Annotated in this window: 56 protein-coding genes (1 of these 56 only partly in view); 27 read left to right on the top strand and 29 right to left on the bottom strand. The window is 71.3% G+C overall.

All coding sequences use genetic code 11. From position 1 onward, the window contains the following. Positions 1-168, top strand: partial view of a Clp protease N-terminal domain-containing protein gene (locus VGD70_RS06400; RefSeq protein WP_331079085.1) — the 3' portion only. It extends 249 nt beyond the left edge of the window; the window shows 168 of its 417 coding nt (coding positions 250-417); its start codon lies beyond the left edge, outside the window; it ends in the stop codon at positions 166-168. Between the two features lie 79 nt (positions 169-247). On the opposite strand, the gene VGD70_RS06395 is transcribed toward VGD70_RS06400, so the two are convergent. Next, on the bottom strand, positions 248-2,158 hold the full coding sequence (locus VGD70_RS06395; RefSeq protein ID WP_331079094.1) for a heavy metal translocating P-type ATPase: 1,911 nt from the start codon (positions 2,156-2,158) through the stop codon (positions 248-250). A gap of 186 nt (positions 2,159-2,344) precedes the next feature. On the opposite strand from VGD70_RS06395, the gene VGD70_RS06390 reads away from it, so the two are divergent. Then, positions 2,345-2,707 carry a metalloregulator ArsR/SmtB family transcription factor gene (locus VGD70_RS06390; RefSeq protein ID WP_331079083.1) on the top strand — a complete coding sequence of 121 codons (363 nt, stop codon included), beginning with the start codon at positions 2,345-2,347 and terminating at the stop codon, positions 2,705-2,707. A gap of 278 nt (positions 2,708-2,985) precedes the next feature. On the opposite strand, the gene VGD70_RS06385 is transcribed toward VGD70_RS06390, so the two are convergent. After that, positions 2,986-3,552: a TetR/AcrR family transcriptional regulator gene (locus VGD70_RS06385; RefSeq protein ID WP_331079082.1), complete on the bottom strand. Its 567-nt coding sequence runs from the start codon at positions 3,550-3,552 to the stop codon at positions 2,986-2,988. A 75-nt stretch (positions 3,553-3,627) separates the two neighbouring features. On the opposite strand from VGD70_RS06385, the gene VGD70_RS06380 reads away from it, so the two are divergent. Continuing rightward, positions 3,628-4,749 carry a cytochrome P450 gene (locus VGD70_RS06380; protein WP_331079081.1) on the top strand — a complete coding sequence of 374 codons (1,122 nt, stop codon included), beginning with the start codon at positions 3,628-3,630 and terminating at the stop codon, positions 4,747-4,749. Here the strand turns inward: VGD70_RS06380 and VGD70_RS06375 are convergent. Next, positions 4,712-4,957, bottom strand: coding sequence for a hypothetical protein (locus tag VGD70_RS06375; protein ID WP_331079080.1), 246 nt, complete (start codon positions 4,955-4,957; stop codon positions 4,712-4,714). The genes VGD70_RS06380 and VGD70_RS06375 overlap by 38 nt on opposite strands. A 55-nt stretch (positions 4,958-5,012) precedes the next feature. On the opposite strand from VGD70_RS06375, the gene cmtR reads away from it, so the two are divergent. From cmtR to VGD70_RS06360, 3 genes are all read left to right on the top strand, one after another. Next, on the top strand, positions 5,013-5,375 hold the full coding sequence (gene cmtR / locus VGD70_RS06370; RefSeq protein ID WP_331079079.1) for a Cd(II)/Pb(II)-sensing metalloregulatory transcriptional regulator CmtR: 363 nt from the start codon (positions 5,013-5,015) through the stop codon (positions 5,373-5,375). 41 nt (positions 5,376-5,416) lie between these two features. Then, entirely contained in the window at positions 5,417-6,100 is a 684-nt protein-coding gene (locus tag VGD70_RS06365; RefSeq protein WP_414637901.1) for a cation transporter, read from the top strand. Between the two features lie 85 nt (positions 6,101-6,185). Beyond that, a complete protein-coding gene (locus tag VGD70_RS06360; protein WP_331079077.1) occupies positions 6,186-7,142 on the top strand; it encodes an alkylmercury lyase family protein in 957 nt (318 codons plus the stop codon). On the opposite strand, the gene VGD70_RS06355 is transcribed toward VGD70_RS06360, so the two are convergent. The 4 genes from VGD70_RS06355 to VGD70_RS06340 all read right to left on the bottom strand — a co-directional run bounded on the left by VGD70_RS06355 (position 7,135) and on the right by VGD70_RS06340 (position 10,653). Beyond that, positions 7,135-7,842, bottom strand: a complete 708-nt coding sequence (locus tag VGD70_RS06355; protein WP_331079076.1) for an MIP/aquaporin family protein — start codon at positions 7,840-7,842, stop codon at positions 7,135-7,137. The genes VGD70_RS06360 and VGD70_RS06355 overlap by 8 nt on opposite strands. A 27-nt stretch (positions 7,843-7,869) precedes the next feature. Beyond that, the gene (locus tag VGD70_RS06350) at positions 7,870-8,520 is read right to left on the bottom strand and encodes an arsenate reductase ArsC (protein ID WP_331079075.1); all 651 of its coding nucleotides are present in this window, start codon (positions 8,518-8,520) and stop codon (positions 7,870-7,872) included. Beyond that, positions 8,513-9,208 (bottom strand): ArsR family transcriptional regulator, encoded by a 696-nt coding sequence (locus VGD70_RS06345; RefSeq protein WP_331079074.1) that lies wholly within the window; start codon positions 9,206-9,208, stop codon positions 8,513-8,515. Before VGD70_RS06345 ends, VGD70_RS06350 begins: the two co-directional genes overlap by 8 nt. Positions 9,209-9,321: 113 nt before the next feature. Next, entirely contained in the window at positions 9,322-10,653 is a 1,332-nt protein-coding gene (locus VGD70_RS06340) for an FAD-dependent oxidoreductase (RefSeq protein WP_331079071.1), read from the bottom strand. A gap of 153 nt (positions 10,654-10,806) precedes the next feature. Between VGD70_RS06340 and VGD70_RS06335 the strand changes: the two genes are divergently transcribed. The 3 genes from VGD70_RS06335 to VGD70_RS06325 all read left to right on the top strand — a co-directional run bounded on the left by VGD70_RS06335 (position 10,807) and on the right by VGD70_RS06325 (position 13,373). Then, positions 10,807-11,664 carry a helix-turn-helix domain-containing GNAT family N-acetyltransferase gene (locus tag VGD70_RS06335; RefSeq protein ID WP_331079069.1) on the top strand — a complete coding sequence of 286 codons (858 nt, stop codon included), beginning with the start codon at positions 10,807-10,809 and terminating at the stop codon, positions 11,662-11,664. Between the two features lie 166 nt (positions 11,665-11,830). Next, entirely contained in the window at positions 11,831-12,058 is a 228-nt protein-coding gene (locus tag VGD70_RS06330) for a hypothetical protein (RefSeq protein WP_331079067.1), read from the top strand. 46 nt (positions 12,059-12,104) lie between these two features. Next, on the top strand, positions 12,105-13,373 hold the full coding sequence (locus tag VGD70_RS06325; RefSeq protein ID WP_331079066.1) for a cytochrome P450: 1,269 nt from the start codon (positions 12,105-12,107) through the stop codon (positions 13,371-13,373). Positions 13,374-13,409: 36 nt separating this feature from the next. On the opposite strand, the gene VGD70_RS06320 is transcribed toward VGD70_RS06325, so the two are convergent. From VGD70_RS06320 to VGD70_RS06305, 4 genes are all read right to left on the bottom strand, one after another. Further along, positions 13,410-13,625, bottom strand: a complete 216-nt coding sequence (locus tag VGD70_RS06320; protein WP_331079064.1) for a hypothetical protein — start codon at positions 13,623-13,625, stop codon at positions 13,410-13,412. Further along, positions 13,622-14,971, bottom strand: a complete 1,350-nt coding sequence (locus VGD70_RS06315; protein WP_331079062.1) for an aromatic ring-hydroxylating dioxygenase subunit alpha — start codon at positions 14,969-14,971, stop codon at positions 13,622-13,624. The genes VGD70_RS06320 and VGD70_RS06315 overlap by 4 nt, the downstream gene beginning before the upstream one ends. A gap of 300 nt (positions 14,972-15,271) precedes the next feature. Further along, positions 15,272-16,147, bottom strand: coding sequence for a MaoC/PaaZ C-terminal domain-containing protein (locus VGD70_RS06310; protein WP_331079060.1), 876 nt, complete (start codon positions 16,145-16,147; stop codon positions 15,272-15,274). Beyond that, positions 16,144-17,301, bottom strand: coding sequence for a CaiB/BaiF CoA-transferase family protein (locus tag VGD70_RS06305; protein ID WP_331079058.1), 1,158 nt, complete (start codon positions 17,299-17,301; stop codon positions 16,144-16,146). The genes VGD70_RS06310 and VGD70_RS06305 overlap by 4 nt, the downstream gene beginning before the upstream one ends. An 88-nt stretch (positions 17,302-17,389) precedes the next feature. Between VGD70_RS06305 and VGD70_RS06300 the strand changes: the two genes are divergently transcribed. Next, positions 17,390-18,136 carry a glucose 1-dehydrogenase gene (locus tag VGD70_RS06300; RefSeq protein WP_331079056.1) on the top strand — a complete coding sequence of 249 codons (747 nt, stop codon included), beginning with the start codon at positions 17,390-17,392 and terminating at the stop codon, positions 18,134-18,136. A 41-nt stretch (positions 18,137-18,177) separates the two neighbouring features. Here VGD70_RS06300 and VGD70_RS06295 read toward each other — a convergent pair whose 3' ends face one another. From VGD70_RS06295 to VGD70_RS06255, 9 genes are all read right to left on the bottom strand, one after another. Continuing rightward, a complete protein-coding gene (locus tag VGD70_RS06295; protein WP_331079054.1) occupies positions 18,178-19,221 on the bottom strand; it encodes an alpha-ketoacid dehydrogenase subunit beta in 1,044 nt (347 codons plus the stop codon). Continuing rightward, positions 19,218-20,219 (bottom strand): thiamine pyrophosphate-dependent dehydrogenase E1 component subunit alpha, encoded by a 1,002-nt coding sequence (locus VGD70_RS06290; protein ID WP_331079052.1) that lies wholly within the window; start codon positions 20,217-20,219, stop codon positions 19,218-19,220. Before VGD70_RS06290 ends, VGD70_RS06295 begins: the two co-directional genes overlap by 4 nt. 17 nt (positions 20,220-20,236) lie before the next feature. After that, the gene (locus tag VGD70_RS06285) at positions 20,237-20,842 is read right to left on the bottom strand and encodes a histidine phosphatase family protein (protein ID WP_331079050.1); all 606 of its coding nucleotides are present in this window, start codon (positions 20,840-20,842) and stop codon (positions 20,237-20,239) included. 5 nt (positions 20,843-20,847) lie between these two features. Beyond that, a complete protein-coding gene (locus VGD70_RS06280; RefSeq protein WP_331079048.1) occupies positions 20,848-22,353 on the bottom strand; it encodes a pyruvate, phosphate dikinase in 1,506 nt (501 codons plus the stop codon). A gap of 52 nt (positions 22,354-22,405) precedes the next feature. Beyond that, complete coding sequence (locus tag VGD70_RS06275) at positions 22,406-23,017, bottom strand: hypothetical protein (protein ID WP_331079046.1); 612 nt, start codon at positions 23,015-23,017, stop codon at positions 22,406-22,408. Positions 23,018-23,151: 134 nt separating this feature from the next. Then, a complete protein-coding gene (locus VGD70_RS06270; protein ID WP_331079044.1) occupies positions 23,152-23,925 on the bottom strand; it encodes an enoyl-CoA hydratase/isomerase family protein in 774 nt (257 codons plus the stop codon). After that, positions 23,922-25,055, bottom strand: coding sequence for an acyl-CoA dehydrogenase family protein (locus VGD70_RS06265; protein WP_331079042.1), 1,134 nt, complete (start codon positions 25,053-25,055; stop codon positions 23,922-23,924). Before VGD70_RS06265 ends, VGD70_RS06270 begins: the two co-directional genes overlap by 4 nt. Beyond that, positions 25,052-26,263 (bottom strand): FAS1-like dehydratase domain-containing protein, encoded by a 1,212-nt coding sequence (locus VGD70_RS06260; protein WP_331079040.1) that lies wholly within the window; start codon positions 26,261-26,263, stop codon positions 25,052-25,054. Before VGD70_RS06260 ends, VGD70_RS06265 begins: the two co-directional genes overlap by 4 nt. Beyond that, entirely contained in the window at positions 26,260-27,174 is a 915-nt protein-coding gene (locus VGD70_RS06255; RefSeq protein ID WP_331079038.1) for an SDR family oxidoreductase, read from the bottom strand. Before VGD70_RS06255 ends, VGD70_RS06260 begins: the two co-directional genes overlap by 4 nt. Positions 27,175-27,390: 216 nt before the next feature. On the opposite strand from VGD70_RS06255, the gene VGD70_RS06250 reads away from it, so the two are divergent. Continuing rightward, complete coding sequence (locus tag VGD70_RS06250; protein ID WP_331079036.1) at positions 27,391-27,951, top strand: MarR family transcriptional regulator; 561 nt, start codon at positions 27,391-27,393, stop codon at positions 27,949-27,951. Positions 27,952-28,076: 125 nt separating this feature from the next. Here the strand turns inward: VGD70_RS06250 and VGD70_RS06245 are convergent, their stop codons facing one another. Beyond that, positions 28,077-29,306, bottom strand: a complete 1,230-nt coding sequence (locus VGD70_RS06245) for an acetyl-CoA C-acetyltransferase (protein WP_349257499.1) — start codon at positions 29,304-29,306, stop codon at positions 28,077-28,079. 96 nt (positions 29,307-29,402) lie between these two features. Between VGD70_RS06245 and VGD70_RS06240 the strand changes: the two genes are divergently transcribed. From VGD70_RS06240 to VGD70_RS06225, 4 genes are read left to right on the top strand one after another with little or no spacing between them, the layout of a single operon-like run. Continuing rightward, positions 29,403-29,804 carry a Zn-ribbon domain-containing OB-fold protein gene (locus VGD70_RS06240; RefSeq protein ID WP_331079034.1) on the top strand — a complete coding sequence of 134 codons (402 nt, stop codon included), beginning with the start codon at positions 29,403-29,405 and terminating at the stop codon, positions 29,802-29,804. Continuing rightward, the gene (locus VGD70_RS06235) at positions 29,801-31,003 is read left to right on the top strand and encodes a thiolase family protein (protein WP_331079033.1); all 1,203 of its coding nucleotides are present in this window, start codon (positions 29,801-29,803) and stop codon (positions 31,001-31,003) included. The genes VGD70_RS06240 and VGD70_RS06235 overlap by 4 nt, the downstream gene beginning before the upstream one ends. Continuing rightward, complete coding sequence (locus VGD70_RS06230; RefSeq protein WP_331079031.1) at positions 31,000-32,139, top strand: acyl-CoA dehydrogenase family protein; 1,140 nt, start codon at positions 31,000-31,002, stop codon at positions 32,137-32,139. The genes VGD70_RS06235 and VGD70_RS06230 overlap by 4 nt, the downstream gene beginning before the upstream one ends. Before the next feature lies 1 nt (position 32,140). Further along, positions 32,141-33,058: an acyl-CoA dehydrogenase family protein gene (locus VGD70_RS06225; protein WP_331079029.1), complete on the top strand. Its 918-nt coding sequence runs from the start codon at positions 32,141-32,143 to the stop codon at positions 33,056-33,058. 49 nt (positions 33,059-33,107) lie between these two features. On the opposite strand, the gene VGD70_RS06220 is transcribed toward VGD70_RS06225, so the two are convergent. Further along, positions 33,108-34,229 (bottom strand): virginiamycin B lyase family protein, encoded by a 1,122-nt coding sequence (locus VGD70_RS06220; protein WP_331079027.1) that lies wholly within the window; start codon positions 34,227-34,229, stop codon positions 33,108-33,110. Positions 34,230-34,356: 127 nt separating this feature from the next. Next, positions 34,357-37,092 carry an AMP-binding protein gene (locus VGD70_RS06215; RefSeq protein WP_331079025.1) on the bottom strand — a complete coding sequence of 912 codons (2,736 nt, stop codon included), beginning with the start codon at positions 37,090-37,092 and terminating at the stop codon, positions 34,357-34,359. Between the two features lie 133 nt (positions 37,093-37,225). Between VGD70_RS06215 and VGD70_RS06210 the strand changes: the two genes are divergently transcribed. The 6 genes from VGD70_RS06210 (at position 37,226) to VGD70_RS06185 (ending at position 42,855) form a co-directional block, all read left to right on the top strand. Next, entirely contained in the window at positions 37,226-37,975 is a 750-nt protein-coding gene (locus VGD70_RS06210) for an enoyl-CoA hydratase/isomerase family protein (protein WP_331079023.1), read from the top strand. Further along, a complete protein-coding gene (locus VGD70_RS06205) occupies positions 37,972-39,543 on the top strand; it encodes a class I adenylate-forming enzyme family protein (RefSeq protein WP_331079021.1) in 1,572 nt (523 codons plus the stop codon). The genes VGD70_RS06210 and VGD70_RS06205 overlap by 4 nt, the downstream gene beginning before the upstream one ends. 121 nt (positions 39,544-39,664) lie before the next feature. Further along, positions 39,665-40,783: a hypothetical protein gene (locus VGD70_RS06200; RefSeq protein ID WP_331079019.1), complete on the top strand. Its 1,119-nt coding sequence runs from the start codon at positions 39,665-39,667 to the stop codon at positions 40,781-40,783. Next, the gene (locus tag VGD70_RS06195) at positions 40,780-41,793 is read left to right on the top strand and encodes a phosphotransferase family protein (RefSeq protein WP_331079017.1); all 1,014 of its coding nucleotides are present in this window, start codon (positions 40,780-40,782) and stop codon (positions 41,791-41,793) included. Before VGD70_RS06200 ends, VGD70_RS06195 begins: the two co-directional genes overlap by 4 nt. Before the next feature lie 2 nt (positions 41,794-41,795). Then, complete coding sequence (locus VGD70_RS06190; RefSeq protein ID WP_331079015.1) at positions 41,796-42,197, top strand: hypothetical protein; 402 nt, start codon at positions 41,796-41,798, stop codon at positions 42,195-42,197. A gap of 127 nt (positions 42,198-42,324) precedes the next feature. Then, a complete protein-coding gene (locus VGD70_RS06185; protein WP_331079013.1) occupies positions 42,325-42,855 on the top strand; it encodes a MarR family transcriptional regulator in 531 nt (176 codons plus the stop codon). Between the two features lie 24 nt (positions 42,856-42,879). On the opposite strand, the gene VGD70_RS06180 is transcribed toward VGD70_RS06185, so the two are convergent. Beyond that, positions 42,880-44,649 (bottom strand): PEP-utilizing enzyme, encoded by a 1,770-nt coding sequence (locus tag VGD70_RS06180; protein WP_331079011.1) that lies wholly within the window; start codon positions 44,647-44,649, stop codon positions 42,880-42,882. Between the two features lie 59 nt (positions 44,650-44,708). Here VGD70_RS06180 and VGD70_RS06175 point away from each other — a divergent pair, with 59 nt between their 5' ends. Both VGD70_RS06175 and VGD70_RS06170 read left to right on the top strand, forming a co-directional pair. Beyond that, positions 44,709-46,022 (top strand): phosphotransferase family protein, encoded by a 1,314-nt coding sequence (locus VGD70_RS06175; protein ID WP_331079009.1) that lies wholly within the window; start codon positions 44,709-44,711, stop codon positions 46,020-46,022. After that, positions 46,019-47,152: a hypothetical protein gene (locus tag VGD70_RS06170; RefSeq protein WP_331079007.1), complete on the top strand. Its 1,134-nt coding sequence runs from the start codon at positions 46,019-46,021 to the stop codon at positions 47,150-47,152. The genes VGD70_RS06175 and VGD70_RS06170 overlap by 4 nt, the downstream gene beginning before the upstream one ends. Positions 47,153-47,191: 39 nt before the next feature. On the opposite strand, the gene VGD70_RS06165 is transcribed toward VGD70_RS06170, so the two are convergent. After that, positions 47,192-47,620 carry a hypothetical protein gene (locus VGD70_RS06165; protein WP_331079006.1) on the bottom strand — a complete coding sequence of 143 codons (429 nt, stop codon included), beginning with the start codon at positions 47,618-47,620 and terminating at the stop codon, positions 47,192-47,194. Beyond that, entirely contained in the window at positions 47,617-48,435 is an 819-nt protein-coding gene (locus tag VGD70_RS06160) for a hypothetical protein (protein ID WP_331079004.1), read from the bottom strand. The genes VGD70_RS06165 and VGD70_RS06160 overlap by 4 nt, the downstream gene beginning before the upstream one ends. A 226-nt stretch (positions 48,436-48,661) precedes the next feature. Here VGD70_RS06160 and VGD70_RS06155 point away from each other — a divergent pair, with 226 nt between their 5' ends. The 3 genes from VGD70_RS06155 to VGD70_RS06145 all read left to right on the top strand — a co-directional run bounded on the left by VGD70_RS06155 (position 48,662) and on the right by VGD70_RS06145 (position 52,482). Continuing rightward, the gene (locus VGD70_RS06155; RefSeq protein ID WP_331079002.1) at positions 48,662-49,744 is read left to right on the top strand and encodes a virginiamycin B lyase family protein; all 1,083 of its coding nucleotides are present in this window, start codon (positions 48,662-48,664) and stop codon (positions 49,742-49,744) included. Between the two features lie 237 nt (positions 49,745-49,981). Beyond that, positions 49,982-51,481, top strand: a complete 1,500-nt coding sequence (locus VGD70_RS06150) for an APC family permease (RefSeq protein ID WP_331079000.1) — start codon at positions 49,982-49,984, stop codon at positions 51,479-51,481. Further along, positions 51,478-52,482 carry an acetamidase/formamidase family protein gene (locus VGD70_RS06145; protein ID WP_331078997.1) on the top strand — a complete coding sequence of 335 codons (1,005 nt, stop codon included), beginning with the start codon at positions 51,478-51,480 and terminating at the stop codon, positions 52,480-52,482. Before VGD70_RS06150 ends, VGD70_RS06145 begins: the two co-directional genes overlap by 4 nt. A gap of 223 nt (positions 52,483-52,705) precedes the next feature. Here the strand turns inward: VGD70_RS06145 and VGD70_RS06140 are convergent, their stop codons facing one another. From VGD70_RS06140 to VGD70_RS06130, 3 genes are all read right to left on the bottom strand, one after another. Further along, entirely contained in the window at positions 52,706-53,962 is a 1,257-nt protein-coding gene (locus VGD70_RS06140) for a hypothetical protein (protein WP_331078995.1), read from the bottom strand. A 121-nt stretch (positions 53,963-54,083) separates the two neighbouring features. Continuing rightward, positions 54,084-54,797 carry a VOC family protein gene (locus VGD70_RS06135; protein ID WP_331078993.1) on the bottom strand — a complete coding sequence of 238 codons (714 nt, stop codon included), beginning with the start codon at positions 54,795-54,797 and terminating at the stop codon, positions 54,084-54,086. 78 nt (positions 54,798-54,875) lie between these two features. After that, positions 54,876-55,406: a TetR/AcrR family transcriptional regulator gene (locus VGD70_RS06130; protein WP_331078991.1), complete on the bottom strand. Its 531-nt coding sequence runs from the start codon at positions 55,404-55,406 to the stop codon at positions 54,876-54,878. 183 nt (positions 55,407-55,589) lie between these two features. On the opposite strand from VGD70_RS06130, the gene VGD70_RS06125 reads away from it, so the two are divergent. Then, positions 55,590-55,917 (top strand): nuclear transport factor 2 family protein (locus VGD70_RS06125; RefSeq protein ID WP_331078989.1); only part of this gene is annotated, 328 nt, incomplete at its 3' end.

Raw genomic sequence — 55,917 nt, 5'->3', positions numbered from 1 at the left:
GTCCTCGACATCGCCAAGCAGGAGGCCGAGCTACTCGGCCACGACCACATAGACGCCGAGCACCTGCTACTCGCCCTGATCCGCGAAACCGACGGCGTCGCCGGCCAGGTGTTGACAAGGATGGGCGCGACCCTCGACTCGGCCCGCGCGGCAGTCGCCGCCGACTGACATGGACGCCACGTCAGTCAAGACGACGTGTACGCGGGAAAGCCGTTGCCGCCGCTGGCACCAGTGCGGTCCGATGCGGTCATGCCGAGGTCTCCTTCCTGGCTGTGGTTGTTCCGCGAGGCCATGCCGCGGCGCGAAGTAGGCGCAGCCCGTTGAGACCGACGATGACGGTGGAGCCTTCGTGGCCGGCCACGCCCAGGGGGAGTGGAAGGGTGCCGAGGAGGTCCCAGAGGACCAGTGCGGTGATGAAGCTGCCGGCGATGACAAGGTTGGCGACGACGACGCGGCGGGCACGGCGGGACAGGGCGATGACGGCGGGGATGGTCGCGAGGTCGTCGCGGACGACGACGGCGTCGGCGGTCTGCAGGGTGAGGTCGGATCCGGCGCCGCCCATGGCGATGCCGGTGTGGGCAGCGGCTAACGCGGGGGCGTCGTTGATGCCGTCGCCGACGACCGTGACCCGCTGGCCGGCGGTTTCGAGCTGCCGGACCGCGGTGACTTTGTCTTCGGGCAGCAGCCCGGCGCGGATATCGCTGATGCCGACCTCGTTCGCGAGGCGGGTCGCGGCGGTGACGTTGTCGCCGGTGAGCAGTACCGGTGCGGTGCCGGTCAGCTTGGTCAACGCCGCGACGGCGGGGGCGGCTTCCGGGCGCAGCTGGTCGGTGATGCCCAGCACGCCGACCGGGCGGCGTTCGCACAGGACCACGACGGCGGTCTGCCCGCACTCCTGCAGCGTCCGCACGACGGCCGCTGCGCCGGACTCCGGGTCCGCGTCCGGCAGCAGCGCTGCGGGCGAGCCGACCTGAACGAAGTGATCGGCGGGGTGACCGGCGATGCGGGCGGCCACGCCCCGGCCGGGTTGGGCGGAGAACTCGTCCACCTCGGGCAGGTGCAGGCCGCGGCGGCGGGCGGCCCGCACGATCGCGGCGGCGAGCGGGTGCTCGCTGGGATGTTCGGCCGCCGCGGCCACCTGGAGCAGCTCGTCGGCGTTGAACCGGCTGTCGGGCAGTGTGTGGATCTCGGCCAGTTCGGGGGTGCCGCGGGTGAGGGTGCCGGTCTTGTCGAACGCGACCTGGGTGGTGGCGCCGAGTTGTTCCATGACGACGGCGGATTTGACCAGCACGCCGTGCCGCCCGGCGTTGGCGACCGCCGCGAGCAGCGGCGGCATGGTGGCCAGCACCACCGCGCACGGCGAGGCCACGATCATGAACGTCATCGCCCGTAGCAGCGACTCCTGCACCGGTTGGCCCCACAGCAGGGGGATCACGAACACCGCGATCGTGGCCGCGACCATGCCGATCGAGTACCGCTGCTCGACCTTCTCGACGAACAACTGGGTCCGGGCCTTGGTGGTGGCGGCTTGCTCGACCAGCCGGGCGATCCGGGCCACCACCGATTCCTCGGCGCGCCGGTCCACCCGTACCCGCAGGGACCCGGTGCCGTTGAGGGTTCCGGCGAACACCTCGTCCCCGCTGGTCTTGTCCACCGGCATCGGCTCGCCGGTGATCGTGGCCTGGTCGACCTCGCTCGCGCCGGCCACGACCGCACCGTCGGCGCCGATCCGCTCGCCGGGCCGCACCAGGACCACGTCACCGACCGCCAAGTCGGTCACCGCGACCGTCCGTTCATCGCCATCCGGCCCGAGCCGGGTCGCGGTCTCCGGCGCCAGATCGAGCAGGCCGCGCACCGAGTCCTCGGTGCGCGCCGTCGCCAGCGCCTCCAAAGCACCTGAGGTGGCGAAGATGACGATCAGCAGGGCGCCGTCGGTGACCTGGCCGATCGACGCCGCACCGATCGCCGCGGCCACCATCAGCAGGTCGACATCCAGCGTCTTGTCCCGCAACGCCCGCAGCCCAGCCCGCCCCGGCTCCCAGCCCCCGGCCGCGTAGCAGGCCAGATACAGCGTCCACCACAGCCACGCCGGCCCGCCGGGCAGTTGCACTGCCAGCCCGGCCAGGAACAACGCCAGCGACACCGCCGCCCAGCGCATCTCCGGCAGCGCGAACAAGCGGGTACGCCGAACGGGTACCCGCCCGGCAGGCGGCGCGGCGCGGGACAGCGTTGCGGTGGTTGAGCTCACCGGAACCTCCGGAGACGACAGCGACGGACGAGCGTCACGATAACAGAACATATGAAGACGTCTTCATATTTGCTGGTGTGACATACGATGCTGCGTATGGGACACGGGGTCGAAGGCCGGGACCGGCCGGTCGCGCAATTGGACGCGGAGAGCGCGGCGACGGTGGCCTCCACCCTGCAGGCGCTGGCCACCCCGAGCCGGCTGTTGATCCTGACCCAGCTACGGCAAGGGCCGCTGCCGGTCACGGAGCTGGCCGAGGCGGTCGGGATGGAGCAGTCCGCTGTCTCCCACCAGTTGCGGCTGCTGCGCAACCTCGGTTTGGTCACCGGCGCCCGGCACGGGCGCAGCATCGTCTACAGCCTCTACGACAACCACGTCGCTCAACTCCTCGACGAAGCCGTCTATCACATCGAGCATCTCCGGCTCGGGCTCGCCGACCGGCCCACCGCTGCGGGCTGAACGCTGTTCCGGTCCGCTGTGCCCGGGCCCGTAGGCCGGCAGCCGGAGGCGGTGGGCCACATAGCCGGCTCCGGTCGCGGCCGTTGGCGGCGTGCCATCGGCGCGCGGTGGAGTCCGCGACCGCGAGGAGGTCGGCGACCATCTTCAGTGGACGGTGCGGACCAGGGACATCCAAACCCGATCGCTTATGCCTCGGTCATTCGGGACGCCAGGTCGCAAAGCCGGGGTCGGTCGGCTCCGGCCGTTCGCAGGTGCAGGTCAGGATGTACCGCACGTGTTCAGTGTGGACCGGCAGCTTCGATGACGCCGTGGACGGCGCGGCCGATGCGGTCGGCGGCCTGATCGGGGTCGGGCTGGCCGGTGTCGAGCCAGGCGATGACGGCGTCGGTGGTGAGGGTGGGCAGGAGTCGCGCCGCCCACCGGGTCCACGGGCCGTCAGGGAGCATCCTGGTGAGGTTGCGGTGGGAGACCTCGGTGGAGGTGGCGGCGAGGGAGTCGGTGATGTCGCGGAACTCGGGCTCGCGGGCGGCGTAGCGGAACAGCAGGCGGAACCCGTCGGGATCGGCCGCGGCGGCGCGGACCAGCGCGGCTATGGAGTTCTCGTCGAAGTCGTCGGCGCCGACCGTCTCGACGAGTCGCGCGGACGCCCGGTCGAGGACGGCGCGGTAGAGGTCGGCCTTGGACTCGAAGTGGCGGTAGAGGATCACGCGGGTGATGCCGGCTTCGGTCGCCACGTCGTCGAGACCGGTGGCGGCGAACCCGGCGCGACCGAACGCGCGGGTCGCCGCGTCCAGGATCTGCTCCCGCCGCTGCGCGCGCGGCATACGGCGGACCGTTTCCGTCATCCCATCCTCCCGGTTGTCTACAGCGAAGTATACATGTAGCGTTGTTTACATCGAAATATACAAACGGAGGCTGTCATGGATGCTCCGCCCTACCCCGCGACCGGCGCGATCCACCGGATCCGGACCGCGGTGGGCGACGAGGCGTGGCTGGTCGCCGAGCACGCGTGGGTCCGCCGGCTCTTGGCCGACGAGCGACTCGGCCGCTCCCACCCGCACCGCGACCGTGCCGCCCGCACCGGCGACTCGGCGATGTTCGGAGGCCCGTTGGGCAACTTCGACACGGAGCAGGCGGATAACGCCCGGATGCGCGTGCTGCTCCAACCACACTTCACGCCCAAGCGGATGCGGGCCCTGCGACCGCGCGTCGACATGTTGACCGCCCGCCTGGTGGATGAGCTGGCCCAGCACGGATCCCCGGCCGACCTGCACGACGCGCTCGCCCTGCCCCTGCCGATCCTGGTGATCTGCGAGCTGCTCGGCGTGCCGTACGAGGACCGCACCCAGTTCCGCGCCTGGACCGAGGCGGCCGCCAACACCCAGGACCGGGCCCGCTCCGAACAAGGACTGGCCGACCTGTTCGGCTACGGCAAGGAGCTCGTCGCGCGCAAGAGGGCCGAGCCGGGGGACGACGTGATCTCCCGGTTGTGCGCGACCGACGGCGTGTCCGACGACGAGGCCGCGATGCTGTCGATGGCGCTGCTGTTCGCCGGGCACGAGACCACGGTCGTCCAGCTCGGCATGGGCGCGCTGCTGCTCCTGACCAACCGCGACCAGTGGCAGGCCCTCGTCGACGACCCCGCCCTCGTCGCCGGCGCGGTCGAGGAGATCCTCCGCGCACCGAACAAGGACGGCGGCGGGATTCCCCGCTACGCGCGGACAGATCTCGAGATCGACGGCGTCCTCGTGCGAGCAGGCGACCTCGTCTTGCTCGACATCAGCGCCGCGAACCACGACGACACCGTTTTCGCCGACCCGGACCGGTTCGACCTCACCCGACCGGCCGCCGGACACCTCACGTTCGGGCACGGCCCGCGCTACTGCATCGGCGCACCGCTCGCCCGCATCGAACTGCAAGCGGTCCTCGCCCAGCTCGTGCCGCGCTTCCCGACCATGCGGCTCGCGGTGCCGGAGGACACGCTGGCGATGCGGACCGGCACGCTCACCGGTGGGCTGACCGCGCTCCCGGTGGCATGGTGAGCGGCATGGACCGCGGCGGCATGGACCAGCACCGGGCCACCCTGCTCGCCGGACTCGGAATATCACCGGCGGCGTACTCCGCGTGCGGCCGGACGTCGAGCACGATCACCTCGCCGGACCGGGCCCGGCGCAGCAGCTCGTCGCGGTCGACGTGCTGGGTGCCCGGTCCGAGATAGGCGGCCCTGACGGTTTCGACGTAACGACACATCCCCTCGATTGTTCATTGCTCGCTGTATTACACCGAGCGCTGTACAGTTCCGCCTATGCTGACCTGTGAGACGCGAGAGGCGGCGCTCGCCCGGCTCGGCCGCGCGCTGGCCGACCCGACCCGGTGCCGCATCCTGGTCGCCCTCCTCGACGGCCCCGGCTACCCCGCCCAGCTCGCCGACCGGCTCGGGCTCACCCGCTCCAATGTGTCCAACCACCTGTCCTGCCTGCGCGGCTGCGGCCTCGCCGTCGCCACTTACGAGGGCCGCCAGGTCCGCTACGAGCTGGCTGACCCGCACCTGGCCCGCGCCTTGCGCGAACTGCTCGACGTGGTGCTGGCCGTCGAACCCACCGTCGACTGCGCCGACGACTCCCCGGCACAGTCACCAGATGCGCGGGCCTCCGCGGACATCTCGTGACCGAACCTCCAGACCGCACCGGAAGCGGGCGCCCACTTCCACTGACAACGCCGGCCGAGGCCGGCTGCGCCGACGGCTGCTGCGCCCCGACCGACGCCACCACCACCGGCACGACTCCGCACCTGCCGAGTCCGGCGCGGCGAGCGGTGCTGGCCAGGCGGGTGCGGCTGCTGGTCGCCGCCACGATCGCCTACAACATCGTCGAAGCCGTCGTGGCGATCAGCGCCGGGACCATCGCCTCGTCCACCGCGCTGATCGGGTTCGGCCTGGACTCCGTCGTCGAGGTCGCCTCCGCCGCGGCCGTCGCCTGGCAGTTCTCCGCGAAGGACCACGAAACCCGCGAACGTACGGCGCTGCGGATCATCGCCCTGTCCTTCTTCGCCCTCGCCGCCTATGTCACCGTCGAGTCCACGCGTGCCCTGCTCGACGCGCACGCCGCCGACCACTCCACCGTCGGCATCGTGCTGGCCGCCGTCTCGCTGGCCGTCATGCCTGGCCTGTCCTACGCCCAGCGCGGAGCCGGCCGCGAGCTCGGGTCGACGAGCGCCGTCGCCGACTCCAAGCAGACCCTGCTGTGCACCTACCTGTCCGGCGTGCTGCTGGTCGGCCTCGTGGTCAACAGCCTGCTCGGCTGGTGGTGGGCCGACCCGATCGCCGCGCTGACCATCGCCGCGGTCGCCGTCCGCGAGGGAACCCAGGCCTGGCGCGGCGACCACTGCTGCTGACCGACTTGACCCGGTAGGCAGGTACAGGGTTCAGGATGGTGGCGTGCGAACCAGCAGCCTTGCTGGCCGACCGAGGAGAACCGTGATGACAGTGGAGATCCTGCACGTTCCGGACTGCCCGAGCGTCGCCCTGCTCGAGCGCCGCCTCCGCCAGGCCCACGCCGAGGAGCTGGACGTGACTCGTCAGGTGATCGAGGACCTCGACACCGCCGTGGCGATGGGCATGACCGGGTCGCCCACGCTGCTGATCGACGGAACGGACCCGTTCGCCAGACCCGGCCTCGCACCGAGCGTGTCCTGTCGGCTTTATCCCGGCGAGGACGGTCACGTCGAAGGCGCACCGCCGGTAGCCGCCCTCCGCCAAGTCCTCCTGGGCGACCAGTGCCACACCGACGCCGACGGTGAGCTCGGCGAATGCTGCTCGCCGGCCGCGGAGGCGTTGCGGACCGCGCGGCGGCGCCGTGCACCCGTCGACCCCACGGACCGCGCGGTGCACCACGCCGTCCTGCGTGCCTTCGCCGCCACCGGCCGCCCGCCGACGCTCACCGACCTCGGACGGATCACCGGGCACGCCGAACAGGTGGCGAGCCGGCTGCACGAGACCGACACCATCCGACTCGGCCGAGACGGACAGATCCTCCTCGCCTACCCGTTCTCCGCGGTGCCCACGCGGCACCGGGTCCGGCTCGCCACCGGCGTCGACGTGTACGCGATGTGCGCCGTCGACGCACTCGGCATGCCAGCCATGCTCGACCTCGACGCCGTCATCACCACCACCGACCCGACCACCGACCGCCCCATCAGCGTCACCCTCGCCAATGGACAGTCCACATGGGACCCAGCGACGGCCGTCGTGTTCGTCGGCGCCAACGCGGGCGACGGCCCATCCGCCGACACCTGCTGCGACCACCTCAACCTGTTCACCGATCACCACACCGCCGCCACGTGGACCCACGCCCACCCCCACATCGCGGGCGAGATCATCTCCCCCGCCGACGCCGAGCTCCTCGGGCGCCGGATCTTCGGTGACCTACTCACGTGACCTGACGACCCACCAGTTCACCGTTCTTGCCTCCGGCGGCGTCAGTTGTGGTGGCCGGGTACAGCCCACGGATCAGCGGCACGGCCACGGCCCCACCGCACAGTTGCGCGACAATGAATGCCGGCGCGGAGGATGGCGCGATGCCGGCGAAGCTGTCGCTGAACATGCGGCCGATCGTGATCGCGGGGTTGGCGAAGCTGGTGGAGCTGGTGAAGAAGTAGGCCGCGCCGATGTAGGCGCCCACCGCGGCCGGCGCACGGTCTGCGCGACCGGTGCGGACCAGCGAGAAGATCACCAGCAGCAGGCACAGCGTGGCCACGATCTCTGACACGCCGTGGGCGAGAGTCGCTCGCGGGGTCGTGCTGATGCTGATCAGGTCGGTCGAGAACATGCCGTTGGCGAGGACCGCGCCGGCGATGCAGCCGAGGATCTGGGCCGGCACGTAGGCCAGCGCGTGCCGCCACGGCAGCGCACCGAGCGCGGCGTCGGCGAGCGACACGACCGGGTTGAAGTGCCCGCCGCTGATGGGGCCGAACATGAGGATGATCGCGTAGAGGCCGGCGGCGGTGGCGGCCGCGTTCTCCAGCAGCTGGAGGCCGGTGTCGCCCGGTGAGAGGCGCTGCGCGGCCATGCCGGACCCGATCACCAGCGCGGCGAGCAGCGCGCTGCCCAGGAACTCCGCGGTCAGCTTGCGGAACACTCGACGCTCCCTTGTCGACGGTGCCGGTCAGCTGGTGAGGACGCCGAGCTCGTCGAGCAGGCCGCGGACCCGTCGCTCGATCTCGTCACGGACGGGCCGGACGTCCTCGACGCTCTTGCCGGCCGGGTCGTCGAGGGTCCAGTCGAGATAGCGCTTCCCGGGGAACACCGGGCAGGCGTCGCCGCAGCCCATGGTGATCACGACGTCCGCGGCGCGGACGATCTCGTCGGTCCACGGCTTCGGGAACTCGCCCGAGATGTCGATGTCCCGCTCGGTCATCGCCGCGATCGCCGACGGGTTGATCTCGTAGCCGGGCTCGGAGCCGCCGGACCACGCCACCGCGCGGTCGCCCGCGAGATGCTGGAAGAACCCGAGCGCCATCTGGCTGCGGCCGGCGTTGTGCACGCACAGGAACAGCACGGTCGGCTTGCCGTCGTGGTGGCCCTCCACCCGGGCCAGGGCGTGCAGCCGCTGGCGAGCGAAGCGCTCGGCGAGCAGCGGCAGGAACCGCGGGATGGTGCTGTGCGCGGCGAACTGGTCGTAGCTGGTGTGCAGGAACCGTTCGATGGTGTCCTCTCCGAACATCCCCTCGAACTCGCCCCGCAGGCGGGTCGCGGCGGTGCGCAACGCCACCTGCTGGTCGATGCTCAGATCAGGGTGGTGGGAAGTGTCAGTCATCGTGTCCTCCGTCGAGGTGAACAGCAGGTGCCAGCCGGTCGACCCGCTCGGCCAGGTCGCGGAAAGCCCGGTCGAACGCGGCGTCGGTGCCGGCGCGGACCGGGTCGGGCACCGACCAGTGCAGCCGCCCGCCGGCCTGATCCGCGAGTTGCTCGTGGGCGTTGTCGCACACCGCGACCACCAGGTCGTCCGGCCGTAGCACCGAGTTGACGTGCGCGGTGCGAGCCCTGGACAGCGACAGTCCATGCCCCCGCGCGGCCACAACCGCCAGCGGGTGGACCCGCCGCGCGGGCTCGGTACCCGCCGACGCCGCCGGCACCCTGCTGCGCCGCTTCCACAACGCCGCGGCCAGCTGCGAACGCGCCGAGTTGTGCGTGCACACAAACACCACCCGCGGCGCAAGCAGCCCACCGGCCGGGGTGAGACCGGCCAACGCGGCCGGCCGCAGCCGCAGGTACGTGCGCCGGTGATCCCCCTCCGAACGTGACCGCTCGAGCACCCCCGCCTGGTCGAGCAGCTTCACGTGATGCGCCAGCAAGTTGCTCGCCAGCCCCAGCTCCCGCCCGATCTCCCCCGGCGACGCGTCACCGAGCAGCAACCGGTCGACGACCGCCAGCCGCGCCGGCTCGCCGAGCGCCGCGTGCAGCCGCGCTCGCTCCACCACCGACGAAGACCACTCAACGTTCATTGACTCAATGGTCATTGACATAGAGATGGAAGTCAACTGCCGATCATCACCTCAGCCGGCGCTGGTGATCCGGGTCCCCCGGCGCGGTGGTCGTCGGCCGCCGCGCAGACCGGTCATCGCGCCGACGGCGCCGACAACGTGAGCAGCTCGGGCGCGGCCGGAGCGCAGCAGCCACCGGACTGGTTCTGCCCGGGGTCGTCGAACACGCCCGCGCCGCCGCACACCCCGGTCTCCGGCAGCACGAGCTCGACCCGCTCCGCGGCGGCCCGGTCACCGGCGAGGTCGGCCGCGATCGAGCGGACCTGCTCGTAGCCGGTCATCGCGAGGAACGTCGGGGCGCGGCCGTAGCTCTTCATCCCGGCCAGGAACACGCCCGGCTCCGGGTGGGCCAGCTCCTTGACGCCGTGCGGGTAGACGGTGCCGCAGGAGTGCACGTTCGGGTCGATCAGCGGCGCCAGCGCGACCGGCGCCTGCAGCGTCGCGTCCAGCGCCAGGCGCAGCTCCGACAGCCACGACAGGTCCGGCCGGAACCCGGCCAGCACCACCACCTCGTCCACATCGGACACCTTGGGCCCGTCGGCCGACAGGAGCGCCAGCCGCCCGGTGTCGTCCCGCTCGATCCGCTCGGTCCGGAACCCGGTCACGACCTCGACGTACCCGGCCTCGACCGCGGCTTTCGCCCGCTGCCCCAGCGCCCCGCGCGCGGGCAACTGGTCGGCCTCGCCGCCGCCGAAGACCGCGCCGACCGCGCCTCGCCGCAACAGCCAGGTGATCCGCGTAGCCGGCTCCGTGTCGGCCACCCCGGACAACGCCACCAATGCGGTCAACGCCGAGTGCCCGCTGCCGGCGACCACCACGTGCCGGCCCGCGTACCGAGCTCGCACTTCGGCGTCGTCCAGGTTCGGCACCTGGTAGGCGATCCGGTCCACCGCCGCCGCCTCGCCGATCGCGGGAAGCCCGTCACCACCGAGCGGGTTGGGCGAGCCCCACGTTCCGGACGCGTCGACCACCGCCCGCGCGGTGATGCGCTCCGCACCGGCCGCCGTACGGACGTGCACGGTCAGCGGCTCGGTGTCCCGGCCCGCGTCGACCACCCGGTCCCGCCCCCGCCGGGCCACGCCCACCACCTCCGCGCCGAGCCGGACCCGCTTCCCCAGCGCGTCCCCCAGCGGCACCACATAACGCTCCGCCCATTCCGCGCCCGTCGGGTACTCGTCCTCGACCGGATGCGTCCAGCCGCGCGACTCCAGCAACCGCCGCGCCGCCGGAGCAACCAGTTCGGCCCACCGGGAGAACAACCGCACGTGATGCCACTGCGCCACCGCCGCACCGGCCTGGCCCGCTTTCTCCAGCACCAGTGGCTCCAGGCCGCGCTCGACGAGTTCTGCCGCGGCGGCCAAGCCCACCGGCCCGGCGCCGACCACCACGACGGGAAGCTCCGACATCACGACTCCATTCATCGATCCTGCTCGATTGACTGCGGCGACAGTATCGACCCACTTCGATGAATGCAATCATCGCTTCGGATCGATGGTCGCCACGGTCCACCAGCTCACCCTCGATTGACTCATCATCGATCCGTATCGATAATCGGCGGCATGACGACCACCGCCCCGCCCGTTCTGCCGGAGCAGGAGGCCGCGACCTACGCCGAGTGGTTCGCGAGCCTCGCGGAGCCGACCCGGGTGCGGCTGCTGCACACCGTCGCCACCACCCCCGGCGGCATCACCGTCGGCCGGTTGACCGAGCTGCTGGGCATCAGCCAGTCCACCTGCTCCCACCACGTCCGCAAGCTCGCCGACGTCGGCTTCCTGCTGCTGCACAAGGAAGGCACCAGCACCCGCGTGACGGTCAACCAGGCCTGCTGCGTCGGCCTGCCGCACGCCGCCGACGCCGTCATGGGCCTGCTCGCCCCCCGCCCCTGCTGCCCCGCCGACGTGCCCGGCGACGTCACCGTCCGCGCGCTCGCGCCCGCCGACTGGCCCGCCGTACGCCGCATCTACACCGAGGGCATCGCCACCGGCATCGCGACCTTCGAGACCACCGTCCCCAGCCGCGCGTCCCTCGACGCCACCTGGCTAACCGGCCACCGCTGGGTCGCCGAGCTCCGGGACGAACCAGGCGAGGTCGTCGGGTGGACCGCCCTGTCCCCCGTCTCGGGCCGCGAGTGCTACGCCGGCGTCGCCGAGAGCTCGATCTACGTCGCCGCCGGCCACCGCGGCCGCGGCATCGGCAAAGCATTGATCCGCCAGCAGGTCATCGCCGCCGACCAGGCCGACCTCTGGACCCTGCAAACCGCCGTCTTCACCGAGAACCGCACCAGCATCGCCCTGCACCACACCGCCGGCTACCGCACCGTCGGCGTCCGCGAACGCATCGCCCAACTCGACAACACCTGGCACGACACGGTCTTCCTCGAACGCCGCACCGACTCCGTCACCCGAACCGCCCCCTGACGATCCTCGTCGACGACCTCACCGGCCCGGAGATCGCCGCGTTCCGCCGCAGCGGTATCGACCGGGGCTCCTGCCCAAGGAGTTGTTCCCGCCAAGTCCGGTTCGCAGGTAGCCGACCGGCTTGCCCGCGACCGCGACGAGTCGAACAAGACATCGCGTTCCCGATATGTTGACCCTCAATAGTTTGTCATGCGACTATTTTGCGGGCAAGGTCGGACCCGACGGACTCGACGACGAGGAGGCGACCACGCCGCACGGAACTCTAGAGATGGAGTACCGCACCGCCGCGTTGTGCGAGATCTGGCTGGAGAACGCACGCGGCTACCCCGATCTGCCCGTCATCCTTGGCGCGGCACCCGCCGGCTGGTGCTCGACCCGTGACACACCGTTCTGAGGAGACTTCCGTGGCTCACACCGCCACATCCTGTCCAGTTGGCGCCATGGACGACCTGCTCGCGCTCAAACCCGACGTCGTGCGCTGCCCGTACCCGGCCTACGCCGCACAGCGGGCCGAGCAGCCCGTCGTGTACAGCGAGCGGCTGAGCGGCTGGCTGGTCACCCGGCACGACGACGTGCTGGCCGTGCTCCGCGACACCGAGCGGTTCTCCAACCGGTTGGCCAGTGGGCCGAGTTCGGTGTCCGGCATCGCGCAACGGATCGTCGACGACGAGACGCTGCCCGAGCGCACCCGCAACGCCGCCGCGCGCCGGATCGAGCTGAGCAAGGCACGGGTGCTGCTGTTCGCCGACCCACCACTGCACAAGCGGCAGCGGGCGCTGGTCAACGCGGGTTTCACGCCCCGGCGCGTAGCCGAGTTGGACACCGTGGTCCACGACCTGGCGCACCGGCTGATCGACGCGTTCCCGGCAGGTAGTCCGGTGGACGTGGTGCCTGCGTTCAGCATGCCCATTCCCATGACGATGATCGCGACCCTGCTCGGGGTGCCGCCGGAGCGGATGGACACGTTCAAGCAGTGGTCGGACGCGTTCACCAGGGGCGTCGGCGCGCTCGAACACGACACCGACGCGGTCATCGACATCTTCGACAAGGTCGACGCGTTCTACGACTACTTCACCGAAGAGCTGGCGGTGCGGCGGGAGTCGCCGGTGGACGACCTGCTCAGCGACCTGCTGGCGGCGCGGATGGGTGGCGAGGAACCGCTCAGCGAGGCCGAGATCCTCCAGATGCTGGTGCAGTTCCTGGTGGCGGGCAACGAGACGACGACCAACCTGCTCACCAGCGCGGTGTGGCGGCTCGCCACCGATCCGCGGGTGCAGACCCGGTTGCGGGACAACCCTGCCGAACTCCCGAAGTTCATCGAGGAGGTGCTCCGCCTCGAGCCGCCCGTGCAGGGGATCTGGCGCGTGACCACCACCGACGTCGACCTCGGCGGCACCGCGATCCCCGAGGGCCAGCTCCTGTACCTGGTCACCGGCTCGACCAACCGCGACCCCGAGGTCTTCGGCCACCCCGACGACCTCGACCTCGACACGGACCGGGCGCGCCACCTCAGTTTCGGCCGCGGTGAGCACGCCTGCCTCGGCATGAGCCTGGCCAGGCTGGAGGCCAAGCTGGCGCTGGACGTGCTGCTCGCGCGCTGCGCCGACGTCGCGCTGGCGCAGCCGGACGGGGAGGTGCCGTTCCACCGCAGTTTCGTGCTGCACGGGATCACGTCACTGCCAATCACGTTCACGTCCCGCTCGGCGTGACGCCGAGACGCGCACTGGCGTTCCGGGCTCGGGACGTCAGTGCGCAGGCGGGGCCATGCGGTGCACACCGCGTGGTGCGCTGAGCCAGCCGCACAGGTGCAGGTCCGCCTCGAAGCGCTCCCCCGCGAGCCACCGGCCGTCGGCGGCGAACCAGCCGACGGTCCCGTCGCGCCGGGTGACCTTGATCCGGGTGCGGTCGTCGTCGTCCACTTCGTACACGTCCCTGGAGTACGGGTGGGTGATGCCGTTCATTCCCCGTCCATCCGCACGTACCGGTCCATCAGCCGGTGCATCCACTTGAGATTGTTCTCCTGGTAGGACGCGAAGGTGACCGTCCGCTTGTGTGCCGACTCCAGTCCGAACTGGACCTTCTCCATGTTGGCGCAGTCCTGGTCGAGCACGTTTCCGAGAATGCCGAGCCCGGCGCTCGCGAACGGGTCGTCCGGGCCGAGCACCACCTCCCGCGCGGGTGGCGGGCGCTCACCGGTGAACGGCGCCACCAGGAACACCTCCATGATCGAGGTGCGGTGGTCGTCGCCGTTGGGCCGGAACCGGTAGACGATCTTGTGGACGCCGCCCCACGGCATCATGTTGGGGAAGACGGTGTAGGTGAAGTTGTCGACGAGGTCGGCGTCCGACCACTGCTCGACCTGTTCCCCCACCAGACCGCGCCACTTCTCGCGCGTACCGCGGACGATGAACTGCCGCGCGGTCTCGTCCGGTGCCGGGGTCACCGGCAGCTCCTCGTCCATGCGCACGTCCATGGTGGAGCGCAGCATCTCCTCGGTCGTCGGGTCCCACGGCATCATCGGACCGACGACCTCCGACGGCGTGATGAACCGGGCGAAGTTGTCGTAGACGTCCACCTGGCAGGCGCCGAACGCCGCGTACGGCACGGTCTGCGGATGCGTCGCCGGGGCGTGCCAGCACTCCATGAACGCTTCCTGGGCCACCTTCCAGTTGGCCCGGATCACCTTCGACACATGGGCTTCGACGTAGCGCTCCGCGGCGAACCAGACCGAGAACTGGTCGACCAGGTCGCCGAGGTAGGACTCCAGCGGCCCGGCGTCCGGGTCCGGGTTGATGAACACGAACCCCGCCCACGTGCCCACCTCGCACTGGGGCAGCTGGAACCGCTCGGGGTCGACGTGCTCGAACTCCCACGGCGCCGGGATGCGCTTGAGCGTGCCGTCGAGATGCCAGGTGATGCCGTGGAACGGGCACCGGATCTCCGCGCACCGTCCCGCGTACTGCTTGAGCTGGCGGCCGCGGTGCAGGCACGCGTTCGGGTACGCGCGGATGGTGTCCGGCGCCGAGCGGATCACGACATAGGACGCGCCGGCGATCTCGTAGACGATGTGGTCGCCGACCTCCGGGATGTGCTCCTCGCGGCACGCGAACTGCCACACCCGCCGCCACAGGTGCTTCTTCTCCGCCTCGTGCCACTCCCGCGAGACGTAGCGGTCGATGGACGCCTCGTGGAAGTCGAAGTCGCCGCGGGACTCCTCGCGCAGGTGCTTCGGCACCTCGCGGCTGTCGAGGTCGAGCACGTCCTGGTAGGTGATGCGACGATCGCCGAGGTCGAGTTTCTCGCCCACGTCCTGCCCTTCCTCATGTCCGAGCCGCTTGCTGTTCGGGTGTCACGCCCGCGCGTCCGAGAACACGGACGACGTTCGCGCCGCCGTCGACGAACCCGGGTCGGTGTTCACCGGAAGTTCGTCGTACGGACTCAGCGGCACGCTCATGCGGCCCGCACCATCGTGGACCTCCTCGTCACGAACGATTCCACGCTATCACTCGATAAATAGATAGTCGACTACTAGAGCTTCGGGTGCGTCCTCGTGCGCGGCCCGGCGCTCTTCGGTGGCTACCACCTGGACCAGGACGCGACGGCGCAGTCAGGCCGAGCCCGCCAGTTCGGCCGCTCCGTCGGCCAGCACGACGCGGCGGTCGGCGCCGTCCGCCGCGCACGCCTCGGTGCGGAAGACCGCCGCCCGCTCGCCCGTGCGCCAGATCGACGTGACGAGCCGCTCGCCGGGGAACACGGGGGCGGTGAAGCGGGCGGCCACGGCCATGAGCGCGGTCGGGTCGCCGTCGCACAAGCCCGTGACCAGCGCGCGGCCCGCGACGCCGTAGGTGCACAGGCCGTGCAGGATGGGCTTCGCGAACCCGGCCTTCTCGCGGGCGAACCACGGATCGCTGTGCAGCGGGTTGCGGTCGCCGGAGAGGCGGTAGATCAACGGCTGGCGGTCGTCGGTCCGGTCCTCGACGGTCTCGTCCGGCGCGCGGTCCGGGATCTCGACCGCGACCGCCCGGGCACCGGGCTCGCCGCCGAACCCGCCCTGGCCACGGAACACCAGCGTGGTGCGGGTCTCGGCGACCAGCTCACCGGTCTCAGGGTCGCTGCCCCGCCCGGCCAGCACCACGATCGCGTTGCGACCCTCGCCCTTGTCCCGCAGCTCGGCGACCTCGGCCACCACCGACAGCGCGCCGGACGGCGGAAGCGGCCGGTGGACGCGGACGGCCTGGGACCCGTGCAGCATCCTGCTGTAGGAGACCTTGCCGATCTTGGGCAGCACGTCGAAACCGGCCGCGACGACCACCGCGAACGTCGGCAGCACCTGCTGCGCGACACCGTGCGAGTTCTCCGTCGTCAGCGCCAGATCGGCCGCGCCCGCCCCGACGCCCAACGCGTACAACAGGGTGTCGCGATCGGTCCACGCGACGTGCTTCGGGCCGGAGGTGGCGCCGAGACTGTCGGCGTTGATGGTCATGAGTTCCCTTTCTGGACCGCGGCACCCGACGCGAGCAGGGCGTCCACATCGGAAAGTCCCCACTCCTCGAGCACCTCACGGGTGTGCTCGCCACGGCGGGCCGGTGGACGTTGCACGGCGCCGGGTGTCCGGTCGAAGCGGGGCGCGGGTGCCGGCTGGCGCACGCCGTCCACTTCGATGAACGTGGTGCGGGCGGCCAGATGTGGGTGCTCGGCCGCCTCCTTCAGGCCAAGCACCGGCGCCACACACGCGTCGGTGCCCGCGAAGACCGCCTCCCACTCGTCCCGTGTGCGCCGGGCGAACGCCGAGGCGATCGCCGCCCGCAGCCGCGGCCACTCGCTCGGCCCCGGTCGCCTGGCCAGGTCGTCCGGCAGCCCGAGGCGGACGGCGAGCTGCGCGTAGAACCGGCCTTCCAGCGGGCCGACCGACATCCAGCCGCCGTCCGCGGTCTCGTACACGTCGTACCAGGGGCGGCCGGTGTCGAGCAGGTTCACGCCGCGCTCGTCGCGCCACGAGCCGGCGGCGAGCATGCCGTGCAGCATCGTGGTGAGCGACGCCGCGCCGTCGACGACCGCCGCGTCGACCACCTGCCCCTTTCCCGATCGACCCACCTCCCACAGCGCGGCCAGTACGCCGGCCACCAGGTACAGCGCGCCCGCGCCGAAGTCGCCGAGCAGGTTGACCGGCACCGCGGGCGGATGGCCCGCACGCCCCAGCGGGTGCAGGGCGCCTGCGAGCGCGATGTAGTTGACGTCGTGGCCCGCCATCGACGCCCACGGGCCGTCCTGGCCCCAACCGGTCATCCGCCCGTACACCAGGCGCGGGTTGCGGGCACGGCACTCCGCAGGGCCCGCGCCGAGCCGCTCCATCACCCCTGGCCGGAAGCCCTCGATCAGCACGTCGGCCCGCGCCACCAGTGACAGCAGTGCGGCCACGCCGTCCGGGTGCCGCAGGTCCAGCACCACCGACCGGCGGCCGCGCTGCAGCACGTCCGCCGCCGTGGTCCGCTCGTCCAGCACCGGACCGGGCCGGTCCACGCGGACGACCTCCGCACCCATGTCGGCAAGCAACATCGCGGCGAACGGCCCTGGACCGATGCCCCCGATCTCGACCACGCGCAGACCACGCAGCGGACCCGTTCCTCCGTCAGCCATCGACGCCCTCCGAAATAGTCTATTGAGCAATAATAGATGGCACGATAACTTTGGGGCCAGGCCGGATCTCGACGAGGAGTGGTGACGCGTGCCCAACGCAGTGGTGACCGGAGCCGGTCAGGGAATCGGGCGGGCGATCGCGCACCGCCTCGCCGCCGACGGGTTCTCCGTGGTCGTCGCCGACCTCGACGAGACCTCCGCCAAGCGGGTCGCGGCCGAGGTGGACGGCACGGCCGTGCGGTGCGACGTCACCGACGCCGACTCCGTGCGGGCCGTGGCCGACGATCTCGACGACCTCGACGTGCTGGTGAACAACGCGGGCATCTACCTGTTCGAGAAGCTCGCCGACGTGACCCCCGAGTCGTTCCGCAAGGTGATGGACGTCAACGTGCTCGGCACCCTGCTGTGCATGCAGGCACTGGCGAAACCCCTGTCGCACGGCGCGGGCGGCGCGGTGGTCAACATCGCGTCCTTGTCGGCGCTGATGCCGGTGCCCGGCACCGGGATGTACTCGCCGTCCAAGGCCGCGGTGCGGTCGCTGACCGCGCTCGCGGCGCTGGAGTACGCGCCGCTGGGCATCCGGGTCAACGCTGTCGCACCCGGCCGCATCACCACCGAGGGATCGGCCGTGCGGCAGAGCGACCCGGAGCGGGAACGCCGCACGGCCGCGTTGATCCCGGCCGGGCGGGTCGGCGACCCGTCCGAGGTCGCGGACGTGGTGGCGTTCCTCGCTCGCGCGGACTCCCGGTACATGACCGGGCAGACACTGCTCGTGGACGGCGGCCTCACGAGCGGCACGATCCCGTACTTCCAGCGGGCTCAGAGCGCGGAGTAAGCGCGCCGAAACCGAGCACCTCGATCACCGCTGCACCGGGCTCACCGCTTGGTCACCTCGGTGACGGCGGCGACGACGTCGTCGGCTGTGGGCAGGCTGTTCAGGCTCTGCGCGAACGGGATCGGCACGTACGCGCCGCCCACCCGCCGCACCGGCGCGGCCAGGTCGTCGAAGAGGTGCTCGGTGATCTGGGCCGCGATCTCCGCGCCGGGTCCGGCGAACCGGGTCGCCTCGTGCACCACGACCGCACGCCTCGTGCGCGCGACCGACCCGAGCACCGTCTCCAGGTCGAGTGGCACGAGCGAGCGCAGGTCGATCACCTCGGCCTCGATCCCGTCGGCGCTGAGCCGTTCCGCCGCGGCAAGCACCACCGGCACCTGCGGGCCGTAGGTGATGACCGTGGCGTCGTCACCGGTGCGCAGCACGTTCGCCTTGCCGAGCGGCACCGTGTACTCGCCGACGGGCACCTCCTCCTTGCGGGAGAAGGCGAGGTTGATGTGCTCGATGAACAGGCACGGGTCGTCGTCACGCACACAGGACGTCAGCAATCCCTTGGCGTCGGCGGGCGAGGACGGCATGACCACCTTGATACCGGGCGTGTGCATGAACCACGCCTCCAGCGACTGCGCGTGCTGGGCGCCGAACCTGCTGCTGCCGACGACGGTCCGCACGGTGATCGGCGCGGGCGTGTGCCCGCCGGACATGTAGCGGAACTTGGCGGCGTGGTTGACGAGCTGGTCCATCGCCATCGCCACGAAGTCGAAGAACATGATCTCGGCGACCGGCCGGTACCCGCCGAGCGCGAGGCCGACCGCCGTGCCGACGATGGTCTGCTCGATGATCGGGGTGGCCCGCACCCGGTGCTTGCCGTACTTCGTGGACAGTCCTTTCGAGACCTTGAAGACTCCGCCGGCCGGATCGGCGATGTCCTCGCCGAGCAGCACGACCTTCTCGTCGGCGGCCATCTCCAGGTCCAGCGCGGAGTTCATGGCCGCGACCGCGGTCATCACCTGAGTCTGGCCCTGCGGCCGGCCCTGCGGCTGGCCCTGTGGCTGGCTCTGTGGCTGGCTCTGTGTAGTAGTCATCGTGACAGCTCCCGCACGAAGAGGTCCCCATCGGCGAACACGTCGGTCAGCAAGTCGTTCTCGTCCGGCGCGGGACTGGCCTCGGCGAACGCGAACGCGTCCTCGACCTCGGCGCTCGCCTCGGCCTCCAGCTCGTCCAGGCGTTCCGTGGTGACCAGCCCCTCCTCGGCGAGCCAGGTCCGGAAGGCCGGCGCGGGATCGCGGGCCAGCGCCGCGGCGAGCTCCTCCTTCGGCACGTAGCCGAAGTCCGCGGTGCCGCTGTGCCCGGTGAGCCGGTAGGTCACGCACTCCAGGAACACCGGCCCCGCGCCGGACCGGGCGTGTGCCAGCGCCGAGTTCAGCGCCCGCCACGTCGCGATCGGGTCGAACCCGTCCACCCGCTCCGCCCGCAGGCCGTACGCGGCGGCGCGCCGCGCCAGGTCGGTCGACGCGGCGTACTCGGCGATCGGGGTGTGCTCGCCCCACTGGTTGTTCTGGCACACGAACACCACCGGCAGCGACCACAGCGCGGCGAGGTTCAGCACCTCGTGGGTGGTGCCGATGGAGGTCGCGCCGTCGCCGAAGGTCGTCAGCACCACGCGGTCGCTCTGGTCGAGTTGTGCGGCGAGGCCGAGTCCCGCCGCGATCGGCAGGCCGGAGCCGACGATCCCGGTGGTCGCCATGAACCCGACACTCGCGTCGTGCAGGTGCATCGGGCCACCCTTGCCCTTGGAGGTGCCGCCGAGCCTGCCGTACAGCTCGGCCATGATCGACCGCAGCGACACGCCCTTGGCCAGCGCGTCACCCAGGTTGCGGTACGTGGAGACGACCTGGTCGCCGGGGCGCAGCGCCGCCGCGATCGCGGCACACACCGCCTCCAGGCCGCGGACGGGGTAGAACGCGGCCTGCAGGCGGCCGGCTTTGGCTTCCCTGACCGACTTCTCGTCGGCCAGCGTGGTCGTCACCATCAGCCGGTACATCCGCGCCAGGGCGTCGGCATCCGGTCGGTCCTCGGACATCGGGTTGCTCCCACTCTCTACTGCGAGTTGGTCGTGGCCGTGCTGAGCGCGGCGCGGCCGCTGAGGTGGCCGCACTCGTTGAGGCTGACGAGGCTGTACCGGCCCGCCCCGGCCCGCGCCCTGCTGACGCTGCCGTAGGCGGGCGAGTGAAACGCCAGCCGGTCGATGCCGAGCACCGCGGCGAAGAAGACGTTGGCGACGCCGCCGTGGCTGACCACCACCACCCGCCGGCCCGGGTGCCCGGCGACGATGCGGTCGACCGCGCCCGCGACGGCGGACCGGAACGCCTCGGCGGTCGTCCCCCACGCGCTCAGGTCACCACGCAGGTACGCCTCGATCCTCGGGTCCCCGGCCGCGACGAGATCCTCGAAGTGCCGGTACGGCGCGGCGCGGTCGAACTCGGCGAGTCCGTCCATCACAACGGGTTCGAGCCCGAGTGCCTCGGCGATGGGCGCCGCGGTCTCGGTGGCGCGGCGCAACGGCGACACGTACACCGCCGCATAGTCCTCTTCGGACAGGAACGCGGCGGCCTCCGCCGCCTGCCGCCGTCCCAGGTCGGTGAGGCCGGGGTCGTGCGGCACACCGCGGGCCGGCTCGCCGTGCCGGACGAAGGTGAGGTACATGCGGGTCACCCGGCCCGGCGGGTGGCCACGACCGGCCGTGCGGACCGGGTCGCGGCCTGGGCGGCGGCCACCAGTTCGGCGGGCCCACCGGGGTGTCCGGGCACCCGCTCCCGCGCCCACTCCAGCAGCCGCGCCAGCGCGGGGTTGTCCTCCGGATCGCCCGACGTCAGCGGCACCCGGCCGGCGAACACCTCGCCGGTGGACCCGTCGACGGTGACCTCGGTGCCGACGAGCGCGGCGAGCGATCCGGCGCCGCACCCGACCACGCACGGGGTGCCCAGTTCCCGGCTCACGACCGCGGCGTGCGAGGTCGAGCCGCCGATCTCGGTGAGGATGGCCGCGGACACGATCATGCCGGGCACGTCGTCCGGGTCGGTGGTCGGCCGGGCGAGCACGACGTCGACCTCGTCCGCGAGCGACTCCGCGGTGTCGACGTCGGCGACCACCCGTCCACTCGCGACACCCGGGCACGCGGCCTCGCCCCGCGCCACGACCTTCGCCGCCGCGCGTGCCTCCGGCGTGATCCGAGGGCGGCAGACCGCGGCGACCTGTTCCGGGGTGACCCGGTGCAGCGCCTCGTGGGCGTCGGCCACGCCGTCGTCGTGCAGCGCGACCGCGAGCCGCACCGCCGCGTCCGGGGAGCGCTTCGCCGACCGGGACTGCAGCAGCCACAGCGTGCCCGCCTCGACGGTGAACTCGATGTCCTGCACGTCCCGGCCGGTGGTCTCCAGCAGCGCGGCGGCCTCGAGCAGGCTGTGGTGCACCTTGGGCAGCTGCGCGGCGAGTGTGGCGAGCGGCAGCGGGTCGTGCGCGCCGGACACGATGTCCTCTCCCTGCCCGCGCGGGAGCCACTCGCCGTAGGGCTCCGCGTCGCCGGTGAGCGGGTTGCGGCTGAACAGCACCCCGGTGCCGGAGTTGTCGTCGAGGTTGCCGAACACCATCGCCTGGACGGTGACCGACGTGCCGCCGTCATCGGGGATCCGGTGGTGGCGGCGGTAGGAGACGGCCCGCTTCGACTGCCACGAACCGAACACCGCGCACACCGCGGCCACGAGCTGCGCCCAGGGATCGGCGGGCGCGTCGGTACCGACCACCCGCGCGAACTGCTGGCGGAAACGGCGGTGGGTGTCGGCCGCGTAGGCCGCGTCGCCGGTGCTCGCCCGCAGTGCCGCCTCGACCTCGTCGTTGATGCCGAGGTTGAGGACGGTGTCCATCATGCCGGGCATGCTGGTCGCGGCGCCGGAGCGGACGGACACCAGCAGCGGTCGCCGGGTGTCGCCGAAGCGGCGCCCGGTGCGTGCCTCCAGCGTCGCGACGGCGGAGCGGAGCGCGTCGAGCACCGTGTCGCCGAGCCTGCCGAGGCGGCTGTAGCGGGCGCACTCGTCCGTGGTGAGCACGAACGCGGGCGGTACCGGCAAACCGAGTGCGTGCATCCGGTTGAGGCTGTGGGCCTTGCCGCCGACGAGCTCACGGTCGAGGTCCGCGTGCTCGCCCATCCACACCAACGTCATCGCCGCCGTCCTTCCTGGTCGCTCACGACATCTCTGGTTCGCTCCGCGCGCCTCAGACGGCCCGGCCGGCCGCCGCTTCCTCGGCACGGGTGCGCCCGAGCAGGCCGATCAGCTCCTCGTGCAACTCGAACCACACGGTGTGGTAGCTGTCGGCGATGGGCCGGGCGACGAACGTGTGGTCGCCCGCGCGAACCTTGTCGATCGCCGTGCCGAAGCGGGTCCGGTACGGCGCGAGGCGGGCCGCGGCGGCGGCGACGCGGTCCAGCAGTGGTGTGAAACGCTCGTGCAGGGCGGCCAGCCGGTCGAGCACCTCGGCGTCGTAGGCCGCGTCGGAGTGGTCGTTGGGCGTTCCCGGGTCCCGCAGCTGCCAGGCGGTGATGAGGTTCTTCAGGTCGGTGTTGATCTCGTCGAAGTCCGCGTAGGCACGGGTGAGCGCCTCCTGGTCGACCGCGGCGCGTTCCTCGTCGAGCAGCGCGGCGAGGCGTTCCCGTCCCCCGGGCGCGAGGCGGAACGCCGCGCCGGCGACCGCGGCGTGTCCCTCGGCGACCAGCCGGTCGAGCGCGGAGCGCGTGTCGTCCGCGGACATACCGACGCAGGCCGCCGCCGCGTCGGCGGACAACCGGCCCTTCAGTCGCATGGCCTGCAACAGGGTCAGCTCGAGCACACCGCCTCCAATTGCTCCATTGCAAAATTGTTGGTCACTAGACTAAACGCGGTCGTCGCCGCATGTCCACCTGCGCGGTCGGTCGCCGGGAGCGGTACAGGACGTCGGTGATCTCGGCACGGGCGAGCGGTTCGTCAGTCATGCGAGTCCTTCCGGAAGCGCGGTGGCCGTCGTTCGGCGAACGCGCGACCTGCCTCCTTGGCCTCGGCGGTCCGGAACGCGACGGCCTGGTTGAGCGCCTCGCCGTCGATCGCGCGGCGGAACGGCGTCTCGAACGAGGTGTTCAGCGCGGACTTCATCATCGACAGCGCGAGGGTCGGCCCGTCGGCGAGCCGCTGGGCCCAGTCGGCGACGGTCTCGTCCAGTTCGACGTCGGGCACGACCCGGTTCACCAGACCGATCCGCTCGGCCTCGGGTGCGGGCACCTCGGCGCCGAAGAACGCGAGTTCCTTGGCCTTCGCGAGGCCCACGAGCCGGGGCAGCGACCACGACGCACCGCCGTCGAGCGCGATGCCGCGCTGGGCGAAGATCTCGCCGAACACCGCGCTCTCCCCCGCCAGCACGAGGTCGCAGCAGAACGCCAGGTTGCAGCCGAAGCCCAGCGCGGGCCCGGCCACCTTCGCGACGGTGGGCCGGGGAAGGTCGTGCAGGAGCGCGCAGAGGTGGCCGACGCGGGTCATGAAGGTGAGCACGTCGGGCTCGAGCGGCGCCGCGAGGTCCATGCCGGAACAGAAGGCGCCACCGGCGCCGGTCAGCACGACGGCCCGGTCGCCGGGGGTGCGCGCGACGTCCTCGACCGCCCGGATCGCGGCCTCCACGAGCGGACCGGTGATCGCGTTGCGCCTGTCCGGCCGGTTCAGGGTGATGGTGACGACACCGTCGGCGCGGTCGACCAGGACGTCGGTCATGACAGCCCCGCGCTGGTGGCGAGCCGTTCCCGATGGGCGTGCGGGGTGCCGAGGAACAGCTCACCCGCCCGTGCCCGCCGGTAGTGCAGGTGCGCGTCGTGCTCCCACGTGAACCCGATGCCGCCGTGGACGTGCAACGTCTCCTCGGTGGTGTGTACGTACGCCTCGGAGCACGTCGCCTTCGCGATACTCGCCGCCTGTGCGAGCGCGGCCGCCGTGTCCGGTCCCGGCGCGGCGAGGTACGCGTCGGCGGCCGCGACGGCGAACTCGGCGGCCGACCGGGCCAGCTCGACCGCCAGCAGCACGTCCACAAGGGTGTGCTTGACGGCCTGGAAGCTCCCGATGGGACGGTCGAACTGCACGCGGTCCTTGGCGTAGGCGACCGCCTCGTCGAGACAGCGTTGCGCCCCACCGACCTGTTCCACGGCGAGCAGCACGATGGCGAGGTCGAGCGCCGTGGTCAGGCCGACGCCGACACCGGACTCGATGCCGACGAGCGCGGCCGCCGCGCCGTCCAGCGTCACCGCGGCCAGGGGCCGGGTCAGGTCGAGCGTGCGGAGCGGCGCCCGCCGGACCCCGGCTGCGCCCGCCTCGACCACGAAGAGCGCGGTGCCCGTACCGGTGTCCGCGGGGACGAGCAGGACGTCGGCATCCGCTCCGTCGACGACGAGGCCGAGTTCTCCGGTCAGCCGCCACGCACCCGCGTCCGGCACGGCACGCACGCCCGGTGCGGCCAGCCCCGAGTCCCCTTGGCCCGGCAGCGTCGCGGTGGTCCCCGCCGCGACGCGCGCCAGCACCTCCTTCGCGACGTCGTCGTCCCGGTTCACCAGCAGCGCGCTGGTCGCCAGCGCGACGGTCGAGAAGAACGGCACGGGTGCGAGCGCACCGCCCAGTTCCCCGGCCACGACCGAGACGTCGGCGAACGTCGCCCCTGCGCCGCCGAGGTCCTCGGGCACGAGCAGGCCGGTGACCCCGACCTCGGTGGCGAGCACCCGCCACAGCTTCGCGTCGAAGGTCTCCGTCGTGCCGGACTCGCCGACCAGGTACGGACGCGGCCCGTCGGCGCGCTCCAGGCAGCGCCGCACCGCGTCGCGCAGTTCGCTCCGCGCCTGTTCCGCCTCGGTGGTCATGACACCCTCGCCCGCCGCCTCACCGGGGACGGTCCGTCCGCGGTGGGCAGTGCGACCGTCGCGGTGCCCGGCATGACGTCGTCGCCGCGCTGGTTGCGGGCGAAGGTGCGGACGTGGACGACGTGCTCGCCGTCGGCGTCGATCTCCGCGCCCGTCACCTCCCCGCCGAGGGTGATCACGTCGGACAGGTACACGAACCCTCGGTACTGCGCCTCGAGATGCTTGACCCAGCCGGCGTCACCCGCCCAGTGCGTCATCAGCTGGATCTGCCAGCACTGCCGCTGGAACCCGACGTCGTACTGGAACGCCACGCCCATGGCGTTGGCGGCCGCCTGGTTGTAGTGCACCGCGTAGATCGGTTCCTGCGCGCCGGTCGTGGGGTCGCGGAACGACCACGCAGGATGCTCGGCGTAGTCGACGAGCGAGGCCGCGTGGGCCTTGAGCCGCGGGATCGGGGTGCCGCCACCCGCGATGAACGCGACCTCGTCGGTCAGCCCGATCGGGCCCTTCGTCAGCGACGACAACGGGTCGCCGACCGCCACGTCCTCCCACCGCCTCGGCTCGGCGCCACGCGGCGACTCGGCCAGCACCCGGCGCTCGACCTCGGCGATCTCGTTCTCGGTCCACGGGTGCGGGATGGTGAGCGGCGTGCGTGCCGACTTCGAGCCCCGCGCGGCCGCGCGCTCGTAGTTGACCACCTGCCAGCGGATCTCGGCCACCTTCGTGCCGTGCTGGTTGCGGTAGGTGTTGGTGAAGTGGTCGGTGACCATGCGGCCCGCGAACTTCGACGGGCGTGGCCCGGTGAACCCGTCGTAGCGGCACGTCGCGGAAATCGTGTCGTACCAGTGGATCGGGGCCAGCAGGTCCATGTCCGTGGCCGAGTGGAACGAGCCGAGACCGGGCCACCCGAACTGGATGCCGGAGAAGCAGCCGATGACGAACGACGGCGGCGCGACAGGGGCGCCGTAGTCGGAGTCCCGGCCGCGTTCCTCGTCGGTCCACAGAGGATTCACGTCACCGATGCCGCCGGCGAACTTGGCGACCGCGATACGGGTGGCCTCCTCGTTGTTGACCGAGTGACCGATCCGCAGGTCGACCCCGACCTTGGCGCGCATCGACTCGATCATGGCGTCGTCGATCACGGCCTCGGGCATCCGCGCCTCGGTGGCGGTGTTCGCGGCGGTCTCCGTCGCGGCGCCGGTGCTCATCGCGCGGCCTTGCCGGGGTTGGCCGTCCACTTCTGACCTTCCGGGACACCGGCGTCGGCGACGGCCTTCTCCAGGTCGGTGACCGTCCAGCGGCCCTCGGTCTGCAGCTTCCAGCCCGGGTCGCGCTCCCACGGCCGGACTCGCTGGACCCGGCTGCCCCCGACGACGAACACCTCGCCCGAGATGGGGCACGACGAACCGGCGAGGTACGCGACGAACGGAGAGACGTTGGCCGGGTCCCACCGGTCGAACCCGTCCTTCGCGGCGAGGGAGTCACCGAACGCGCCCTCGGTGAGCCGGGTGCGGGCCTGGGGCAGGATCGCGTTCACGCGCACGCCGTACCGCGCCAGCTCCTTGGCCGCGACCTGGGTCAGTGCGGCGACCGCGGCCTTCGCCGCCGCGTAGTTCGCCTGGCCGGGGTTGCCGAACACACCCGACTCGCTGGACGTGTTGACCACCGAGGCGCGCACCTCCTCGCCGGCCTTGCTGCGCCCCCGCCAGTGGTTCGCGGCCGCCTTGGTGACCAGGAAGGTGCCGCGCAGGTTGACGCGGACCACGAGGTCCCAGTCGTCCTCCGTGAGGTTGACCAGGACCCGGTCGCGGAGGATGCCGGCGTTGTTGATCACGATGTCCAGCCGCCCGAACTCCGCGAGGGCGGTGTCGACGATGCGCTGCGCACCACTGGCGTCGGCCACGTCGTCGCCGTTCGCGACCGCGCGCCCGCCCCCGGCCACGATCTCGGCGGCGACATCCTGAGCTGGGCTGCCCTCGGCCCCGGTACCGTCCTGGGCGCCGCCGAGGTCGTTCACCACGATCGCCGCGCCCTCGGCCGCGAGTAGCAGCGCGTGCTCGCGGCCGATACCGCGACCCGCACCCGTGACGACGGCCACCTGACCATCCAGCGTTCCCATGCCACTCCTCGATCGTCACCGTTGCCGACCGACCGCCGGCCGATATTCGCGAACTGAATAGTAGTCCACTAGACTTTCTCGTGCCACCGTCGGGAACGACGAGGCGATATTCCGGTAAGGCACCGCGTGCCGCACGATGTCTGGCACTAGACTGTTGAGGACGCGGCCTATTGCGGCCGGCGTGGCACACACCGGCACGGACGACAGGAGCGGGGAATGGCAGCCAGCCGCAAGGGGTCCGACGGCCGGACCCAGTCATCCCTGACCGATCCGGTCGACTGGGCCCGTCATTTCTGGCGCAGGCAGGACCTCGGCGACCACGAGGAGGCGTTCATCGCGATGAGCTCGCTGCTGCGCCTGCACCGGATCATGGTGGACGGTGTGGAGGCCGAGCTGCGCCCGCTCAAGCTGAACCTGACCGACTACATGCTGCTGATGACGTTGCAGCTCAGCGAAACCGGCACCCGCCTGATCAGTCAGCTCGCCCGGAGTCTCATGGTCCACGCGACCACCGCCACGCTCGCCACCGACCGGCTGGAGACCCGCGGGCTCATCGCCCGCAGCCCGCACCCCACCGACCGCAGGGCGACGCTCGTGTCGATCACCGGCGACGGGCGAAAGCTCGTCGCGTCGGCCACCGATGCGCTGCGGGACACCGAGTTCGGCCTCGCGAACAGCACCATCGACGACCAGCACCGGCTGACCGACGTGCTGGCCCGCCTGCGCCTGGCCGCGGGCGACTCCGACACGCCGCTCAAGGCGACGTCCACCCGCTAGTGCCCCGTCCAGGTGGTGGCAGTGGCCGCAGCTCTCCGACGCGCCGTACAGCTCGTGGAGCACCGGCCATGGCCATCGCGGGCCGGCCGGGCGCTCCTTCGCGTGCCGGCCGGGGTACACCGGTACTACCCGCGTTCGATGATCGTGGCCGTGCCCATGCCACCGCCCGTGCACATGGTGACCAACGCGGTGCCGAGGTCGCGGCGCTCCAGCTCGTCGAGCACGGTCTGCAGCAGGATCGCGCCCGTGGCGCCGATGGGGTGGCCGAGCGCGATGGCGCCCCCGTTGACGTTGACCCTCTCCTCGTCGATGCCGAGGTCGCGGATCACCTTCAGCGGGATCGCGGCGAACGCCTCGTTGATCTCCCACAGGTCGATGTCACCGACCGCCATGCCGGCCTTGCCGAGCGCGATCTCGGCGGCCGGACCGGGTGCGGTCAGCATGATCACCGGCTCGGCGCCCGCGGTAGCGACGGCACGCACCCTGGCGCGCGGGCGCAGTCCGTGGGCGGTCGCGTAACTCTCCGAGGCCAGCAGCAACGCCGCCGCGCCGTCCACGACGCCGGACGAGCTGCCGGCGTGGTGCACGTGGTCGATCCGGGTGGCCTGCGGGTAGACCCGCGCGCACAGCTGGTCGTAGGACACGCCTTCCGGCTCCCGGACCTTCGCGCCGGCCCGGGCGAACGCCGGTTCCAGGGCGGCCAGTGACTCCACTGTGGTCTGTGGCCTCGGGTGCTCGTCGTGGTCGAGCAGCACCCGGCCGCCGGGGTCGCGCACCGGCACGATGCTCGCCGCGAACCGGTCCTCGGCGACGGCCTTGGCGGCCTTCTCCTGGCTGCGCGCGGCGAACCCGTCGACATCGGCGCGGGTGAACCCCTCCAGGGTGGCGATGAGATCGGCCGAGATGCCCTGCGGCACCATCGGGTACCTGGCGCGCAGCGCCGGATTCCCGCCGTCCAGTGTGGACCCGCCGATACGGGCCCGGTACCGGGACATCGACTCGACGCCGCCGCCCACGACCAGGTCCTGCCAGCCGGCGGCGATCCCCATGGCCGCGAAGTTCACCGCCTGCTGACCCGAGCCGCAGAAGCGGTTCAGGCTCACGCCCGGCACGGACACCGGCCACCCCGCCGCGAGCACGGCGAGCCTGCCGATGTCGTCACCGTGGTCGTCGCGCTGGTCGCCGTTACCGGTCACGACGTCGTCCACGTCGACCGGGTCCACCCCGGTGCGTTCGGCCAGCGCCACCAGCACCTGCGCGAGCAGCTCCTGCGGGTGCACGCCGTGCAGGGCGCCGGACTCCTTGCCCTTGCCGCGGGGTGTCCGCGCCCCGCCGATGATCCACGCCTCGCTCACGATGCTCCTCACAGCCGCGTCCACTTCCCCGAAAAACTCTATACATATACTATCGGCTAGTCGAGTGTCACCCGCTACAGATCGGACGGGCAAAGGATGCCGCAGCAGATCCCGGTCGTCGACTACCTCGTGCTCGGCGACCGGCCCCATCTCACGAGCCGGTCGTGTGCCTCGTGTGGCGCGCTGTACTTCGACCGCCGCAACGCCTGCGCACGGTGTTTCGGCATCGAGTTCACCACCGTCCCCCTCGCGAACGAGGGCACGCTGCGGGCCTTCACGTTCGTGCACCGGGTGACGCGGCCGTTCGTCTCGGCCGTCGTCGACCTCGCCGGTGGTGGTGTGGTCAAGGCGAACCTGCTCGGGGTCGACGACCCGGAGGCGATCACGCCACGCATGCCCGTGGTGCTCGACACCTACGTCACCGGCACCGACGACGAGGGCACGGAAGCCGTCGCGTTCGGCTACCGGCCGGCCGGCCGGCAGGGAGTGCACCAGTGAGCGGCGGCGACGTGTGGATCGTCGGCACGGCGATGACCCCGTTCGGGCGCTTCGCCGACAAGGACCTGGTCGACCTGGCCGCCGAGGCGACCCTCGGCGCGCTCGGCGACGCGGGGATGACGATGGCCGACATCGGCGTCCTCGCGCTCGGCAACGTCTACGAGGCCAACTCGCACAACGGTCAGCGCCTGCAGAAGCAGGTCGGCCAGACCGGCATCCCGGTGTTCAACGTCGTCAACGCGTGCGCGACCGGCGCCACCGCCGTTCGCGTCGCGATGATGTCCATCGGCGCGGGCGAGACCGAGGTCGGTCTCGCCGTCGGGGTGGAGAAGATGGGCAAGATGGGACTGCTGGGCGGCGCGAAACCCCGCCCGGACAAGAAGGTCTACGAACCCAGGGGCCGCTACGGCTCGGTCCTCAAGACCGAGGGCGTGCTCGGCACCGGCCTGATGCCGGGAGTGTTCGCGCAGGCGGGCACCGAGTACGCGCTGGCGCACGGGGTCACCGCGACCCAGTTCGCCGAGGTGGCGCGGAAGAACCACGCGCACTCGGTGCTCAACCCGCTTGCCCAGTACCGCAAGGAGTTCTCCCTCGAGGAGATCACCGGGGCCGAGATGATCTCCTACCCGAACACGCTGCCGATGTGCTGCCCCACCGGCGACGGCGCCGCCGCGGTGGTGCTGGTCTCCGACGCGAAGCTCCGGACGCTCGACCCGGGCGTGCGCCGCCGCGCGGTGAAGGTCTCGGCGTCGATCATGACCTCGGACCCCTGGACGGAGTCCGACCAGGTGCAGCCGGACGTCAACACGCTCACCCGCAGGGCGGCCGACGCCGCGTACGAGGTCGCGGGGCTCGGGCCGGACGACCTGGACCTGGTGGAGCTGCACGACTGCTTCGCCACCGCGGAGCTGGTGCACTATGACAACCTGCGACTGTGCGAGCCGGGCGGCGCGGGTGACTTCATCGACTCCGGCGCGCCGTGGCGCGACGGCAAGCTGCCGGTCAACGTCTCCGGCGGCCTGCTGTCCAAGGGACACCCGCTCGGCGCCACCGGCATCGCGAACCTCTACGAGGTCACCACCCACCTGCGTGGCGAGGCAGGCGCCCGCCAGGTCGACGGCGCGCGGGTGGGGCTCACCCACGTGGTCGGCCTCGCGTCCGCGTGTGCGGTGCACATCCTCGAGGCACCAGCGCGATGACCACGCCCGCGCACGGGGAGCTGACCGTCGAGGCGGTCCGGACGCGGTTCACCCGCTGGCTCGAGGACCACGCCGGCGACCTGGCCCGGTTCCGAACCCTGCCCACCGAGGTCGACGAGGTGTTCGCGAGCCTGTCGCGGCTGCAGCGCCTTCTCCACGAGGCCGGGTGGATCCGCCTCGGCTGGCCGGAGGAACTGGGCGGGCTCGGCGGCACGGTGGTGCTGCGCGGCGTGGTGAGCGAGGAGCTGGCCGCGGCGGGCTACCCGCCGCCGTTCTCCTTCGGCACGCAGGAGGTGCTCGGCCCGGCCGTCGCCCGCTTCGCCGCACCGGACCTCGCCAGGGCGTCCCTGCCGCGGCTCCTGCGCGGGGACGAGACGTGGTGCCAGGGTTTCTCGGAACCCGGCGCCGGCAGCGATCTCGCGGCGCTGCGCATGCGGGCGGTCGACGCCGGTGACCACTTCGTCGTGACCGGCGAGAAGGTCTGGACCAGCTGGGCGCAGTACGCCGACCGGTGTGTGCTGCTGGTCCGCACCGGCGCGCCGGGACACCGGGGCATCACCGCGTTGTTCGTGGACATGGACTCCCCCGGCATCACCGTCAGCCCGCTGGTGGCGATGACCGGCGAGCCCGACTTCTGCAGCCTGCACCTCGACGAGGTGCGGGTGCCCAAGGACCGCGTGATCGGCGCCGTCGACGGCGGGTGGGCCGTCGCGATGTTCGTGTTGAGCTGCGAACGCGGCGTCGCCGCCTGGCAGCGCCAGGCATGGCTGCGGTGGCGGCTCGGCGGTCTGGTCGAGGCGGCGCCGCAGGTCGCCGACTCCCGGGTCGGCGAGGCGTTCGAGCTGGTGCACGCGCTGCGGCTGCTGTCGCGGCGCACGCTGCGGTCGCTGGCTGCCGGCTCGGACCTCGGTGTGCTGCCGTCGTTCGACAAGCTGCTGATGTCGACCGCGGAGAAGTACCTCTTCGACGTCGCACTCGAGGCGATGCCCGACACCATCCTGTTCGGCGGCGGCACGGAGGCCAGGGACTGGCGCAACGACTACCTGTACTCGCGGGCGGCCTCGATCTACGGCGGCGCCGCGGAGATCCAGCGCAACATCGTCGCCGAGCGCGTGCTCGGCCTGCCGAGGGAGTGACATGGACGCCGAGGAACGGAGGCTGCTGCGGGAGAGCCTGCGGAAGGCGGTCGAGTCGGCGGGCCCTGGCGGGCTGCGGGCGGCGGTCACCGACTTCGGCTGGTTCGACCTGCTCGCCGAGCACCCCGCGGTGGCCGTGTCGACGCTCGCCGAGCTGCAGGGCGAACTGCTCACCGACGCCACCATGCTCGACGACGTGGTGCTGGCGGCAGGCGGCGTCGACGGCCCGGCCAGGGTCGTGTACCCGGCGCTGCCGCACGACGACCCGACCGGCGCCACGGGTGTCGTCGCGCCCGGCGCGGGTGACCGGCTGGTCGTCCCGGTGCGGCTCGGCGACGACGTGGTCGTCGTGACGACCGACCACCCGCTCCCGGACACGGCGTCCGACGGGCTCGACCCGGACTCCGGGTGGCGCCCGGTCCGGCTCGACCTCGCCCCATCGGCGGCCGAGGTCGTCGTCGACGCCCAGTGGCCGCTCATGCGTGCGGCCGGGCACCGCGCGCTGGCCCACGAGCTGACCGCGATCGGCCGCCGGATGCTGGCGGGTGCGGTCGAGCACGTGTCGTCCAGGGAGCAGTTCGGCCGTCGCATCGGCAGTTTCCAGGCCGTGAAGCACGCGCTCGCGGACGTGCGGGTCTGGCAGGAGTGCGCGGAACTGGCCGCCGGGGCGGCGTGGGAGGACGGCGCACCGGAGTCGGCGCGGCTGGCGAAGGTCCTGGCCGGCCGTTTCGTGCGGACCGCGGCGGCGAACTGCCAGCAGGTGCTCGGCGGCATGGGCTTCACCTGGGAGCACGACTTCCACCGCTACCTGCGCCGCGCGTTGGTCCTGGAGCCGCTGCTCGGCTCCGCGGCCCACCTCCGCACGGCCCTCGGGGCCGGCCTGCGTGCCCACGGCGTGCCCCGCCTCGCCGCGCTCTGAAACCCTGGTACGACGAGAGGAGCCAGGCCCGGCTCCTCTCGTCGTACGGTCAGTTCGCGGCGGCCATGTCGAACTTGGCGATCTTGTTCGGCGTCAGCAGACCCATCCAGACCTTGCCCGGGTCGTGCACGTTGATGTCGCACGGGTAGGACGCGGACGACGGCGTCGGCCACATCTTCACCTCACCCGTGCCCGGGTTGAACCGCATCACCTGGTTGCCCAGCGCGAACGCGGCCGGGAAGCTGATCGAGACGTAGATGTTGCCGTCGCTGCCCTCGGCGATCGGGCCGGGCATCGGCAGCGGGTTGCCCAGACTGCCGCCCAGCAGATCGCCCAGGATGCTCGTCAGCAGACCGTGCACGCCCAGCAGCGGGTACTCGGTGATCTGCCCGGTGGCCGCGTTGATCCGCGCGATCTTCATGCCGAGCGACTCACCCACCCAGATCGAGCCGTCCGACGGCGCGGTGCGCACCCCGACCGGGAACGACAACGGCGTCGGCATGGTGAACTGGGTGATCGCCTTGGTGTCGACGTCGACCATGCCGATCTTGTTCATCTGCGGCACCCCGAACACGATCGTGCGTCCCGGCCCGGGCTTCATGATCCCGAACAGCGAGTGCACCTGGCCGAGGATCTCGCCCGGCACCGGGTACTTGCTGAACGCGCCGGTGGCCGGGTCGTACCGGCCGATCGAGTCGAGCCCGCCGAGCGTGAACCACAGCGCGTTGTCCGCACCCCACGCGATGTCGTTCGACAGACCGAGACCGACGTGCAGCGGGAGGTTCAGCACCTCGGTCTGGAACGCGTTCGCCCACGGCAACAGCACCTCGGACATGGTGCCGTCGCTGGTGTCCACCCGGATCAGGCTGTTGCTGGTGACGCCGGGCATCCACAGGTTGCCCTGGCCGTCGAGGTCCATGCCGCCCGGCACGGACAGCGGCATCGGGGTGTCGAAGTTCTGGAACTGTCCGGTTCCGGGGTCGAAGCGGGCGACCTGGCTGCTCAGGTACTGCTCCACCCACAGTTTGCCGTTGTGGTCGAACTCGACCTCGCACACGCCGCCGACCGGCAGCGACGACGGCACCGGTCCGTACTCGGTGAAGGGCGACCCGCCCGTCGCGGCCGCCGAGGACGGGACGAGCGCCGCCGCCACGGTCGCCGCCGCCAACACGCCGGCCGTGATCCTGGTGCGCGGCCTGACACTTCTCAGTTTCGCTGTCGAAGTCACCGTTGACTCCCTTCCTGTCCACACTGGACCGTTGGACAGGCACTCTAGTACACAATCATCCATCACGCGACTATTTGGGCAGGCCGAGCACCCGCTCCGCGACGATGTTGCGCTGGATCTCGTCGGTACCGCCGCCCAGCCGGAAGCCGGGAACGCCCAGCACGAACTCCGTCCACGCGAACGTGCCCCACTCCCCTGTGTCGGCAAGGAGTTTCGGCCCGAGCGCCACGCTGACGAGGTGTGCCAGTGCCGCCAGGTTCTGTGTCAGCGCCAGCTTCGACAGCGACATCTCCGTGCCGACCCGGCCGTCCTTCGCCGCCACCTCGGCTCGTGCCCGCAGCTGCTTCGCCGCGACCACACCCGCGTGCAGACGTGCGTAGGCCTGCCGCACCTCCGGGTCGCCCGCACGGCCGAGCTGATGCAGCATCGCGACGACCCGGTCCATGCGGAACAGCCCGTTGCCGCCGCCCGCCGAGCCGCCGATCGCGCCGCGTTCGTACATGAGCGTCGCCATCGCGACCCGCCAGCCACCGTCGACCTCGCCGAGCCGGTAGGCGTCCGGGACGACGACGCCGGTCAGGAACACCTCGTTGAAGTCGGCGCCGCCGGTCATCTGCCGCAGCGGCCGCACCTCGACGCCCGGCGCGCGCATGTCGATCACGAACGCGGTCAGGTTGCGGTGGCGCGGGCCGGCCGAGGTCCTGGCCAGGAGCAGGCCGACGTCCGAGTAGTGGGCACCGGAGGTCCACACCTTCTGCCCGGTCACCACCCACTCGTCGCCGCGGCGGACCGCCCTGGTGGACACCGCGGCCAGGTCCGAACCCGCGCCGGGCTCGCTGAACAGCTGGCAGCCCACCGAGTCGCCCCGGTACAGCGCACGCAGCCACCGCGTCACGGCCGCCTCGCCGCCGAACTGCCGCAAGGTCGGCGCCACCATGCCGAGGCTCACGCCCAGCGGCGAGCGCGACGGCGTGTCGAACGCGCGTTCCTCCCGCAGGTACGCCCGCTCGTACGCGCCGGGAAGGCCCCGGCCACCCAGCTCGACCGGCCCGGTGAGCCAGCCGAACCCCGCGTCGAACACGGCCCGCCGCCACGCCCGGGCCTCCCCGGCCTCCTCGGCGGTGGCGCCGCGGAACAGCGTCACCCTGTCGTCTCCGGTGCCCCACCGCTCCTCGCCGGCCCCGGTCCGCCGCGTGGCCACGCCAGCGAGGAACGCACGGGCCTGCGCACGGAACTCGTCGAGGCCGGGGCGGGCGCTGCCGGTCACCAGGGTCTCCTCCCGGGGCGGCGCGCCACCCGCGTGCGCACGTCGCAGCGCGCGTTTGTCGATCTTGCCGACGGCGGTGCGCCGCAGCGAGGTGACGATCTCGACCTCGCGCGGGCACTTGTAGTGCGCGAGCCGGGCGCGGCAGAACTCGACGAGGTCGGCACCGGACGGCGGCTCGCTCACGGGTACCACGAGCGCCTTGAGCCGTTCCCCCATGTCCCGGTCCGGCACGCCGATGCACGCGACATCGGCGACGGACGGGTGCGTCGCGAGCACCTGCTCCGCCTCCGCCGGGTAGATGTTGACCCCGCCGGAGACCACCATGTCCGAGAACCGGTCGGTGACGTAGACGAAGCCGTCCTCGTCGACGTAGCCGATCTCGCCGAGCGTGAAGACACCGGGGCCCAGCTCACTCCCCGCCCCATGCAGGCCCTGGTGGTAGACGATGCCGCGCCCGGTGGTGTCCCGGAAGTACAACCTGCCCTCGACACCCGCGGCGACCGGCCGGTCGTGCTCGTCGAGCACCATCACCTCGAACGGCGGGACCGGGCGGCCGACGGAACCGGGGTGGGCGAGCCAGTCCTCGGCGCTGATCACGCACGTGGTGCCGACCTCGCTGGCGCCGTAGCTCTCCCACACGACCGGGCCCCACCAGTCGATCATCGCCCGCTTCACCGGCTCCGGGCACTTCGCGCCGACCTGGAGGACGTACCGCAGCGAGGAGACGTCGTGGCGGGCGCGGGCCTCGGCCGGGAGCGCGAGCAGGCGCTGGAAGTGTGTCGGCACCATGATCGCCGAGCCGATCGCGTCCCGGTCGACCGCCGCGAGGACGGCTTCCGCGTCGAACCGCCCGAGCACGGTGACCGGCGCGCCACCGAGGAACAACCTGGTGCCCGCGAGCGGTCCGCTGTGGTACATCGGGCCGACGACCAGGTGCCTGCCGTGCGCCAGCATCCGGTTGGACCGCAACCGCCGCAGGTGCTCGGCGACGTCGTCGCCGCCGACGAACGAGGTCGGCGGCAGCTCGACCCCCTTGGGCCTGCCGGTGGTGCCGGAGGTGTACACGAGCGTCGGCAGCGGCGGGTGATCGGTGGGCGGCTCGGTCTCCGGCGCGGCGCCGAGCAGAGCGTCCCAGTCGGCGACGCCGGGCACGGCGGCCACGCCGTCCCAGCCGAGCACCGCGTCGACACCCGCCTCGTCCGCGGCCGCGCGGCCCACGGCGGCGGTCCGGCCGTCGACCAGCACGGCCTGCGCGCCGGAGTCGGTCAGCAGGTACGCGACCTCGGCGGCGGTGAGGTGGAAGTTGACCGGCACCACGGACAGCCCGGCCAGCGTGGCGGCGGCGTGGGCGAGCAGCGTCTCGACGGAGTTCTCGGCGAGGATCGCGACCCGGCGGGACGGCCCGGTGTCCAGCCCGCGCAAAACGTGCACCGCGGCACGGAGCACGTCGTCGACCTGTGCCCAGGACAATACGTGTCGCGCGTCCCGTGCGGCGACCTCGTCAGGCCGCGCGGACGCGAACTCAGCTGCGAAGGTCATGCCACTCCCTCCCGGGGCTCGCCAGAAAAACTCTATACATCTACTATCGGGCAGACAACATCAAGGCAAGGCGAAGGGCGGCCCCGACGCGATGACGCGCTACGAGGCAGTGGCACCGGCCAAGGACGGACCGGTGGGCGAACTCCGGCTGTGCAGGCCGGACGTGCACAACCGCTTCGACGACGTCCTCCTGGGCGAGCTCGGCGCGGCCCTGTCCGAAATGGAGGCCGACCAGGACGTCCGGGCGGTGGTGCTCACCGCCACCGGCAAGCACTTCTCGGCGGGCGGCGACACCGAGGCCATGCTGGCCGCGAACGCCGACCTGCGGGTGCTGCTGGCACAGGTCGACCTCGGCCGCAGGCTGTTCCGCACGTTCGCCGACTTCACCAAGCCGCTCGTCGCCGCGGTCCACGGTCACGTCTTCGGGGTGGCGACGAGCCTCGTGCTCACCGCCGACGCCGTCGTCTCGACGCCCGGTGTCCGCATCTCGGACCCGCACGTGCACCTCGGGCTCGTGGCGGGCGACGGCGGCTGCGTGACCTGGCCCGCCAACCTGCCGCTGGTCATGGCCAAGCGCCACCTGCTGTGGGGTGAACCGCTGCTCGCCGAGGACGCACACCGCGTCGGCCTCGTCACCGACCTGGCCGACGACGCGGAGTCGGTCCGGACACTGGCCTTCGAGATCGCGGGCCGGGTCGCCGCGCTGCCCCCGGTCGCCGTGCAGCTCACCAAGCGGGCGCTGAACAAGGTGCTCGGCGCGCGGGTCGACGAGGCGTTCGACACCGCGTTCTACCTGGAGGCGATCAGCGCGTCCACCGCGGACCTGCGGGAGGCCGTCGCCGCGTTCAAGGAGAAGCGGCCCGGCGAGTGGAGCGGCCGATGAGCGCCACCACGTCCCTGACCGCCCTGTGGGGCGAGGAGGTCGTCGAGACGACCTACGCCGGACATCCCGGCCGGACCCTCGACCCACGACCGAGGTCGCTCGCCGACCTGTTCGCCGGCGCACCACGGTGGGCCGAGCGCACCTTCCTCGTCCACGGCGCACGGCGGATCACCTTCACCCGGTTCCTGCGCGCGATCGAACCGGCCACGGCGGTGCTCACCGACCGCGGCGTGCGGCCCGGCGACCACGTGCTGGTGCACGCGTACAACAGCGCCGACTGGGTCCTCGCGTTGTTCGCCGCATGGCGGGCCGGCGCGGTCCCCGTCCTCGGCAACCGCTGGTGGAGCGAACCGGAGCTGGCGCACGCATGCGGGCTTGCCACCCCGCGCCTGGTGATCAGCGACAGTCACCTGGTCGGCGCCGACCTGGCGCCGTCGGACCTCGCCTTCGCCTACGAACATCAGGAAGACACCGACCCGCACGACGTCGTCGCAGGGTTCCCTGAGTCCGATGAGGACAGTCCGGCGGTGGTGATCTTCACGTCCGGCAGTTCGGGGCCACCCAAGGGAGTCGTGCTCTCCCACCGGTCGGTGATCGCGAACCAGCACAACCTGCTGTCCCGGTCCCGCCGGCTCCCCCGCGACCTCGGCGAGCCCGCACCGCAACCGGTGACGCTCGTGTGCACGCCGCTGTTCCACATCGGCGGCATCTCCAATCTCGTCACGAACCTGGTCATCGGCGGCACACTCGTGCTGACCGAAGGGAGGTTCGATCCCGGCCAGGTGTTGCGGCTCATCGAAACCGAACGGGTGCAGAGCTTCGGCGGGGTGCCCACGATGGCGATCCGGGTGCTCGAACACCCCGACTTCGAGTCCTCCGACCTGTCGAGCCTGCGGTCGTGGCCGCTGGGCGGCGCACCGGTCTCGGCCGGGCTGCTCGACCGCATGGCCCGCCAGCTCCCGCAGCTGAGGAAACGCGGCCTGGGCAACACGTGGGGCATGAGTGAGTCCGGCGGCTTCCTGACCGTGGCCGGCAACCGCGACCTGGCGGCGCGGCCCGGCACGGTCGGCAAGCCGTACCCGGTCGTGGAGCTGCGGATCAGCGACGCCGGGGAGATCCTCGTCCGCAGCCCCACCGTGATGCTCGGTTACCTCGGGCAGGACGACGGCACGGTGGACGCCGACGGCTGGCTGCACACCGGCGACCTCGGACACCTCGACGCCGACGGCTACCTGTACCTCGACGGCCGCAGCAAGGACGTCGTCATCCGCGGCGGCGAGAACATCGCGTGCGCACACGTCGAGCTGGCGCTGGCGCGGCACCCGGACGTCGTCGAGGTGGCGGTGCTCGGCATCCCGCACCCGGACCTCGGCGAGGAGCTGGCCGCCGTCGTGGTCCACCGCGGCGACGCGCCGACCGGGGAGGACCTGCGGGAGTTCCTCACCGGCACGCTGGCGTACTTCGCGATCCCGGCCCGGTGGGTGATCCGGACCGAACCGCTGCCCACCCTCGCGGGCGAGAAGGCGGACAAGAACGCGCTGCGCGCACTGTTCGCCGAGGAGGCGTGATGAGCAGAGCCCGCGGAGCGAATCATCGATATTCAGGACGCCACCGCGCCTGCGGAGGGCGCCGGAGGAGCGGAGCCTGCGGAGCGTTCCGGCGGCACGCAGCAGGCGAGGAGGAGGCGTCATGACGCGGCTGACCCCGCCCGACGAGTCCTTCACCCACCAGGTCGCCTACCCGCACGCGATGGTCGGCTCGAGCGACCCGAGCTGGCGGGAGCGGTACTGGGTCAGCATCCAGGACACCGCGACCAAGGACACCGTGCTGACGCTCGGCCTCGGCCAGTACCCGAACCAGGACACCCAGGAGGCGTTCGCCGTCCTGTCCACCGGCGGGCAACAGCACAACGTCCGCATGGCCAGGGCGCTCGCCCCGCACAGCGACCGGATGGCGGTCGGGCCGCTGCGGGTGGAGATCGTGCGACCGTTCGAGGAGCTGCGGTTCGTGCTGGCCGAGAACCCGTCCGGGCTCGCGTTCGACATCACGTGGACCAGCGACCTGGAGCCCATCCTCGAGGGCAGACACTTCCAGGTGAGCCGCTCCCGGATCACCTACGACGCGATCCGCTACGTACAGCACGGCCGCGCGGTCGGCACACTGTCCGCGCCCGGCGCGGAGTTCACGCTCGATCCCGCCACGTGGTGGAGTGAGCGGGACCATTCGTGGGGCACCCGGCCGCTGCCGCGGGCGCAGGGCGCGCCACCCGGCGAACGGCCGGAGTGGCGGATGCTGTTCTTCTGTCCCTTGCAGCTGCCGGACTTCGGGCTGCACCTGTACCTGTACGAGGCCGAGCCAGGCCGCCCGCTACACCTGTCGGCGGGCTTCGCACCGCGCCGCGGCGACACTCTCGACGAGTTGATCGTCGGCGTCGAGCACGACCTGCGCTGGGTTCCCGGTGCGCCGGCGGCCACCTTGGCCGGCGGGCACCTCACGCTGACCCTCGACAGTGGACGCAAGCTCGACTTCGAGCTGATCGCGCACCCGGGCCGGGCGCACCTGCGTGGCGGCGGCTACGAGGGCTGGAACGGCTGGTACCAGGGACACTGGAAGGGCGAGGACAGCCTCGAGCACGAGGTGTGGGACCTGACGGACCCGGCGCAGTTCTACCGGTACGCCAAGGCGGGCAGCGACCACCTCGTCGAAGTCCGGCACGAAGGGCAGACCGGCTACGGGGTCATGGAGTACATGGTGCTGCCCGGTTACCCGCGTTACGCAGAGGCCATCCCGCCGAGGCCGGCCCGATGACCGACCTCGGCGAGGCCCTGCTGAGGTTCCTCCGCTCCCGGCTGCCCGCCGACGCCGACCCGGTGATCTCCGGCCTGCGCCGGTCCGGCACCGGCAGTTCGCGCGAGAACTGGCCGTTCGACGCGACCTGGGCCTCGGGCCGGGAACGGCGCACACACCCGCTGCTGCTGCGGCGCGACCCCGCGGCCGCGGTCGTCGACACCGGACGGGACACCGAGTTCCGCCTCCTGCGGCGGCTCGCGGACACCCCGGTGCCGGTGCCGGACGTGCACTGGCTGGACGACCGTGGCGAGTTCCTGTCCCGGCCCACGATGATCGTCGGCCGCCGCGAGGGCAGCGCGCACCGTGCCGTCCTCCGCGACGCCGACCCGCTCGGGCTGGGTGAGAACGGCCGGGTGGCGCTCGCCAGGCGGATGTGCGGGGTGCTGGCCGACCTGCATCGCGTCGACCCCGACGCGACCGGCATCGCGAAGGAACTGCCCGACCCCGGCCCGCACCCCGCCACCCACGAACTCGAGCGCTGGGTGAGCGAACTGGACGCGCAGGAGCTCGAACCCCAGCCCGCCCTGCGACTGGCGGTGGCGTGGCTGCGGGACAACGTGCCCGCGCCACCGGAGCGGCTCGTGCTCGTGCACGGCGACTTCCGGCCCGCGAACGTACTCGTCCACAACGGACAGCTGGACGTGCTGCTGGACTGGGAGCTGGCCCACCTCGGCGACCCACTCGACGACCTCGGCTGGTACACCGCCCCGCTCTACGCCGAGGAGCACTTCGTGCCAGGGCACTGGGAGCGGCACGACTTCCTACGTCACTACACGGAACTGACCGGCACCCGGGTGGACCCGTCGGCGTTGCGGTACTGGCAGGTGCTCTCGACCTTCCGGCTCGCGGTCATCGCACTGACCGGGGTGCGTGCGTTCTGTGTCGGCGACGCCGACCGTCCGGCCGCGCCCGCGGACCAGGTCGTCCGCCTGGTCCTCACGGCGGTTCTCGAAGAGGAGGGGGCCTGACCATGCGCCCGACACCCGCCGAGACGATCGCCGGTGTGCGCCGGATCCTGCGCGACATCGTGGCACCCGCGGTCACGGACGAGTACGCCCGCACCCGGCTGCGCGAGGTCCGCGCGGTGCTGGCGCAGCTGGACTGGGACGACGCGCCGCTGCGCCTGCGCACGGAGACGGAGACCATGCGCGGCCTCGTCGCGGAGTTCCGGCGGTGGGCCGACGAGCCCACCACCCGGCCGACGACCCGGGCACCCGAGACCTTCGCCGAACTGAACGCCACCCACGCCGAGGTCGCCGCGCAGCTCGCCGAAGCCGCGTCCAGACTGGACACCTGGTGCCGGGAGCACCCGCACGACGAGGACGCCCGTGCGCTACGGCAACGGCTCATCCGGGCACTCGCGGAGCGGTGACGCTTCCGAACACGCGGCACGCCCACGGTGTCAACTCATCTACTATTGACACCCCGACCAATCTGGTCCGGCTCCACCGGCGCGCAACAGGCGGTCGTGCCGAGGACCATGGGTAAAATCCACGGACATGGCAACACGACAGCGCGGCTCGACCGCCGCCGTGCCGGACACCCTCACCGACCCGGTGGACTGGGCCCGGCACTACTGGCAGGAACAGCAGCTCGAAGGCAACGAGCAGTACTTCCTCGCCATGTCCTCCCTGTTCCGCTACCAGCGGCTCGTCGTCGACGCGGTGGAGGCGCAGCTGCGCACGCAGAAGCTGAACCTCACCGACTACCTGGTACTGATGACGCTCCAGCTGAGCGAGACGGGCACCCGGCTCATCAGCAACCTGGCGCGGAGCCTCATGGTGCATGCCACCACCGCCACCCTCGCGACGGACCGGCTCGAGGGCAGGAGCCTCATCAGACGCACCCCGCACCCGACCGACCGCCGCGCCACCTGTGTGACGATCACGGCGGCCGGCCGGAGGCTGGTGCACAAGGCGACGGCGAAGCTGAACGAGATCGACTTCGGCTTCACCGGCGCGAACGAAGCGAACGTGGGCACGCTGCTCTCGTTGCTCACGACCCTGCGCACCGACGCGGGCGACGCCTGATCACGCGCGGACCCGGCCGTGCGCTCACTCGACGGTGACCACACCGGCCGTGCCGTCGACCGTGAGCACCATGCCATCCTTGATCCGCTTGCTGGCGTGCCGCACGCCGACCACGCACGGGATCCCCAGCTCGCGACTGACGATCGCGGCGTGTGACAGCGTTGCGCCCACGCTCACCACCACCCCCGCGGCCGACACGAACAGCGGTGTCCAACCGGGGTCGGTCACCCGGGCGACGAGGATCTCCCCTGGCTGCAGCTCGGCGGCGTCGGCGGGGTCATGCAGGACACGCGCGGGGCCGGTGACCCGGCCGGGGCACGCGGCGAGTCCGGTCAGGACGTCCCCGGAGCGGGCGACGTCGACCGCGGGTTCCTTCGCCTCCGGCCAGGTCTCGACCGGTGGTGGCGTGCCGTCGACGATGAACGGCGGGTCCAGCTCGCACAGCCGCTCGTACCAGGCCCGCCGTTCGGCCACGACCGGCGCGAAGGACGCGGGGCCGGCGACGAGCGCGTCCAGTTCGTCGCGGCGGACCATGCTGATGTCGTCGAGCCGCGCGAAGTGCCCTGCCTCGGCGTACCGGCGGCCCAGCTCCTGCGCGGCCATCCGCGCCTCGTGCAGCATCCGGACGGCGTTGGTCTTGCTGCGTTCGCGCGTCGGCATGATCCGGGCCACGAGCCGCGACGCGGTGTCGAACGCGCCGAGCGCCTCCGGCGAGCCGGACAGCCGCGCACGGACCTCCTTCTCCAGCGCCACCCGCTCCTCGGCCAGCTTCCTGGCACGGGGCTTCGGGTCGGCGTCGTCGGGCTGGAACCGCATGCGGTCGACCATGGCGAGCGGCAGTCCCGGGTGCGTCTCCCAGGTGGGCGGGCAGATCTCCCACTCCTCGGTGCCGCGCGAGCCGTACTCGCGCTGGAAGCGCGCGAAGCGGTCCAGGAACTCGCGCACGTCGGGCGCGTCCAGTTTGCGCAGCCGGTCCAGCAGTCCCGGCACGCCCGAGTCGAACTCGGCCGTGAGCGTGGCGGAGGCGGTTACGAGCCGGGACAGGTCCCACAGCGCGTAGGACGGCGTGGCCGAGTCGACGCCACCGAGACCGCTGATCAGGCGGACCTCGAGGGTCTTGTCCTCGAGTGGGGCGAGTGCCTGCGCGAGCATGCCGGTGGCCACAGAGGACTCGTAGATCAGCGCGTAGTGCTTGCCCACCACCGGCCGGTACGGCCCTTCGAGCACGTCGTTGAACCGGGCGAGCAACTCCTGCTCGGACGCGGCTCGCAGGTCCGGTCGCTCGGCACGGACCCGCGCGGCGGTGGCGACGTCGTCCTCGAAGCCCGCTGCCCCGTCGCCCTGGACCAGCTTGCCGATGGACGCACCGATCCGTTCGGTGAACCTCGGGTCGTCGTCGCCGGGGCGCGGTTCGTAGGGCCGGACCACCTGGCGGTTGCCGAAGTAGGTCTGGTCGATGAGATCCGGTGTGGCGCCGGGCATCCGCACGCCGAAGATGCGCTGGATCGAGACGTTCAGGTAGATGTAGCCGTGGATGAGGCCCTGGATCTCGATCCTGTCGGGGTCGAACTCGTCGAGGTCGAACGCGCCGAACTCGACGAGTGCGTGCCGCCACTCCCGCTCGCCTGGCAGTCCCCCGATGCTGGTCCACATCAGCGGGGTGGCGGGTGTCGGCGTCACTTCGGCCACATTGGACCGGGTGTAGATGGGGTACTTGGCGCTGAGCGGGGTGTCCACGACCCACGGCCGCGTGATGTCGACCATGCCGGCCTCCTCGACGATGAGATGGCTCACGCTAGCACTCGCAAAATGAATAGTCGATAACTAGAGGTTTTGCGACTAGCGTAGGCGCCATGCAGCGTGGCGTGGTTCCTTCCGGCAGTTCCGGGTCCGCGGCCGCGGCGGTCGTCCGCGCGGCGCGCACGCATCTCGCCGGACTCGATCCCGGGCGCCCGGACGACCTGGCGGCGTTGCTCGCCGTCACCGACGATCTCCTGCACCGCGCCGCCCTCGACGACGCCGTGCGATCGCGGCGCGCGGAACTGCTGCCGGCCGGGACGGATCCGGCCGAGCATGCGGCCGCGCTCTCCGGGGACGAACTGCGTGCGTTCGTGGTGGCACTGCGGGACTGCGAACTCGGCGGGCTGCCGCCGCAGGACCGGCTGGACCTCCCGGCCCCAGGGAGCACCCCGGCCACCTCTGCCGCCGCCCTCGCGGACTACCTCCGCTCGCGGGGCGAGGACCGGGCACTCGTGTCGGCGGCTCCTGTCGCCGGGGGCTTCTCCAAGGAGACCATCCTGCTCACCCTCGACGGCACCAACGGGACCGAGGAGGTCGTGCTGCGCAAGGTCGCCGCAGGCCGGGTCGCCGACTCGCTCGCGCGCGAGTTCGACGTGCTCCGGTTCGTCGCCGGCCACGGGCTCACCGTGGCCCGGCCACTGTGGCTGGACCCGGACGGCGCAACGCTGGGCGGACCGCTGTTCGCCACCACCCGCATGCCGGGCCGCACCGTGGGCACCGTGTCCGGCCCGGGCGACGGCGCGACCCCCGCCGTCGCCCGGGAGCTGGCGAGCCTGCTCGGTCGCCTGCACGCGCTCGACGTCACCGGGCTCGCCTCGACACCCCGCCCCGCGATGGTGGCCGACGCGGAGCTGCTCGCCGCGGTGGACGAGCGGGAGAAGATCGTCCGCCAGGCGGCCGACGCGCTGCCGGACACGCCCGGGCTCGCGCTGCACCACGTGCTGCTGTCGTGGTTGCGGGAGAACATGCCGACCCCGCGCACGGCCGCCGTGCTCGTCCACGGCGATGTCGGTTTCCACAACCTGCTCGTCGATCACGGTCGGGTGAGCGCGCTGCTGGACTGGGAGCTGTCGCATCGCGGCCGCCCGGCCGAGGATCTGGCCTACGTGCGCCCCAGCGTCGAGTCCCTGCTGCCGTGGGAGGAGTTCCTCGACGTGTACCTGGGCGCGGGCGGCGTGCCGGTCGACCTGGAGGAACTGCGGTTCTTCACGGTGTGGCAGGACGTGTGGCGCGCGGTCAGCTGCCTGCGGCTGCGCACGAAGTTCGTGCTCGATCCGGCGCGACTGTCCGACGGGGTGTCGGGGCTGTTGCTGGGAACCCGTTTCCTCGACTCCGCACTGGAGACCGCGTTCGGAGGTACCGCGTGAACCACCGCCACCCCGCACTCGCCGCCGCCGACGAGTCGCTGCTGCACCAGACCCCGTGGCCGATGCGCCACGCGTCCAGCTCGGACGTCCGGTTCTTCGACCGGTACTGGCTCTCGTGCGCGGACCCCGCCGGCGCCGCCGGACTCATCGCGGGCGTCGCGTTCTACAAGAACACCGGCAGCTGCGACGGGTACGTCGCGATCCAGCAGGGCGACCACCAGCACAACGTGCGGTTCGCCCGCGCGCTCGACGACGACGTCGACGGTCTGCGGGTCGGTGACCTCGAGGTGCGCGTCGTCGAGCCGTTCGAACGCATCGAGCTGTCGCTGCGGCCGGTGGCGTCGCCGCTGGCCGCGGAGCTGGAGTGGACGTCGACCACGGCGCCGCACCTGGAAGCCCACCACTTCGACGCGCCCGCGGGCCGTGTCGTCCAGGACATGACGCGCTACGACCAGCTCGGCCGGTGGAACGGCTGGCTCGACCACGGTTCGGGCCGCGTCGAGGTGCGGGACTGGTGGGGCGCCCGCGACCACTCGTGGGGGTTGCGGCCCGGGGTCGGCGGCTTCGAGCGGTCGCACGGCGACCCGACGACCGGGACGCAGCTGCCGACCGCCCCGAGGGCCGCGATGCTGCACCTGGTGCTGTTCGGCGAGTTCGACGGCCGGTTCCTCGTGTTGCAGTACCGGGAGGCCGCCGACGGCTCGCGGCTCGTGCTGGACGGTGAGCTGGTCGAGCCGACCGGGGTGCGGATCCCCGTCACGGACGTGACCGCCCAGGTCGACTTCGCGCCGGACAGCCGCGCGTACACGCAGGTCCGGCTCGACGTGCGGCTGGCCACCGACGCCACGCTGGCGGTCCGCGCCGAGCCGCTGCTCCACGCGTGGGCGTATGCGGGCACGGGCTACGACGGCGGGTTCGACGACCGGCGGGGCCTCGGCGCGTGGCGGGGCGAGGCGGCCGAGCACGACGTCTACCGGTTCCTCCCACCCGAAGGTGTGCGGTCCGGCGGCGTCGACGTACCGCCGGGACACCGCGAGCAACCGGTCCTGCTCACCGTCGACGGCCGCCCCGGGATCGGCCATCTCCCGGTGATCACCCGCGGGGCGCTACCCCGCCACGGCCTGAGCTGACACCGTCGCCGAGGGCGGCCTCGGCGACGGTGTCAGGACTCAGTTCGGACAGCCGAGGACGCAGATCGCGTACGCCTCGTAGGTCTGCACCACGGTGGTGCCACCGACCAGCGCCTGCTCCGGCGTCAGCCCCGCGGCGACCACCTCGGTCGCCGCGGCCGAGAAGGTGAGTGTCGCGTTCGCGAGGCTCACGCCGCCGCGGGTGAAGCCGTAGGCGACCGCGTCGCGGTACGCCTCACCACTCCCCGCGGCGACCGCGAGGTTGCCACCGACGAAGATCGTGTGCCCGAGCTTGTCCGGCTGCGTGCCGAACCCGCTCGCGGCGATCAGCTGAGCGGCCAGCCGACCGTCACCGTCGGCGAGTGCCACCGCGATCGCCTGAGTGGGGTCCTGGTCGGCCGTGGCCGACGCAACCATCCCCGACGAGAAGACCACGATCGCCGCCAGTACGACCAGAACGCGCCTCATGACACCGTCACCGCGGAGGTTGTCCCTTCCGGACTCTCCACCCGCGCCTGCGACCGTGGCAGCGCCAGGTAGGCCACCGCCGCCACGGTGGACAGACTGAGTGCGATCGTGACGACGGCACCAAGGTGGGTGGCGAGGAGGTTTCCGCCCAGGTTCAACGTGAAGAACGTCGGCCAGCCGGCCCACACCTCCCACGCCCCGAACGCACACGGCACCAACGGAATCGCGAGCCATGCCGCCCGGGTACCGAACCGCTGCACGGCCTTGGCGAGCAACGTGCCGGAGACGATGCCGCCGAGGTTGGTGAACAGCCACCACAGCGGGAACCCGCCCGCGTAGAACTGGAAGGGCTGGTTGCCGTAGTAGTCGTACAGGTGCAGGGCGGTCAGGGGGATCTCGATGACCAGGTTGGAGACGAAGATCAGGATGACGCCGGTCCAGAACTGCCGCCGCGTCGCGCCCGCGGTCACCAGCTTGTAGAACAGGTACGCGCTGCCACCGGCGTACAGCGAGTACAGCAGGGTCGACCACAGTGGATCGCCGCGGAAGTTGAAGAGCACGAAGGACATCAGGTTGCCCTCGCGGTAGTTGAGCAGCCCGAGGACGCCCCAGAACGGCTCCTGCAGCGCGGTGATCAGGCCGGCGATCGCGGCGGCCAGCAGCACGGGCCGCCGGGTGCGCGCCCACTCGACGAAGGCATAGACGATGAACACGGCGAAGAGCGCCACCGCGATCCACAGAACGATGTCATGGGCCGTCGCCGGTGCGACAACGTCCCGGGGCGGGTCGGGCACAAGGGTTAGCGCGTACGTCATCGGAGCGCCTTTCTCGGCAGGTCGTCCTCATCAGGTTGTACCGGCATGGCAGGCAGATAGTCAAGCACTCGACTATCTGTAGATGGCCCAGACAGGCAACCTCGGTACGGGAAAATCGGTTCAGAACCATCTGATGGACGTACAGTTAGTCGATGACTATATAGTCGGACAATCGTTCATCACGTCGGGCCACCGGCGCCCGGGTTCCCCAACGAAGGAGCATCCGATGCGAGTCCGATCAGGATTCCTGCGAGCGACCGCCCGCATGATGACCGTGGTCGCCGTCGGCGGCCTTGCCGTCGCCACACCGCACGCCACGGCAGAACCGACGATCTACGAGTACCCGCCCACCGTCCCGCTGGCCACCCCGTGCGAGATCGAGTTCGACGCCACCGGCACCGCATGGGTCGAGGAGATCGCCGGGAACGCCATCACCCGGCTCGACCCGGCAACAGGCGCGATGACCAGGTTCCCGCTCACCAACCCGGCCGGCATCCCGAGCGGCATGGAGTTCGGCCCGGACGGCCACCTGTGGTTCTCCGAGGTGGCTGGCAACGCTATCGTCCGCCTGGACCCCGCGGACGGCAGCATGGAGAGCTTCCCGATGCCGTACACCGGAACGCTGCTCGACAACCTGCCCCTGGGTATCCGAGCCACGATCGACGTGTCCGGCAACAAGGACCGCGGCATGTGGTTCACCATGGCCGGCCTCAACGCGATCGGCCGCATCGACATCGACACCAAGCAGTTCACCAGCTACCCGCTGCCGACCCCCGGCGCCGTGCCACTGATCATCCAACCCGGCCCCGGCAACACGATGGTGTTCTCGGAACTCCTCGGCAACAAGATCGCCACCATCGACGTCACGACCAAGGAGATCAGGGAGTACCCGGTCCACACGCCCGCATCGCTGGTCCAGGGCGTGACCACCGCCGCGGACGGCACGGTCTGGTGGACCGGCACCGGCGGCCAGCAACTCGGCACCCTGAACGTCACGACGGGTGCGGTCCGCGAGATCCCGATCATTCCGCTGCGCACCACCGGCCCCCTGCCCATCAGCATCGGCAACCCGCTCCCGATGCCCGGCCCGGTGCGCATCGGCTCCGACGGCACCATCTACTTCGCCGAAGGCAACCTCGTCTTCGCCGGCAACAAGGTCGGCCAGTACAACCCCCGCACCAACACGTTGCGGGAGTTCCCCACACCGACCCCGCTCTCCGCGCCCTGCGACCTCAACAACCAGCACCCGGGCAAGATCTACTTCGGCGAGTTCACGGGTAACCGGGTGGGTCGCCTCACCTACGGCTGACCGGCATCGGCCGGCCTTCCGACACTCGCGGGCACCTCGTTCGAGTACGAGCGAGGTGCCCGCGGCGGACCCGTCCGCCGAGATCCGCGCTGCCCGGCTCGGCGGAGACCACCCCGGAAGTGTCCGCGACTGAGGGTGGAGTTCGTGCGGGTCCGCCCGACCGGATGCCCTGGATGGCCTTTTCATCCGGTTTTCCGGGGCTTTCGTCGCGTCGCGGGTAGTGCTCTAATGCGGCTCATGTCCGAACGGAACGCCAGCAAGGACAACGCCGGCCAGGATGTCGCCAGCCAGGACAACGCCAGCCAGGATGCCGCCAGCCAGGATGTCGAGCGGTTCGGCTACCGGCAGGAGCTCAAGCGCTCGCTCTCGTTCTGGGACCTGTTGATCTACGGGCTGATCTTCATGGTGCCGATCGCCCCGTTCGGGATCTTCGGCAGTGTCTTCAACGTGTCCGGCGGCATGGTGGCGCTGGCATACGCGGTCGGCGCGGTGGGCATGGTGTTCACCGCGATCTCCTACGCACAGATGTCCAAGGCCTTCCCGCTGGCCGGTTCGGTGTACGCATACGCGGGACGCGGCATCGCGCCTCCGTTCGGGTTCATCGCCGGCTGGCAGATCCTCCTGGACTACATCCTCATCCCCGCGCTGCTGTACATCATCTCCGGCATCGCGATGAACGCGTTCGTGCCCGGCATCCCCGTCGTGGTCTGGGTGATCGGGTTCATCGTCCTGAACACGGTCATCAACTACTTCGGTATCGAGCTCACGGCCCGAACCAACCGGGTGATGCTCGTTCTCGAGCTCATCGTGCTGGTGATCTTCCTGGTGATCGGCGTGGTCGCCCTCGCCAGCGGCAAGAGCACCGGTGACGCGCTCTCGCCGCTGTTCGATTCCGGCACGTTCTCCGTCGGTCTGATCTTCAGCGCGGTCTCGCTGGCAGCACTGAGCTTCCTGGGCTTCGACGCGATTTCCACGCTGTCCGAGGAGAACCGGGAGGCCGGCACCCAGGTGGCGCGGGCGACCGTGCTGTCGCTGCTGGTCGTGGCCGTGCTGTTCATCGTGCAGACCTGGGTCGCCGCGCTCCTCGTGCCCGACCGGGAGCGTCTGCTGACCGACGGCGACACGTCAGGCACCGCCTTCTACGACGCTGCCGAGCACGCCGGCGGACACTGGCTGTACGTCCTGACCGCGGTGACGACCGCGGTGGCCTGGGGGTTCGCCGACGCGCTGGTCGCCCAGGCGGCGACGTCCCGGCTGCTGTACTCGATGGCTCGGGACCGCCAGCTGCCGGGTTTCCTCGCGAAGGTCCATCCCAGCCACCGGGTTCCCGAGCACGCGACCTTCGTGGTCGCGGCGATCTCGGTCGCGGTCGGCATCGGGATGACCTCACGTGCCGACAACGGTGTCTCGCTGCTCACCACACTGGTGAACTTCGGCGCGTTGACCGCGTTCCTGTTGTTGCACGTGTCGGTGATCGTGCACTACCTCGTGCGCCGACGCAGCCGGGACTACCTGCGGCACCTGGTGGTTCCGTTGTGCGGGATAGCCATTCTCGGCTACGTCGTGATCGAGGCGAAGGTAGCCGCGCAGACCGTCGGGTTGGTATGGCTCGGGATCGGGCTCGTCGTCATGGCGGTGCTGTTGTCGACCGGCCGGACCCCGACGTCCCAACCGGCCGGACCCACCGCACCTGTTGCCGGGTCGGACGAGCCGATCGAGTCCAGGGAGGACGCGTGAAGGTCATCGAGTACCGGCCCGACCCCGGCGAGTTCGCCTGGACCTTCGGTGGTGCGGCCCCGGTACGCAAGGTCAAGCCCGGTGACGCACTCTCGCTGTGGACCGAGGACTGCTTCGCCGGCAAGGTACGCACCGAGCGGGACCTGGTGTCGGTGGTGTGCGACTTCCCGTTCCTCAACCCACAAACCGGACCGTTCTATGTGGACGGCGCCAGGCCGGGCGACACGCTCGCGCTGCACTTCGTGTCGATCGAGCCGGCCCGTGACGTCGGGGCGGCGACGACTGTGCCGTTCTTCGGGGCACTGACCTCGGACGCCCACACCGCGACCCTGCAGGAGGCGTTGCCGGAACTCGTGTGGCTCTACGAGCTGGACAACGCGAAGCGCACGGTCACCTACCACGCAAAGAGCGCGGACCTGACCCTCGAGCTCCCGATGGATCCCATGCACGGCACGGTCGGCGTGGCCCCCGCCGCCCTCGAGGCCCGCTCCGCGCTGGTGCCCGACATGCACGGCGGCAACCTCGACACCCCGGAGATGCGGGCGGGAGTGACCGCCTACTTCGGCGTCAACGTCGAAGGCGCGTTGTTCTCCCTCGGTGACGGGCACGCCCGCCAAGGCGAGGGCGAGGCATGCGGCACCGGTGTCGAGGTCGCCATGAACACGGTGGTCATCGTGGAGCTGATTCCCGGGATGGCGACCCCGTGGCCACGTCTGGAGTCCGACACGTACCTGATGTCCGTCGGCGCGGCCCGTCCGTTGGAGAACGCGTACCGGGTGGCCCAGGTGGACATGACGGGTTGGCTGTCCGAGCTGTGCCACATCGACCGCATGGACGCCTACCAACTCGTCGCCCAGGCCGCCCTCACCCCCGTGGCGCAGGTGTGCAACCCGATCTACACCGTCACCAGCAAGATCCCCAAGTCGCTGCTGCCCACCGACCCCGCGTACCGCGGAATACACGCCGAGCTACGCGCACAGGCGGCCCAGCTGCGCGGCTGACGCGTCCGGCGCAAGGTCCGACCTGTGTTCCCGGGCTCAGCGAACCCGCGCCGACGGTGGCGTGCATTCCGCGACCCAAACACGCTGCGCGTGGTCACCGAGACCATCGGGGCCGTGCGCTGGAACCGCGGGCCGTGCTCGCCCAGCGACTCGCACCGCGACGGGACCCGGAGCGCGGAGACCAGATCCGCGCGGACCGAGACCGACCACGGAACCCGTTCAGCTAACGGGACAGCAGGGCCACCTCGTCGCCGGCGAACACCAGTGCCTGACCGTGGTCCAGGACGGCCGCGTTGTCGACCGGGCCGCCGGTGACGAAGCTGTCGCCGGCGGGTTCGCCGGTCGCGGCGTCGGCGAGGCGCACTTCGCGGGACTCGCCGGTCACGCCAGGGGCGAGCCGGTCCACACCGGACACTGCGGCGGTGGTCACGGCGGTGTCGCCGGCGAGCCACGCCGCGTCGGTGCGCCAGCGCGGCTTGCCGGTGGTCGTGTCGTACACGGCGCCGCGGGTGAAGAGGTACCGGCCCCAGGAACGGGCGATGTCCTTCGCGGCCCAGGAGGTGGTGAGGTCCACATAGGCGCCCCGCCAGTCCAGCTCGGTCACCCGCCCGGTGGCGAGCGCGAGGCTGAACAGGCGCATGGCCTGGTCGCCGCCGACCAGTTTCGGTCCGGTGCGCGGCGCGATCAGCAGGATCCGCTGGTCGTCGATCGCCCAGACCGGCGTGCATTCGGCGTCCGGCGCGCCGCCGGGCCAGGTCACCGTGGGGTTCGGCGCGCCGATGAGCGTCAGGTCCGCACACGGCACCCCTGTCGCGGACACGGCGACGTCCCCCGCGACGACCGGCACGTCCGGGGTCCGGGTCAGCACCGCGCCGGTCGCGGCCGCGACCAGACGCCAGCCGTCGTTGTCCCGCACCGGGATGACCGTGGTGGTGCGCAGTGCGCCCGGCGGTCGCATCGGCTCGGTCTCCGGGTCGACGAACCCGACCCGGTAGAGGTTCGGGATCGTCCACACCTGCGCGCCGTCGGCGAGCGCGAAACCGGTGAGGCTCATGCTGTCCTCGAGCTTTACGGCGGCGACCACGACGTTGCCGCGGACGGCGACCAGCGTGTACTTCTCCTTGGCCTGGTCCTTCTGCCAGTCCTGCCCGCCACCGCCCATCGACACCGCCAGCTTGCCGGTGTCACTGCTGATCACGACGCCGCCGGGCACGAGCGCCGCCCGCGAGTCGGCGCCGGCGAACCACGACCGTTTGGTGTCGCCGGTGGCACGGTCGAGGACCCACGCCTCGTAGCCGCCGGTGACCAGCAGCCGGTTCGCGTCGTAGTCGAGGACTTCCGTCGCGCTGTTGGCCACCACCCACCGGGCGTCCTGCCCCTGCCGAGCCGACCAGGCGGGGTAGACGAAGACCGCCCCGGCGACCAACACCAGCACAACCGCGACAACGGCGATGACAACGGCCCGCGACCTGAGCTTCACGAAGCCGAACCTTAGGCCAACCGGACCACCAATGTGGCAACCTTCGTCAAGTTGTCACGCCGCCGGGTCAACGTCTGCCCCAGGACGGCGACGCGGAACGGCGGCGCGCTCACCCGTTGCGCTACCGGACCAGGCAGAACGGATGACCGGCCGGGTCGGCGAAGACCCTGAAGCGCTCGCCGCCCGCGTTCAGGCGGGACGCGCCCAGCTCCAGTGCCCGCGCCTCACCGGTGTCGAGGTCGTCGACCTGCAGGTCGAGGTGGGCCTGCTGCGGATGCGCCGGATCCGGCCAGCGCGGCGGGTTGTACTCGCTGATCTGCTGGAACATCACGTTCCTGCCACCCGCGGTGATGAGCGCACCTTCGGGGCCGTCGTAGGTGACCTCCATGCCGGTGAGGTCGGCGTAGAAGCGGGCCAGGGCCGACGCGTCGGGGGCGTCGATCGCCACCGCGAACAGGCGCATCACCGCACCGACGTGGTCGGCCTGGCACAGGTCGAACGGGTGACCGGCCGGGTCGGTCAGCGTGATCCACGTCGGCCCGTCGGCCAGCCGGGTCGCGCCCAGGGCCACCGCCCGTCCGGCCGCCGCCTGCGGATCGTCGACCTGCAGGTCGAGGTGGAACTGCTGCGGCTGCTCCTGCCCGGGCCACCGCGGCGCCACGTGGTCTGGTGCGCGCTGGAACTCGACCTCCTGGCCGTCCGGAGTGCGGACGCCGAACCGGTCCGAATCCTGCCGGACGACCTCCCACCCGGTCAGCTCGGCATAGAACGAACCGACCTCCTCGATGTCCGCCGCATCCACTATGGCGAGGTCCAGGCGTGCGGTCACGGTCATGGCCACATCTTGCCCCAACCACGTCGAGTTCCAACCAGCACCAGGCCGACTGCCGTGCACGCGGATCGACTCGCCCGGTCATCGCTGGACGCCACCGTGACGTAGTCCGTTCATGAGGAGGGCGAGCAGGCGGTCGGCCTGAGCGGAGCTGTCCGGCGTGTCCTGGGCGGCCCAGGCGATAGCGCCGACCATCTTCAGCACATCCGCTTCGTCCGCATCGGCGACGACCATGCCTGATTGCCGCGCCCGCGCCAGCAACGCGCCACCCACCTCGAACAGCTCCGCATGCCAGGTCGACACCAGGCCATTCCCGCGGTCGAGCGCCGAGTTCATCACCGCGGCCGACAGACCTCGATAGGTCAGGCCATGCATGAGCGCGGCACGCAACCAGGTGGACAACGCGTCGAACTCGTCCTCGACCGTCAGCAGCCCGCGACCAAGTTCGACCAACTCGGCTATCTGGTCGGCGAGCACCGCCTCTATGAGATCCAGCCGGGTGGGGAAATGCCGATACAGCGTCCCGCTGGCCACCCCTGCCCGCCGCGCGATCTCGTCCAAGGAGGCGTCCACGCCGAACTCGGCGAACGCGATTTCCGCCTGCTCGACCAACTGCCCGTAGTTACGTCGGGCGTCCGCACGCCTCGGACGCCCGGCACGCGACCGCGATTCGTGGCCTGCCAGTGCAATCACCACACCCTTGCTAACCGGGGACATAGTCCGCTACCGTGGCCCTAACCGGACCATGCCTCATCTTACTGGCATGGCGCACCCAGATCATGGAGGGCCACCCCGATGGCGCTGACGGAACAAGACCGAGTCGACATCAACGACCTGATCAATCTCCACGGCCACCTCACGGACGCGGGCAGCCTGGACCAAGCGGGTGAGCTGTTCACCCCAGATGTCACCTATGACCTGGACGACTTCGGCCTCGGCTCGTTGCACGGGACCGCGGTCATGCGTGAGGCCGCGCTCGCATTGGGCGATGCCAACCCGGTCGGCCATCACGTCACCAACATCGTGGTCACTCAGCTCGACGATCGCTCGGCGCGGGTCCAGTCCAAAGGAATCGGCATCATGGCCGACGGAACGGCCGGCAGTGCCGGCTACGACGACATCG

It is taken from the genome of Actinophytocola sp. (genome assembly GCF_036402745.1).
In the GTDB taxonomy this organism is placed as follows: domain Bacteria; phylum Actinomycetota; class Actinomycetes; order Mycobacteriales; family Pseudonocardiaceae; genus Actinophytocola.
Note: the sequence above shows the minus strand (reverse complement) of the source record. Positions and strands in the feature narration are given on the sequence as shown.

Bases quoted from the DNA above. Each gene is read 5' to 3' on its own strand.
- VGD70_RS06395 (WP_331079094.1), bottom strand. From the start codon at position 2,158: ATGCGCTGGGCGGCGGTGTCGCTGGCGTTGTTCCTGGCCGGGCTGGCA.
- VGD70_RS06390 (WP_331079083.1), top strand. From the start codon at position 2,345: ATGGGACACGGGGTCGAAGGCCGGGACCGGCCGGTCGCGCAATTGGAC.
- VGD70_RS06385 (WP_331079082.1), bottom strand. From the start codon at position 3,552: ATGACGGAAACGGTCCGCCGTATGCCGCGCGCGCAGCGGCGGGAGCAG.
- VGD70_RS06380 (WP_331079081.1), top strand. From the start codon at position 3,628: ATGGATGCTCCGCCCTACCCCGCGACCGGCGCGATCCACCGGATCCGG.
- VGD70_RS06375 (WP_331079080.1), bottom strand. From the start codon at position 4,957: ATGTGTCGTTACGTCGAAACCGTCAGGGCCGCCTATCTCGGACCGGGC.
- cmtR (WP_331079079.1), top strand. From the start codon at position 5,013: ATGCTGACCTGTGAGACGCGAGAGGCGGCGCTCGCCCGGCTCGGCCGC.
- VGD70_RS06360 (WP_331079077.1), top strand. From the start codon at position 6,186: ATGACAGTGGAGATCCTGCACGTTCCGGACTGCCCGAGCGTCGCCCTG.
- VGD70_RS06350 (WP_331079075.1), bottom strand. From the start codon at position 8,520: ATGACTGACACTTCCCACCACCCTGATCTGAGCATCGACCAGCAGGTG.
- VGD70_RS06345 (WP_331079074.1), bottom strand. From the start codon at position 9,208: ATGAACGTTGAGTGGTCTTCGTCGGTGGTGGAGCGAGCGCGGCTGCAC.
- VGD70_RS06340 (WP_331079071.1), bottom strand. From the start codon at position 10,653: ATGTCGGAGCTTCCCGTCGTGGTGGTCGGCGCCGGGCCGGTGGGCTTG.
- VGD70_RS06335 (WP_331079069.1), top strand. From the start codon at position 10,807: ATGACGACCACCGCCCCGCCCGTTCTGCCGGAGCAGGAGGCCGCGACC.
- VGD70_RS06330 (WP_331079067.1), top strand. From the start codon at position 11,831: ATGTTGACCCTCAATAGTTTGTCATGCGACTATTTTGCGGGCAAGGTC.
- VGD70_RS06325 (WP_331079066.1), top strand. From the start codon at position 12,105: ATGGACGACCTGCTCGCGCTCAAACCCGACGTCGTGCGCTGCCCGTAC.
- VGD70_RS06320 (WP_331079064.1), bottom strand. From the start codon at position 13,625: ATGAACGGCATCACCCACCCGTACTCCAGGGACGTGTACGAAGTGGAC.
- VGD70_RS06310 (WP_331079060.1), bottom strand. From the start codon at position 16,147: ATGACCATCAACGCCGACAGTCTCGGCGCCACCTCCGGCCCGAAGCAC.
- VGD70_RS06305 (WP_331079058.1), bottom strand. From the start codon at position 17,301: ATGGCTGACGGAGGAACGGGTCCGCTGCGTGGTCTGCGCGTGGTCGAG.
- VGD70_RS06295 (WP_331079054.1), bottom strand. From the start codon at position 19,221: ATGACTACTACACAGAGCCAGCCACAGAGCCAGCCACAGGGCCAGCCG.
- VGD70_RS06290 (WP_331079052.1), bottom strand. From the start codon at position 20,219: ATGTCCGAGGACCGACCGGATGCCGACGCCCTGGCGCGGATGTACCGG.
- VGD70_RS06285 (WP_331079050.1), bottom strand. From the start codon at position 20,842: ATGTACCTCACCTTCGTCCGGCACGGCGAGCCGGCCCGCGGTGTGCCG.
- VGD70_RS06280 (WP_331079048.1), bottom strand. From the start codon at position 22,353: ATGACGTTGGTGTGGATGGGCGAGCACGCGGACCTCGACCGTGAGCTC.
- VGD70_RS06270 (WP_331079044.1), bottom strand. From the start codon at position 23,925: ATGACCGACGTCCTGGTCGACCGCGCCGACGGTGTCGTCACCATCACC.
- VGD70_RS06265 (WP_331079042.1), bottom strand. From the start codon at position 25,055: ATGACCACCGAGGCGGAACAGGCGCGGAGCGAACTGCGCGACGCGGTG.
- VGD70_RS06260 (WP_331079040.1), bottom strand. From the start codon at position 26,263: ATGAGCACCGGCGCCGCGACGGAGACCGCCGCGAACACCGCCACCGAG.
- VGD70_RS06255 (WP_331079038.1), bottom strand. From the start codon at position 27,174: ATGGGAACGCTGGATGGTCAGGTGGCCGTCGTCACGGGTGCGGGTCGC.
- VGD70_RS06250 (WP_331079036.1), top strand. From the start codon at position 27,391: ATGGCAGCCAGCCGCAAGGGGTCCGACGGCCGGACCCAGTCATCCCTG.
- VGD70_RS06240 (WP_331079034.1), top strand. From the start codon at position 29,403: ATGCCGCAGCAGATCCCGGTCGTCGACTACCTCGTGCTCGGCGACCGG.
- VGD70_RS06230 (WP_331079031.1), top strand. From the start codon at position 31,000: ATGACCACGCCCGCGCACGGGGAGCTGACCGTCGAGGCGGTCCGGACG.
- VGD70_RS06225 (WP_331079029.1), top strand. From the start codon at position 32,141: ATGGACGCCGAGGAACGGAGGCTGCTGCGGGAGAGCCTGCGGAAGGCG.
- VGD70_RS06215 (WP_331079025.1), bottom strand. From the start codon at position 37,092: ATGACCTTCGCAGCTGAGTTCGCGTCCGCGCGGCCTGACGAGGTCGCC.
- VGD70_RS06205 (WP_331079021.1), top strand. From the start codon at position 37,972: ATGAGCGCCACCACGTCCCTGACCGCCCTGTGGGGCGAGGAGGTCGTC.
- VGD70_RS06200 (WP_331079019.1), top strand. From the start codon at position 39,665: ATGACGCGGCTGACCCCGCCCGACGAGTCCTTCACCCACCAGGTCGCC.
- VGD70_RS06195 (WP_331079017.1), top strand. From the start codon at position 40,780: ATGACCGACCTCGGCGAGGCCCTGCTGAGGTTCCTCCGCTCCCGGCTG.
- VGD70_RS06190 (WP_331079015.1), top strand. From the start codon at position 41,796: ATGCGCCCGACACCCGCCGAGACGATCGCCGGTGTGCGCCGGATCCTG.
- VGD70_RS06185 (WP_331079013.1), top strand. From the start codon at position 42,325: ATGGCAACACGACAGCGCGGCTCGACCGCCGCCGTGCCGGACACCCTC.
- VGD70_RS06175 (WP_331079009.1), top strand. From the start codon at position 44,709: ATGCAGCGTGGCGTGGTTCCTTCCGGCAGTTCCGGGTCCGCGGCCGCG.
- VGD70_RS06165 (WP_331079006.1), bottom strand. From the start codon at position 47,620: ATGAGGCGCGTTCTGGTCGTACTGGCGGCGATCGTGGTCTTCTCGTCG.
- VGD70_RS06160 (WP_331079004.1), bottom strand. From the start codon at position 48,435: ATGACGTACGCGCTAACCCTTGTGCCCGACCCGCCCCGGGACGTTGTC.
- VGD70_RS06155 (WP_331079002.1), top strand. From the start codon at position 48,662: ATGCGAGTCCGATCAGGATTCCTGCGAGCGACCGCCCGCATGATGACC.
- VGD70_RS06150 (WP_331079000.1), top strand. From the start codon at position 49,982: ATGTCCGAACGGAACGCCAGCAAGGACAACGCCGGCCAGGATGTCGCC.
- VGD70_RS06135 (WP_331078993.1), bottom strand. From the start codon at position 54,797: ATGACCGTGACCGCACGCCTGGACCTCGCCATAGTGGATGCGGCGGAC.